The sequence below is a fragment of the Blautia sp. OM06-15AC genome, from assembly GCF_003481425.1.
Taxonomy (GTDB): Bacteria; Bacillota; Clostridia; order Lachnospirales; family Lachnospiraceae; genus Fusicatenibacter; species Fusicatenibacter saccharivorans.
Genome location: NZ_QULD01000003.1, coordinates 37,411 through 95,081, shown reverse-complemented (window position 1 = coordinate 95,081; position 57,671 = coordinate 37,411). Strand labels below are relative to the sequence as shown.

Genomic DNA, 57,671 nt, shown 5'->3' with positions numbered 1-57,671 from the left:
AGAGTACCGAAATGCACATCGCGTGTTCCACGGTGCCCTTCTTTACGCCGTGATCGTAGGTGGAGTTGCTGCACTGGTGGCATTCTTTGGCGGGAAATTCCTTCTGCCGTATAACCAGCAGAATGCACTCCTCGCCCTGCGTGTATTGGCGCCGACGATCTTTTTCTCGGCTGTTCTCGGCGTTCTGCGTGGCTATTTCCAGGCCCACAGCACGATGATGCCGACCTCAATTTCACAGATCATCGAGCAGGTATTCAACGCCGCATTCAGTATTGGCGCCGCCTGGTTCTTCATCCAGCAGTTCGCGACAAACGATACCGAACATGCCAAATTCGGTGCCGCCGGCGGAACCCTCGGAACAGGAGCCGGTGTCCTGGCAGGCCTTTGCTTTATGCTGATCGTTTACGGGGTAAATCGGAAAACGATTCTGCGAAAGGTGGCCAGAGATACACGTCACCGTGAAGAATCCTACCGTGAAATTTTTCAGGTACTTTTTCTGATGGTAACGCCGGTCATTTTCACGACATTCATTTACAACTGCAACGCTTACCTGGACAACTATCTGTTCTTTACCATCCTCGGATGGCACGGCGAAAACCAGAAAGCGCTGAACGCTGCATACGGCGAGTTTTCCAACTATTACGTTACGCTGATTAATGTTCCGCTTGCCATGGCGAGTGCATCCGCATCTGCGATGATGCCGGAGGTGTCTTCCTGTTATGCAACCGGTGACCTTGACGAGGCAAACGACAAAATTCTGGAAACGATCCGCCTGACCATGTTTATTTCCATTCCGGCTGCCGTCGGCCTTGGAGTCCTGGCATTCCCGATTACAGGCGTTTTGTTCCCGTCAAGTTCGAGCCTTTCCGGCAAACTGCTGATGATGGGTGCCGTATCGGTTGTCTTTTCTGCACTGTCTACCATTACCAACAGTGTCCTGCAGTCGATCGGGCAGCAGAAGAAAGCCTTGCACAATGCAGCAATTTCCCTTGGAATGGATCTCGTCGTCCTGGCGCTGATCCTTGCAGTTTTCCCAAAGACAAACATTTATGCCGTTGTCTTTGCAGGAATCCTGTTCTCCCTTAGCATGTGCGTATTGAATAACCTTTCGATCCGCAAACACCTGAATTTCCGCAATGAGTTCAAAAATACCTATGTAAAACCATTGATCGCAGCAGCTATTATGGGTGTTGTAACCTGGATTGTTTATTATGGTCTGTTCGCCATTACGAAGCGTCCATCGATCAGTATGCTGGCCGCAATTCTGATCGCAATCGTCGTATATCTGATTGCTTTTGTGGTTGTAACCGGTACGACGGAAGCAGAAATGCGCCGTATGCCGATGGGAACGAAGCTGGTAAAGGTTCTCCGCATCCTGCGGATTTACCGCTGAAAACAGAAGAGAAAATCCTGCTTTGCGGGATTCTCCGCCTGCGGCGGGCCGCTTTAGCGATAGAATTCCCCGCCGCCGCAGTGCGATCCTGCCCGGAGGGCTTATAACGGGGAATGTCAACGAAATTTCCTGTTATGTAAAAAAAGCTCCTGTCCGGAAAACAGAAAAAACTGTTTTCCGGACAGGAGCTTTTTTAAATATCGGAATAGAAAAATCAGTATGTAACTTCTTATGCGTCTTTCTCTCCGCCAGATTCCTGTTTCAGATTCTTATTTGCGGTAGAAAGCATCAGCTTAATACGGTTCAGCTGGTTCACCTCCGAAGCGCCTGGATCGTAGTCAACGGCCACGATATTTGCCTTCGGATACTCCTTGCGGATCGCCTTAATAACACCTTTACCGACAATATGATTCGGCAGGCACGCAAACGGCTGGATGCAGACGATATTGTAAACGTCGCTGTGAATCAGCTCCATCATCTCGCCTGTCAGGAACCATCCCTCACCTGTCTGGTTACCGCAGGAAACAATCGGAGAAGCATACTTCGCCAGATCCCGTACATCAGCCGGCGGATCAAAGTGTTCGCTCTTCTTGAACTCTGCAACTGCCGCGCTCCGCAGCCAGTTGATCAGCTTAATGCCCGTATTTCCGAGCATCGAAGAGCTCTTCTTGAATCCAAGGTGCTCTACCTTGAAATTCGTATTGTAGAAGCAATAGCAGAAGAAATCGATCAGATCCGGCACAACCGGCTCGGCGCCTTCGCTTTCGAGAAGCTCCGCCAGATGGTTATTGGCCGCCGGAAGGAACTTAACCAGAATCTCGCCGACAATACCGACACGCGGTTTTTTCTCGTTCGTAATCGGAATATGGTCAAAGTCGCGGATCATCGTGCGGCAGATCTGTTTAAACCGGGTATGGCTCAGGTGTTTGGAAGAAATGAAATCAATACAGATTTTCTCCCATTTTTTGTGAATCCGGTCTGTCGTTCCCTTCTTCTGCTCATAAGGACGCATCCGGTAGATACATTTCATCATGATATCACCGAACTCCGCTGCATAGCAGAGACGAATCGCAAGATCCGGTGTAATCTTAAAGCCCGGATTTTCTTCCAGACCGCTTAAGTTAATCGAGATGACCGGAATCTGCGTCATATCGGCCTTCTCCAGTGCACGGCGAATAAATCCGATATAGTTTGATGCACGGCAGCCGCCGCCGGTCTGGCTCATGATGACGGCTACTTTATTCAGGTCATACTTGCCGGAGAGCAGAGCCTGCATAATCTGTCCGACTACCATCAGAGACGGATAGCAGGCATCGTTATTTACGTATTTCAGGCCGACATCAACCGCCTCTTTGTTGTCATTTGGAAGCACTTCCAGATGGTATCCGGCAGCATTGAATGCAGGCTGCAGAATCGAGAAGTGGATCGGTGACATCTGCGGGCAGAGGATCGTGTAATCTTTGCGCATCTCTTTTGTGAAGACCGGCTTCTGGATCGAGGATGGAACAATTTCACGTACCGCCTGTTTGCGGTCATGTGCACGCAGAGCGGCGAGCAGAGAACGGACACGGATTCTGGCAGCGCCGAGGTTGTTGACCTCATCGATCTTCAGGCAGGTATAAATTTTACCGCTTCTGGTCAGAATTTCGTAAACCTGATCGGTTGTAACGGCATCCAGACCGCAGCCGAACGAGTTCAGCTGGATCAGGTCAAGATCATCGCGTGTCTTTACGTAGTTTGCAGCCGCATACAGACGGGTGTGATACATCCACTGGTCATTGACACGAAGCGGGCGCTCGAGCGGTGCAAGATGGGAAACAGAGTCCTCTGTTAAAACGCACAGACCGTAGGAGTTAATCATATCCGGAATACCATGATGAATTTCCGGATCGATGTGGTACGGTCTTCCGGCAAGCACGATACCTCTGCGGCCGGTTTCTTTCATATACTGCAGCGTCTCTTCCCCTTTTTTCTGCATATCACGTCTTGCAGCGGCGAGCTCCTCCCATCCGGCATGGACAGCGGCGCGGACCTCATCCTCCGGCAGGCCGGAAAATTCTTTTGCCAGGCCGTCGGCGAGAACCTTTTCACTCGTAAATGCGAGGAACGGATTGCGGAATGTGATGGAGTCGTCCTGGAGCTCATCCACGTTGTTTTTGATGTTCTCCGCGTAGGAAGTAACGATCGGGCAGTTATAGTGGTTGATGGCCTCCGGGAACTCGGTACGCTCGTACGGGATACACGGATAGAAGATGAATTTTACGCCGTGGCGTAAGAGCCAGGTCACATGGCCGTGAGCCAGTTTCGCCGGGTAACACTCGGATTCACTCGGGATCGATTCGATGCCGAGCTCATAAATCTTGCGGCTTGAAGTCGGGGAGAGTACCACGCGGTATTTCAGCTGCGTGAAGAAGGTGTACCAGAACGGATAGTTCTCGAACATATTGAGGACTCTCGGAATGCCGACCTCTCCGCGGATTGCTTCATCCTGCGGCAGCGGCTGGTAGCCGAAGATTCGTTTGTATTTGTATTCGAACAGGTTCGGAATATGATCCTTGTTTTTCTCTTTTCCGATACCGCGCTCGCAGCGGTTTCCGCTGATGTACTGACGGCCGCCGGAGAATTTGTTGATGGTCAGACGGCAGCTGTTCGTACAGCCCTTGCAGTTTGCCATCGTAGTCGAGTATTTCAGTTCATTGATCTTTTCGATGGAGAGCATCGTAGTCTCCTGATCTGCCGAATAGCGCTCTCTTGCGATCAGCGCCGCACCGAACGCACCCATAATGCCGGCGATGTCCGGGCGGATGGCTTCGCAGTTGGCGATCCGCTCAAAGCTTCGAAGAACGGCATCGTTGTAGAACGTACCGCCCTGTACAACGATGTGGCGTCCCAGCTCGGTGGCATCGGAAACTTTAATTACCTTATATAATGCGTTTTTGATGACGGAGCAGGCAAGTCCGGCGGAAATATCAGCAACGGATGCGCCTTCTTTCTGTGCCTGTTTTACCTTGGAATTCATAAATACGGTACAGCGGGTACCAAGATCGATCGGGTGTTTTGCGAACAGTGCTTCGTGTGCAAAATCCTGTACACTGTAGTTCAGGGACTGCGCGAAGGTTTCGATAAAGGAACCGCAGCCGGAGGAACATGCTTCATTGAGCTGTACGCTGTCTACAGTGCCGTTTTTGATCTTGATACATTTCATATCCTGACCGCCGATGTCGAGAATACAGTCGACTTCCGGATCGAAGAATGCTGCGGCATAGTAATGAGAAATCGTTTCAACCTCACCCTCGTCCAGCATCAGCGCAGCTTTGATGAGTGCTTCGCCGTAACCGGTGGAACAGGACCAGGCGATCTGTGCGGAATCCGGCAGTTTGGAGTAGATTTCCTGGATCGCGCGGATCGAGGTGCCGAGCGGATTTCCGTGGTTGTTGCTGTAGAAGGAATACAGAAGAGCGCCATCCTCACCAACGAGTGCAGCTTTTGTGGTTGTGGAACCGGCATCAATTCCGAGATAGCAGTTTCCTTCGTAAGTGGAAAGATCAGCCGTTACAACATTGTTGACGCTCTGGCGGGCCAGGAATGCATCGTACTCCTCCTGGTCTTTAAACAGCGGTTCGAGACGGGCAACCTCAAAATCGATGGCTACTTTTTCTTCGAGCCGTTTTTTCAGCGCGAGAAGAGAAACCTCGGTCTTTCCCTCTGCATTCATTGCAGAACCGATGGCTGCAAACAGATGAGAGTTGTTCGGCACGATCGCGTGCTCGTCATCCAGCTTTAAGGTACGGACGAACGCTGTCTTTAATTCCGAGAGGAAGTGCAGCGGGCCGCCAAGGAAGGCAACGTGGCCGCGGATTGGTTTACCGCAGGCAAGACCGGAAATGGTCTGGTTGACGACTGCCTGGAAAATAGAAGCGGCAAGATCCTCTTTTGTTGCACCGTCGTTGATGAGCGGCTGGATATCCGTTTTTGCGAATACACCGCAGCGGGCAGCGATCGGGTAGATGGCCTGGTAATGTTTCGCATACTCATTCAGGCCGGTTGCATCGGTCTGCAGAAGAGAAGCCATCTGGTCGATGAACGAACCGGTACCGCCGGCGCAGATACCGTTCATACGCTGTTCGACATTGCCGCCTTCAAAATAGATGATTTTGGCATCCTCGCCGCCGAGCTCGATGGCAACGTCGGTCTGCGGAGCCAGCGCTTTTAACGATGTGGAAACTGCGATAACCTCCTGCGTGAATGGAATGCCAAGATGGTTGGCAAGCGCGAGTCCGCCGGAACCGGTGATGACCGGCTGCAGGGTCAGTTCGCCCAGTTTTTCGTGGGCTTCCCCGAGCAGATGGGCAAGTGTTTCCTGGATGTTTGCAAAATGGCGCTCGTAATCGGCAAAGAGAAGCTGGTTCTCTTCGTCGAGGATCGCAATTTTAACAGTAGTGGAACCGATGTCGATTCCAAGAGTATATTTTTTATCAGTCATGAATCAAACTCCTTTTATAATAAGAAACAATCTCAACACATTATACGACAAAAAATAAGGAAATACAATTGGAAAAAAGGCGATGTCTTATGAAAAAAGTATAAAGTCCTTGTGAAAAATGGAGAAAGCGGGAAAGAAAAAAGAGAGAAAAAAGAAAATTCAGGCATTGTCAAAAACAGATTTTGCCTGTATACTAAAAATAGTATGCCCTGCATGAAAACAGGAGGCAGGGATCATTGAGAAAGGATGAAAAGCGTTATGTATAAAATTCTGAAAATGGAAGGAAGAGCGAAGCGCGCCCATATGGAAACCGTGCACGGCAATATCGAAACGCCGGTATTCATGAATGTCGGAACTGCAGCAGCAATCAAGGGAGCTGTTTCCACCGAAGATCTCCAGCAGATCGGTACGCAGGTAGAACTTTCCAATACCTATCACCTCCATGTGCGCCCGGGAGATGAAGTCGTAAAGAAGATGGGCGGACTCCACAAATTCATGGTCTGGGACAAACCGATCCTGACCGATTCCGGCGGATTCCAGGTGTTTTCTCTGGCAGGCCTTCGGAAAATCAAGGAGGAGGGTGTCTATTTCCACTCGCATGTAGATGGAAGAAAGATCTTTATGGGACCGGAGGAGAGTATGCAGATCCAGTCCAACCTGGCTTCAACCATCGCGATGGCTTTCGACGAGTGCCCGTCGAGTGTGGCAGAGCGCCGTTATGTGCAGAACTCGGTCGACCGCACGGCGAGATGGCTGCAGCGATGCAAAAATAAGATGCAGGAGCTGAACCAGCGGGAAGACACGATCAACAAACATCAGCTTCTGTTCGGCATCAACCAGGGTGCGATCTATGAAGACATCCGCATCGACCATGCAAAACGGATTTCCGAGATGGATCTCGATGGCTATGCAGTCGGCGGTCTGGCAGTAGGAGAGAGCCACGAGGAGATGTACCATATTCTCGACGAAGTCGTTCCGTACCTGCCGAAAGACAAACCGACGTATCTGATGGGCGTTGGAACGCCGGCAAACATTCTGGAAGGCGTAGAGCGCGGCATCGATTTCTTCGACTGCGTATATCCGAGCCGGAACGGACGCCACGGCCACGTTTACACAAACCATGGAAAAATGAACCTGTTCAATCAGAAATACGAGCTGGATCCGCGTCCGATCGAGGAAGGCTGCCAGTGCCCGGCGTGCCGTCACTACAGCAGAGCCTACATCCGTCATCTGCTGAAAGCAAAAGAGATGCTCGGCATGCGGCTCTGTGTTCTGCACAACCTGTATTTCTACAACAATATGATGACAGAAATCCGGACCGCGCTGGACGAGGGCAATTTTGCTTCCTACAAACGGGCAAAACTCGCAGGATTTGAGGAATACGACAAAAAGTAATCGGGAAAGTATGAAATCTTTGGAAAATATCCGAAAAAGACTTGCCCATCGGTTCCGGATTGTGTATTATGATAGGTGTGTCTAAAGAACGGGATGTACTCTCGAATAACAGGAGGAAAGAAAATGTTTTTAGCAACAACAACAGCAGCAAACAGCGGTGTGATGAGCACTGGTATGTTAATTATGTGGCTGGTCATCATGTTCGGTATGATGTATTTCTTAATGATCCGCCCGCAGAAGAAAGAGCAGAAAAAACTGCAGGCAATGCTGAATGACCTCGCAGTCGGCGATGCAGTCATCACAACAAGCGGTTTCTACGGCGTAGTCATCGATATCACAGACGACGATGTCATCGTAGAGTTCGGAAACAACAAAAACTGCCGTATCCCGATGCGCAAAACAGCCATCACAGAGGTTGAAAAACCGGAGACAGCAGTCGTTGAAGAGAAAACAGAAAAGAAAAAATAATTTCACACGGCGAAAAGCCAGGAAAAACGCAGGTATTCAAAAAGAACGAATGCCTGCGTTTTTTTCGCCCCCGAAACTTCTTCGGCGGAACACGGCGAAAACGGGGAAAAATGCCGCGTATTTTTCTTTTAAATGGCAAAAAAGCAAAAAGATTATTGCGTTTCGTCCGATGCAAAGAAATTTCGTGTTGAAATTACTGGAAAAATGGCGTATAATTTAGAAATGCTATAGACGCAGAGAAAATAGAACGGTTTTTCAGCCGGAAGAAAAGAGGGAGAAAGATATGGAATACCGTATTGGATTAATTCACGGTGACGGAATCGGACCGGAAATTGTAAAGGAAGCAAAAAAAGTTCTGGACGCTGTCTGCGAGAAATATGGACATAAGTTTGAATATACCAACCTTCTGCTGGGCGGAGCCTCCATTGATGTGCACGGCGTGCCGCTGACAGATGAAACCATAGAAGAAGCAAAGAAATGCGACGCTGTCCTGATGGGCTCCATCGGAGGAGATGCAAAAACATCCCCATGGTACAAATTAAGCCCGGACAAGCGCCCGGAGGCAGGACTCTTAAAAATCCGGAAATCGTTAGGTCTGTTTGCAAACCTGCGTCCGGCTTACCTGTATCAGGAATTGAAAGATGCCTGCCCGTTAAAAGAAGAGATCATCGGCGAGGGCTTCGACATGCTGATTATGCGTGAGCTGACCGGCGGCCTGTACTTTGGAGAGCGCAGCACTGTAGAAGAAAACGGCATCCGGAAAGCAACCGATACGCTGACCTACAGCGAGACCGAAATCCGCCGCATTGCAATCCGTGCATTCGACATCGCCATGAAGAGAAAGAAAAAAGTAACGAGTGTAGATAAAGCAAACGTTCTCGATTCCTCCCGTCTGTGGAGATCCGTGGTAGAGGATGTTGCAAAAGATTACCCGGAAGTTACCTTAGAGCATATGCTGGTCGACAACTGTGCGATGCAGATCGTCCACAATCCGTGCCAGTTTGACGTCGTTCTGACCGAGAACATGTTCGGAGATATTCTTTCCGATGAGGCAAGTATGGTAGCAGGCTCGATCGGAATGCTTTCTTCCGCCAGCCTGAACGAGACAAAATTTGGTCTGTACGAGCCAAGCCACGGCTCTGCACCGGACATCGCAGGAAAGAACATCGCAAACCCGATTGCAACGGTTCTGTCCGCAGCCATGATGCTCCGCTATTCCCTGGATCTCGATCAGGAGGCAGAGGCAGTCGAAAATGCTGTACAGAAAATTTTAAAAGACGGATACCGCACCGTAGACATTATGTCTGAGGGATGTACCCAGGTATCTACATCCGAAATGGGAGATCTGCTGGTAAAAGCACTGGCATAAAACTGTAAGATAAGAAAAGAGGAAAAAATCATGAGAAGTGATGCTGTAAAAAAAGGAATCGCACAGGCGCCACAGCGTTCTCTGATGCGTGCGCTGGGTCTGACCGAAGAAGAAATGAAAAAACCGCTCGTAGGAATTGTAAGCTCCTACAATGAGATCGTACCGGGTCATATGAACCTGGATAAAATTACAGAAGCTGTAAAAATGGGCGTTGCCATGGCAGGCGGAACACCGATCGTGTTCCCGGCCATTGCAGTCTGTGACGGTATTGCCATGGGCCACATCGGAATGAAATATTCCCTCGTTACCCGTGACCTGATCGCCGATTCCACCGAGTGTATGGCAATGGCTCACCAGTTTGATGCACTGGTATGTATCCCGAACTGTGATAAGAACGTACCTGGCCTTTTGATGGCAGCAGCAAGAGTCAATGTTCCGACCGTATTTGTCAGCGGCGGTCCGATGCTTGCCGGCCATGTAAAAGGTGAGAAGAGAAGTCTTTCCAGCATGTTCGAGGCGGTTGGATCCTACGCAGCCGGAACTATGACAGAGGAAGATGTTTATGATTTTGAGTGCAATGCATGCCCGACCTGCGGTTCCTGCTCCGGTATGTACACGGCAAACAGCATGAACTGTCTGACCGAGGTTCTCGGCATGGGCTTGAAAGGAAACGGAACGATTCCGGCCGTATATTCCGAGCGTCTGCGCCTGGCCAAGAGAGCCGGTATGCAGGTTATGGAGCTGTTAAAACAGAATATCCGTCCAAGAGACATTATGACAAAAGAAGCATTCTTAAATGCGTTGACCGTCGATATGGCACTTGGATGTTCCACCAACAGTATGCTGCATCTGCCGGCCATCGCGCATGAGGCAGGCGTAGAGCTGAATCCGGAGATGGCAAATGCCATCAGTGAGAAGACCCCGAACCTCTGCCATCTGGCTCCGGCAGGATACCACTACATTGAGGAGCTGAACGAGGCCGGCGGTGTTTATGCCGTTATGAACGAGCTGAATAAACTGGGACTTCTGCACACCGAGTGCATGACCGCAACCGGAAAGACCGTTGGCGAGAATATCAAAGGCTGTGTCAACAAAAACCCGGAGATCATCCGTCCGGTAGAAAATCCATACAGCAAGACCGGCGGTATTGCTGTCCTGAAAGGAAACCTGGCACCGGATACCGCAGTCGTCAAACGTTCTGCCGTTGTACCGGAGATGCAGGTTCACGAAGGACCGGCCAGAGTCTTCGACTGTGAGGAGGATGCCATCGAGGCAATCCGCGGCGGCAAGATTGTGGCAGGCGACGTTGTTGTCATCCGTTATGAGGGACCAAAGGGAGGCCCTGGTATGCGTGAGATGCTGAATCCGACCTCTGCGATTGCAGGTATGGGACTTGGCTCTTCCGTAGCTCTGATTACAGACGGCCGTTTCTCCGGCGCATCCCGCGGTGCATCCATCGGTCATGTCAGCCCTGAGGCAGCAGAAGGCGGTCCGATCGCGCTCGTTGAGGAAGGCGACCTGATCCGCATCAATATTCCAGAGCACAAGCTGGAGCTTGCCGTATCGGATGAAGAGCTGGCACGCAGAAAAGCTGCATGGACTCCGAGAGAGCCGAAAGTAACCACAGGCTATCTGAAACGCTACGCAAAGATGGTTTCCAGCGCAAATAAGGGAGCCATTCTGGAGTTCTAATAGAAAAAAATCATATCAGCCGTCCGAACGTGCATTTTCATCGGATGGCTGATTTCATACACAAAGCCAAAAGATAAGGAAGGAATCATACAGACATGGAATTAACTGGATCACAGATTGTTATTGAGTGCCTGAAGGAGCAGGGCGTGGACACCGTGTTCGGCTATCCGGGGGGAACGATTTTGAATATCTATGATGAGCTTTACCGTCATCCGGAAATCCACCACATCCTGACCTCCCACGAGCAGGGTGCTGCCCATGCGGCAGACGGGTATGCGCGTGCGACCGGAAAAACAGGCGTATGTATGGCAACAAGCGGCCCTGGTGCGACAAATCTTGTCACTGGAATTGCAACTGCCTACATGGATTCCACCCCGATGGTAGCCATCACCTGCAACGTAGGAAAGGCACTGCTTGGAAAAGACAGCTTTCAGGAGATTGACATTGCAGGCGTTGCGATGCCGATCACAAAATACAGCGTGATTGTAAAAGATATCACGGTTCTCGCAGACACGCTGCGCCGTGCGTTTTCGATTGCAAAGAGCGGAAGACCGGGCCCGGTTCTGGTGGATATCACGAAAGATGTCACGGCGGCAACGTATGAATATGAGCCAAAGACACCGGAAGCAATCGCACCGTCTATCGAAAAAATCACAGAAGAAGGACTGGATCACGTTGTATCTCTGATTCGGGAGTCGAAAAAACCGTATATTTTCGTGGGCGGCGGCAGCATCATCTCAGGTGCGGCCGAGGAAGTGCGTGAACTGGCACACCATATACAGGCGCCGGTCTGCGATACCCTGATGGGAAAAGGCGCTTTCCCGGGAACCGATAAGCTGTACACCGGCATGCTCGGTATGCACGGAACAAAAACATCGAACTATGGCGTGACGAAGTGCGACCTGCTGATCGTGCTCGGTGCAAGATTTTCCGATCGTGTCACCGGAAACGCCGCAAAATTTGCAAACAATGCAAAAATCGTTCAGATCGATGTAGATGCGGCAGAAATCAACAAGAATGTTGTTGTCGAGTCGAGCATCATCGGAGACGTCAAAGAAGTCTTAAAACGCCTGAATGCGAAGCTGGAGCCGATGCATCATGACGAGTGGATTGCCGAAATCGAGGCAATGAAAGAAAAATTCCCGTTAAAGCATGAAGAAGGCCTTACCGGACCGTTCGTGATCGAGGAGATCTATAAGGCAACCGACGGCCAGGCTGTCATCACGACCGATGTCGGACAGCATCAGATGTGGGCGGCGCAGTATTATCGGTATACGAGCCCGAGAACCCTTTTAACCTCCGGCGGTCTTGGAACCATGGGATTCGGTCTTGGAGCTGCCATGGGTGCCAAAATGGGACGCCCGGACAAAACCGTTATCAACATCGCAGGCGACGGCTGCTTCCGCATGAATATGAACGAACTGGCAACCCTTTCGAGACATAACATTCCGGTGATCGAAGTCGTTGTCAACAACCATGTACTCGGTATGGTACGCCAGTGGCAGACACTGTTCTATGGAAAACGGTATTCCAACACTGTTCTGCAGGATCAGGCGGACTTTGTCAAGGTTGCTGAGGCGCTCGGCGTAAAGGGCATCCGTGTGACGAAGAAAGAGGAAATGGGACCTGCCATCCGTGAGGCGATTGCGAGCGGAAAACCGGCACTGATCGACGTATGGATCGACTGCGATGAAAAAGTATTCCCGATGGTTCCGGCCGGAGCACCGATCGAGGATGTCTTCGATGCAGAGGATCTGGCAAAAAAGGAACAAGAAAAGAATTGACATATTTCTAACAAAGAGGTATCATAGTTTCAACGTGGTAAAGTAATACCGTATTACCATATGAATTGCAGACTTGTAAGAAAAACTGCAATACAGGTACAAACGATTACAAGGAAAACCACCGGCATAGGAACGGTGGTTTTCCAGTAATATAAAGTAGCAAGAGAAACAGGAGGATGAAAAATGAGCAGAGTTTATAATTTTTCCGCAGGACCGGCAGTTCTGCCAGAGGAAGTGTTGAAAGAAGCCCAGGAGGAAATGCTGGATTACCGCGGATGCGGCATGTCCGTCATGGAGATGAGCCACCGTTCCAAAGTATTCCAGAATATTATCGATGAGGCAGAAGCAGACCTTCGCGATCTGATGGGAATCCCGTCAAATTACAAAGTCCTGTTTCTCCAGGGCGGTGCATCGCTGCAGTTTTCCATGATCCCGATGAACCTGATGAAAAACGGTGTCGCAGATTACATCGTAACAGGCCAGTGGGCAAAGAAAGCATACGCAGAAGCACAGAAATACGGAAAGGCAAACAAAATTGCCTCCTCTGAGGATAAAACATTTTCCTACATCCCGGACTGCAGCGATCTTCCGATCAGCCCGGATGCCGATTATGTTTATATCTGTGAAAACAACACCATTTACGGAACCAAATACAAAAAACTGCCGAATACCAAGGGCAAAACCCTGGTGGCAGATGTCTCCTCCTGTTTCCTCTCCGAACCTGTTAATGTCTCCGATTACGGCATCATCTACGGCGGTGTCCAGAAAAACATCGGACCTGCCGGAATGGTCATCTCCATTGTCCGTGACGATCTGATTACCGACGATGTCCTGCCGGGAACACCGACCATGATGAAATTTAAAACGCATGCAGATGCCGGCTCTCTGTATAACACGCCGAACTGCTACTGCATCTACATGTGCGGCAAAGTGTTCAAATGGCTGAAGAAAATGGGCGGACTGGAAGTCATGAAACAGCGCAACGAAGAAAAAGCAAAACTGCTGTATGATTTCCTGGATCAGAGCAAGCTCTTCAAAGGAACCGTTGTACCGGAAGACCGTTCTCTGATGAACGTTCCGTTTATCACCGGAAATGCAGATCTGGATGCAAAATTCGTCAAAGAGTCCAAAGAAGCCGGACTTGAGAACCTGAAAGGTCACCGTACCGTCGGCGGTATGCGTGCAAGTATCTACAATGCAATGCCGAAGGAAGGCGTAGAAGCACTCGTAGCCTTCATGAAAAAGTTCGAGGAGGAAAATCTCTAATGTTTCAGTATCATTGCTTAAATCCGATTGCAGGCGTAGGCCTTGCAAATTTTAATGAAAACTATCAGCAGAGTGAAAGCCTGGAGGGAGCCGATGCGGTTCTCGTCAGAAGTGCAGCCATGCACGGTATGGAGCTGCCGAAAAGTCTTCTTGCCGTAGCAAGAGCAGGAGCCGGTGTCAACAACATTCCGCTTGCCGACTGCGCAGAGCAGGGTATCGTTGTATTCAACACACCGGGAGCCAATGCAAATGGCGTCAAAGAGCTGGTGCTTGCCGGCATGCTGCTTGCATCCCGCGATATCGCAGGCGGTATTGAGTGGGTGAAGAGCGACAAAGAAGACGGCGACATTGCAAAGACAGCAGAAAAACAGAAAAAGAAATTTGCCGGCTGTGAGATCAGCGGAAAGAAGCTCGGTATCATCGGACTTGGCGCGATCGGTCAGCTTGTAGCAAATGCAGCAACCCATCTTGGCATGGAAGTATACGGATACGATCCGTACATTTCTGTCGATGCGGCATGGAATCTGTCCCGTGACATTCATCATATCCAGAACGTGGAAGATATCTACCGTACCTGCGATTATATCACCATTCATGTTCCGCTGATGGACAGCACAAAAGGTATGATTAACAAGGCAGCGATCGATGAGATGAAAGACGGCGTGGTTCTTCTGAACTATGCAAGAGACCTCCTGGTTGATGAGGATGCTGTTCTGGAAGCATTAAAGGCCGGAAAAATGAAAAAATATGTGACTGACTTTGCAAACCCGAAGGTAGTCGGCGCAGAGGGAACCATCGTTACTCCGCATCTTGGAGCATCGACCAAAGAATCCGAAGATAACTGTGCTGTCATGGCAGTTAAAGAAATCCGTGATTTCCTGGAGAACGGAAACGTCAAAAACTCCGTCAACTTCCCGAACTGTGATATGGGTGTATGCACAGGAGCAGGCCGTGTGACCATCTGCCATAAGAATATTCCTGGTATGCTGGGTGCATTTACCACCGTTATGGGTAACGCCGGTGTCAACATCAGCGACATGACAAACAAAGGTAAAGGCGATTACGCTTACACCATGATGGATCTGGAAAGCGAAGCAACAGAAGAGATCGTAAAAGCGCTGGAAGCAGTAGACGGCGTGTTAAGGGTTCGTATTATTAAATAAAGAAACAGCCATCCGAAAGAAACAAAAAAGGCGGTATCCGGAAAATGGATGCCGTCTTTTTTTCGATGCCATGCATCCGAAGGAAGCCGCAAGCAGCAGGTGAAAAAGCATAAAAAAGAGAACTGCCGCATCAGAGCAGTTCTCTTTGGAAGAAGTTTAATAGAAAGTGCAGCCGCGTTTTCACAGGTAATATACTGGTCGGTTGTTGCTTTCAGCACATGAAATTCCCTGTTTCCTTCGTAGGAAATGAAGAAGAAAATCAGAGTTCCTCTTTCGTGCAGATCAGATCCGTTTCCAGACGGCTCCGCCGCGTACATCAGCAACTTCAATGCCCTGGGCTTTCAGGTCATCGCGGATTTTATCTGCTTCTGCAAAGTTTTTGGCTTTTTTTGCCTCATATCGTTTCAGAACAAGAGCATCAATTTCCGGATCTCCTTCGCCGGTAATCTGATAGCCGGACGCGGTGGAAGCAGAAGTTGTCTTTGCAGCCTCTTTTCTCTTCGCATCTGCATGAGCGAGAAGGGAAAGACCGAGTACCTGATCGAAACTGTCGAGAAGCGCCAGCTTTGCAGCATCATGCATGTCTGCTTTTAACACATCGTACAGCGTTGTGATGGCAAGCGAGGTGTTGAGGTCGGCATCGAGCGCTTTCTGGAATTTCTCTTTTAAAGCAGTCATAGAAGCTTCCTCGGCCGGTCCGTCTTTCGGGTCTAAAGCGGCGATGCGGGCGATCAGCTTGTCGTAGGCAATTTTGGCGTTGTCCAGGTTTTCCCAGGTGAAGACAAGCGCCTTACGGTAATGAGACTGGAGGCAGAAGAAACGGTAGACGAGAGGATCATAACCTTTTTCCTCAAGAAGAGAAACGGTTAAAAACTCACCTTTCGATTTCGACATCTTTCCAGTCGATGTATTCAGGTGATGTACATGGAACCACTGCGGGCACCAGGCGTGGCCAAGATAGCTTTCGGACTGTGCGATCTCGTTCGTGTGGTGCGGGAATGCATTGTCTACGCCGCCGCAGTGCAGGTCAAGGTATTCGCCATTGTATTTCATGGAGATACCGGAGCACTCGATGTGCCATCCCGGATAACCGACGCCCCACGGGGAATCCCATTTCAAGGCCTGGTTCTCAAATTTGGATTTCGTAAACCAGAGAACGAAATCATTTTTGTTGCGTTTGTTTGTATCTTCCTCTACGCCCTCACGTACACCGACCGCGAGGTCATCCTCGTCGTGATCGTTGAATACGTAGTAGTGGTCGAGACGGCTGGTGTCAAAGTAAACATTTCCGCCGGCAAAGTAAGCGTAGCCGGTGTCCATCAGTTTTTCAATGATTCTGATATATTCGTCAATGCATCCCGTTGCCGGCTGTACGACATCCGGGCGCTTGATGTTCAGCTTTTTGCAATCCGCAAAGAATGCATCGGTGTAATACTGTGCGATTTCCATGACTGTTTTGTGCTCGCGCTTTGCACCTTTGACCATCTTGTCCTCGCCGGTGTCCGCATCGGAGCTTAAATGGCCGACATCGGTGATGTTCATGACACGGTTGACGTCGTAGCCTTCATAGCGGAGTGCCTTTTCCAGGACATCCTCCATAATATAACTGCGCAGGTTTCCGATGTGCGCAAAATGATAAACGGTAGGTCCGCAGGTGTACATTTCTACACGGCCCGGTGTGTGTGTCAGGAATTCAGCTTTTTTATGGGTTGCAGAATTATAAAGATACATAAAAGAAGTCTCCTTTTTTCTTTTCGTGCGGATACGGATGCAGAAGTGATGATACACAAGAAAGCAAAAAAGCGTCTGCTGTATCCGACAAGGATATCAGAGACGCCGCGTGCGGTGCCTGTTTTCCGTGTACTGCACTGGTTCCTTATTAAAATTAATATTAGCAGGATTTTTTTTTGATGTCAATAGTCCGGAGACTGTCGAAGACAAAAAGTAAGAAAGTGATTTCGGTGTGAGCGGTCTTCATGGAAGGCTTTGCTTTGTAAAAGAAGGAAACGAAAGTAAAAAACGAAAGTAAAAAACGAAAGTAAAAAACAGTATGACGCTCTTAAATAAGAAGAAATGTGATTTTCAGAAGTCTGTTTTTGCGTCCGGCAGGATTCTTTCCCGGAGCAAAATCTGAAACAAATACAAAAAGACAGTGCTGCAGAACGCAAATGGAAAGAAACAATTATTTGTGTAATCTTTTTTTATTCTAAAACCGAAGAATACAGGAAAATAGAAAAACAGCATCAGAACAATACCCAAAAAGAGGAAAATAGAGGATTTTGATGACTTTAAATGCAGTTTATACACTTTTCTCCTGCATCGGATATTGACAAACAGAGAGAGTTCTGGTTATAATGAACCCAGTTGTTTTTGGACAAACGGACAAATGTACGGGCATGAGGGATGAAGAAAACAAATCTTGTTGGACGCATCTCCTTTTTGTACTATTCGTTTTGATGTGGTAAAGTGCCAAAATGAAAAACGGTGGAATGGCGAAGCCGTTCCGGTAAATGTCCGGATGATGCAAAAACAACGCGAATCCATGAAAGGAGTTAGGAAGAAATTATGAAAAGAAAAATTGTAAGCGCATTACTTGTTATGAGTATGACTGCAAGCCTGGTTGCCTGTGGAAATTCCGGCAGCGGAAGTTCTGATCCGGCGGATGAGAGTGTAAGCGTAAGCAGCAGCGCATCTTCCGAAAGCAATGCAAGCGCATCTGCAAGCAGTGAGAGCGAAGCCGAGGCAGAGGAGTCCGAAATGCCGGAAGGATACGACGAGACCAGCACAGAGCTCTATAACGAGGCACTGGGCGATTTCAACGATGCACTTGCTACTGCAAAGGAAGCAGAAACGGTGGATGAGAGATATGCCCTGATGGCAGTTGCCGAGGGAAAACTGATGGAGTCCGCCATGATGTACCCGCTCACCTCAAGAGGTGGTACGTACGCGATGTACAGAATGGCTCCGCGCACCAAGGACTATACCCTTTGGGGAAGCGATAAAGACCGTTATCATCAGTATGTTGTAACAACTGACTTTATCAAGGCAGAAGATTACAACGAGATGAGAGCAAAATGGGATGAGCTTAAAGGAACAGGAACCTATGAGAGCTGGGTAAAAGAATATCTGGCAGGAAAAGGTTACACCTTAAAAGACAGCTTCTCCATGCCGTATGCGAGCGATCCGGTAACATGGGACGGACTTGCAACTTCCCGTGCGGCAGATACCGATGCGATCATCAATACCTATGACGGACTGATGGAGTACGATGTAGAGGGAACTCTGCAGCCGGCACTGGCAGAATCCTATGAAGTATCTGATGACGGACTGACCTATACCTTCCACCTTCGTAAAGATGTAAAATGGACCGATTCCCAGGGACGTGAAGTGGATACTGTAAAAGCAGATGACTTCGTGGCCGGAATGCAGCATATGTGTGATGCACAGGGCGGTCTGGAATACCTGGTACAGGGCGTGATCAAAAACGTATCCCAGTACATCAGCCGTGAAGTTACCGATTTCGACGAGGTTGGTGTAAAAGCTGTTGATGACTATACCGTAGAGTACACACTGGAAGAGCCATGCAGCTACTTCATGACCATGCTTGGCTACACCATCTTCATGCCGATGAGCAGAAGCTACTATCAGTCCCAGGGCGGTAAATTTGGTGCTGAGTACGATTCCTCCGCAGCAGATTATCAGTACGGAAAAGATTCCAACTCGATCGCATACTGCGGACCGTACCTGGTAACCAACGCTACAGCGAAAAATACCATCGTATTTAAACTGAGCGATTCTTACTGGAACAAAGACAACGTAAACATTAAAACCCTGACCTGGCTGTTCAATGACCAGTCTGATGTTACCAAAATGTACACAGATGCAAAAGCAGGTACCGTTGACTATGTAAACCTGAACACCTCCACTATGGAGACAGCAAAATCCGAAGGTCTGTACGACCAGTACGCAGTAGTTTCAGATACCGATGCTACTTCTTTCATGGCATTCTACAATATCAACCGTACTGCGACTGCAAATGCCAACGACGGAACAACAGCAAAGAGTACAAAGTCTGACGAAGAAATCCAGAGAACGAACAAAGCACTGCAGAACGTTCACTTCAGAAGAGCGATCAGCTTTGCAGCAGATCGTGGCGCTTACAATGCACAGCAGGTTGGCGAGGATCTGAAGTATACTTCCCTTAGAAATACCTTTACCCCGGGATATTTCGTAAGCCTGTCAAAAGACACTACCATTCAGATCAACGGAACCGACACAACCTTCCCGGCAGGCACCTACTATGGTGAAATCGTACAGAAACAGATCGACGCCGACGGCGTGAAGATCAAAGTATGGGATGCCGAAAACAAGACCAGCGATGGCTTTGATGGATGGTACAATCCGGAAAACGCAGTAGAAGAACTGAATACCGCAATCGAGGAGCTCGCAGAAGAGGGCATCACCATCGATGAGAGCAACCCGATCCAGATGGAATATCCATATCCGTCTGCAGTAGAAGTTTACACCAACAAAGCAAACTCCTACAAGAAATCAGTAGAGGCTGCCCTTGGCGGAAAAGTTGTGATCAATCTGGTTGATGCCGTAGACCTGGATGGATGGTACTATGCAGGATACTATGCAAACTATGGTTATGAAGCAAACTACGACGTATACGATGTCTCCGGATGGGGTCCGGACTTTGGTGATCCGTGCTCTTACCTGGATACCATGCTTCCGGACTACGAAGGATACATGACCAAATGTTTCGGTATCTTCTAATTTTGGAAAAGGTAAAATTGGAAAGATCAGAACAGTTGAAAGCCAATGAATAAACCGGCAGGGGGATGGGAACAAAAAAAGCCATTCCCCTGTCATATTGTGTTAAGGAATGAGAGAATATGACAAAATATCTTTTTAAGCGTTTGTTGCATGGCCTTGTTTCCGTAGTAATCGTTGTTGGATGCGTTATGACTATGATTTATTCTCTGATGGACCGAAATCTGATTTTCGCACAGGACGCCACCTATTCCCATCAGAGCAATAACCAGAAAAAGGTGTACAAATATCAGAAGTGGGAGACATACGGATATCTTGATTATGTAACCTATGCAGATTATTTGAACGCTCTCAAAGCAAAAGGCGAAATTGACGAGGATACGAGATCCAAAGCAGTAGCATTCGGAAGAACGAAAGACCAGGATTCAGAACTGGTATCTGAATATGTAAAAAAATTTACAGCTTATTATAAAGCAAAAGGTTACACCGTAAGAAGATACGATGCGATCATGATGGGTAAGAAAAAATATGCCAACGGCGGACAGCAGCAGCTGTTTGCGTACAGGGATATTCCGCTTGCAACGCGTCTCGGAAAATATTTTTCCGGTTTGATTGACATCGACAGCATTCACGATGCTGCAAAGGTAGAAGGTAAGAGGGGGATTACATTTACCTTACACGATCCGGTATATGGGGGAAAGAAATTTTCACCGGCCATCATGGGAAATGGCACAACACACAAGTACTTGATGTACTTTGACTCAAAATTCCCATACTTCCATCAGAATATAATCACCATAAATTTAGGAAAGTCCTATTCCGTAAATGAGGGTGTGGATGTAGCACTGACCATGACCCGCGCGCAGGGATCCTACGTAAAATCGGAGATTACCTACCCAAGCGGTCTGGTGGAATACAGTGCAGACGATCTGCACAGCGCAACGTATATGAGCGAATCTCAGGATGCAAGCGCTGTTCATTCCGATCGGTTCACAGATGACTATACCAACGTGGATACAGTTAAGAGTGGTAAATCAAAAATCGGCTATTCCTTTGTAATCGGTATCATTGCCGTAATTCTTTCCTATCTCATCGCAGTGCCGCTTGGCATTCTGATGGCGAGAAAGAAAGACAAACTGGTTGACCAGCTTGGAACCATCTATATTGTATTCATTATAGCAGTACCTTCACTGGCCTATATTTTCCTGTTTAAGGCAATCGGAGGAAAAATGGGTCTGCCGACCACCTTTGACATGGATTCGAAGAGCAAGCTGATGTATATTCTGCCGATCGTTTCCCTGGCACTGCCGCAGGTGGCAAACCTGATGAAATGGCTGCGTCGATACATGATCGACCAGATGAACTCCGATTACGTAAAATTCGCAAGATCCGGTGGACTGACAGAGGGAGAAATCTTTACGAAACACATTTTGAAGAACGCAGCGATTCCGATCGTGCAGGGTGTTCCGGCGAGCGTACTGTTCGCACTGACCGGCGCCATCATCACCGAGCGTGTGTACGTAGTACCAGGTGCCGGTAATCTGCTGACCGAAGCAATCAGCAAATATGATAATGGTGTTATCGTAGGTGTTACACTGTTCTACGCAGTGCTCTCCGTGATTTCCATCATCCTGGGCGACGTTTTGATGTCCATGGTGGATCCGCGAATCTCATTCTCAACGAAAGACAGGTAGGGACTTATGAATTATGATTTAGATAAATTCGGTCTGTCTGAGGAAGAACTGTTTTCTCCTGTAGATAACAGCTCTCTGGAGTCTGAGAAAATTACGGCTCCGAGATATTCCTACTGGCATTCCGTGTTCCGCGTATTTTTTAAGAAAAAAATCAATATTGCCGTACTTTGCCTCCTGGGTGTGATTCTGCTGATGACGTATGTGTATCCGCTCTTTGTGGAGTACGACCGTTTCGCCAATCTGATGAACGGCGCGACAAAACATCTGTCTCCAGGCAAAGCATTGCAGCAGCTTGGATTCAATATTCACTGGATTTTAGGATCCGGTGCTTCCGGACAGTCGACATTTGACGCTGTCTGGTTTGGTTCCAGAATTTCAGTTTCCCTGGCGTTTATCTGTGCGCTCATCAACCTTTCGATTGGTGTGATTGTCGGATCTGTCTGGGGATTTTCGAAGAAGGTTGATGTCTTCATGATGGAGGTTTACAACATCATCGGAAATATTCCGTATGTACTTCTGATCTCCGTCCTGGTGCTTATTTTTTCTCCGAGCTTCTGGACCATGGTATTTGCACTGACCGTTACCGGATGGCTTGCCATCGCGTACTTTATCCGTACGCAGGTCGTTATCATCCGTGACAGAGAGTATAATCTGGCATCAAAATGTCTTGGAACTTCGATTTTCCGCATTGCGATGAAGAATATTCTCCCGTTTATGACATCTGTCATTGTTACTCTGGCGGCAACTGAGATTCCGTCCTACATCTCTTACGAGGTGTTCCTGGCTTACATCGGTATGGGACTTTCTGACATGTCTCTGGGAAGACTGATCTATGAGGCTGAGGGCGCCATGCTGACACCGGGATGGGGATTCGAATTCTGGAGTCCGGTTGTTGTCGCTTCAATCATCACCGTAGTATTATATGTAGTTGGACAGAACCTTGGAGATGCGTCCGACCCGAGAACACATATGTAGGAAGGAAAGCCGCATGGAAGATAAAAAAGTATTATTATCGATTAAGGACTTACAGGTAAAATTCCGTGTCCGCGGCCGTATCCTGACGGCAATCCGGGGCGTAACGCTGGATATTTACGAGAATGAGTCCATTGCTATCGTAGGAGAATCCGGTGCCGGTAAATCCGTATTCACGAAAGCGTTTGCGGGTATGCTGGACAGCAACGGTTTCATCGATCAGGGAGATATCATTTTCAATGATGACGAACTGAGTGATACGGTTGTTCCGCTGAATTCTTATGCGAAAAAGACCATCGCTTCTACCCTGGAAAAACTGAACGAGTATTCCAAACTGGAATATGGTTCAGAAGTATTTCTGAAAATGAAGGCGCTGGAGCAGGAAAAAGAAGAAAAAATGACGCTGAGCGAGGAAGAGCGCGAGAAAGCAGAGGCTGAAATCAAGGAACTTGTAATAAAGAGAACCGAACTTTTCAACTATAAGCAGACACTCGATACTTCCAAAGAAAAAGCGAAAGTCAAAGAGACATCCGCGGAGATTTCCAGACTGGATGGAGAGATTAAGGCTCTGCAGAAAGCAAAAGAGGAAAAAATCAAGGCTCACAAACAGGCTGCCATGAACGATACGGCATACAATCAGGCGTATGAGGCAAAAATGGCAGAGTACAAAAAAGAGTACGCCGGCCTGACAGCAAAAGAAATTACGGACGAGACGAGAAAGAGAAACGAGATTCTTGCCAAAGAGATCTATCTTTCTGTCGGACGTTATAAACTGCGTAAAAAGGTTCGCATGATCAAGAAGCTGCACGAGGCATTCAAAGCTGCGATGGAACGCGGTGTGGATCTGAATGACGAGCAGAAACGGAACAGCGTTTTCGACCAGGCAACTTTCCGTGTACGCTATCTGGATGAGACACCGGAGCGGCTTCATGGAACCTGTATCATTAACCTGGCAAAAATCCAGGATCCGAATGACTGGGGCCAGATCCGCGGTAAGAAAATTGCAACCGTATTCCAGGATCCGATGACTTCCCTGAACCCGATCATCACAATCGGAAAACAGATTACGTCTGTTATCATGAAGCATCAGAATGTCAGCGAGGTGGAAGCAAGAGCACAGGCGCTTGAGCTGATGGAAAAGGTTGGTATTCCGAACGCAGAGCAGCGTTTCGATGATTATCCGTTCCAGTATTCCGGCGGTATGAGACAGCGTATCGTTATTGCGATTGCACTTTCCTGCCGTCCGAAGATCCTCATCTGCGATGAGCCGACAACTGCGCTGGACGTTACGATTCAGGCACAGATCCTGAAGCTGATCAAGGATCTTCAGAAAGAGTACAACTACACCATCGTGTTTATTACCCACGACCTTGGTGTCGTAGCGAATATCGCAGACCGTGTTGCCGTTCTGTACGCAGGACAGATCATCGAGTTTGCGAACGTAGAAGAGCTGTTCTACGATCCGCGCCATCCGTACACCTGGGCGCTGCTTTCTTCCCTGCCGCAGCTTGCGGAGCGGAATACAAAGCTGTTTTCCATTACCGGTACGCCGCCGTCTCTGTACAATAAGATTATCGGAGACCCGTTTGCACCGCGTAACCAGTACTGTCTGAAGATTGATACTCTGGAGGAGCCGCCGATGTTCAAGGTAACGGATACCCACTATGCCAAGACATGGCTGCTGGATCCGAGAGCGCCGAAGACAGAAAAACCGGAAGCTATTCAGAATATTCACGAAAAACTGTTAAAAGCATATAACTTATAGGAGAGTTTGAAAGTGTCTACAAAGCAGGAAAGCAAGACCACTGTTTCGCATCTGCCGGAGCATGGTCCGATTGACGAAAATGGAAGAGAAATCTTACTGCAGGTAAAAAATGTAGATATCACTTTCGGCAAGGGCGATGACGCAGTCAAAGCGGTAAAAAATGCTTCTTTTGACATCTACAAGGGAGAGACCTTCTCCCTCGTAGGCGAGTCCGGTTCCGGAAAGACAACGATCGGCCGTGCGGTCATTCGTGTCAACCCGTGTTCCGCAGGAGAGATCCTGTATAAGGGCGTTAAAATTTCCGGTAAGATTCCGCATTCCCTGGACCGGGAGGTTATCCGAAACATTCAGATGGTATTCCAGGATCCGGCCGCATCGTTAAATGAGCGTGCGACGGTCGATTATATCGTATCCGAGGGTCTTTACAACTTCCATCTGTACGAGAACGAGGCAGACCGTGTGAAAAAGGTAGAGAACATGATCAACGAGGTTGGTCTTCTGCCAGAGCACCTGACCCGTTACCCACATGAGTTCTCCGGCGGACAGCGCCAGCGTATCGGTCTGGCCCGTGCCATGGTTATGGAGCCGGAGCTGGTTGTAGCCGATGAGCCGATCTCCGCACTGGACGTATCGATCCGTGCCCAGGTCCTCAATCTGCTGAAGAAATTCCAGAGAGAAAAACAGGTTACTTATCTGTTTATCGCCCATGACCTTTCCATCGTACGGTTCATTTCCGACCGTATCGGTGTTATCTACAAAGGAAATATCGTAGAGGTTGCGGACGCAGAGGAGCTGTTCAACTTCCCGCTGCATCCATACACCCATTCCCTGATCTCTGCGATCCCGATTCCGGATCCGCAGCTCGAGAAGAATAAGGTGCTGTACACCTATGACCCGTCCATTCACGATTATTCCGTGGACAAACCGGAATTCGTGGACATCGGACACAATCATTTTGTATATGGAAATAAAAAAGAGATCGAAGAGTATAAGGCACTCCGTGAGAAGGGAGAGCCGCTGCAGCCGATCACCATCCGAAAGCCTGGCGAGGAAGTAAAAGAGGAGAACCACGAGGTTCATCTTTCCAAGGCAGAAGATGAATTCCTGAAAACTCCGGTTCACGATACCGGAAGCGTCTGGTACAAAGTGCTGTCGTTCTTCTTCCCGATCATCGGTATCATCGCAGCGATGGTATACAAAAAGAAACAATACTATCACAACTACAAAGCATGCAAGCAGGGCGCGCTGTACGGATTTGCTGTACTTGCCGTGATTCTCCTGATCTTTATCATTGCATTGATTTTAGTTGCCCTATAGTGGACAGGAAAGAAAAAGTGGCCCGGAACCAGAAAAAAGGTTCCGGTGCCGCTTTTTTTGATTTACGCGAGCAACGAGCCAAAGTCCGTGCTTGCACGAGACCTTGGCGACTGCCGCGATAACTTGAGAAACTCGCGGAGCGTGTTTCTCATAGTTTACAGGAAACTTCGTTGAAATTTTCTGTAAATTAAAAAAGTTGTGGCTTCCGGAACGAAGTGCGAGATGAATTCCGTTCCGATTTTACTTGACGGGCGATGTGTTTTTTGGGACAATAAATCACAGCGGAAAAGGAAAATTAGAATGAAAGAGGAGCAAAAAAATGGGAAGAACAGTAAAAGATCCGAACAGACGGCTGCCAAAGCCGGTACAGAAGGTCTGGCTTTCCGAAAAAAATGTCGGACGGCGCATCCTGCTTGTAGTACTGCTTCTGGCGATTGGATCCGGTTTTCTGGTGTATGGTTTTATGAACTTTCTGCATGGAGATTCCGGCTGGCGTGAGATCAGTGTAAAGGCAGGCGCGGATTTGAACTGCGGTGAGGATTTTACCTTGAAATATAACGTTGGCGCAAGCGGGGTTTCTGCAGGCGGGGAGGCAAAGGCGCTTTCGCTGCTTTACACAGATGCGGCAGTGAAAGGCTACCGGCTTTTCAATATAGATGAGAGCTTTGAGGATGTGACAAACCTGTATGATATCAACCAGCATCCAAATGAAGTGCTGACGGTAGATCCGGTTTTATACGATGCACTGAAAAAAGTATCCGATGCCAATTGCCGGGAAATTTATCTGGGACCGCTGTATGCGTCCCTGGAAAATCTCTGCGCCAGCAATGATGATGCGGCTGCAGCGCAGTTTGATCCGAACCGGAACGATGCGGCAGCAGAAGAAACGGCAGCAGTTGCTGCCTTTACACAGAACCCGGATGATATTTCACTGGAGCTGTCAGGGGAAAACCAGGTCTGTCTGCATGTGTCAGACGCGTATCAGGCGTATGCCGCAGAGATGGGCTATACCGCATATCTCGACTTTTTCTGGATGAAAAATGCTTTTTTGATTGATTATCTGGCGGATACGATTCGTGGCGAGGGCTATCAGCTCGGCATTATTTCCAGTAAGGACGGTTTCGTGCGCTGTCTCGATGAGACGGGAGAAAAAGAGTACCGGTATCCGCTGTATCATCTTTCCGGGAACGAAATCCAGTCATACGGAACAATGACGTATGAAGGACCGAAAAGCATCGTGTTTTTCCACGCTTACCAGGCGGGCAGCCCGGATGCGTACCGCTATTACCAGTATCAGGACGGAACGATGCGCACGCCGTATCTTAGCGCGGCAGACGGAAAAGACCACACAGCAGCCTCCGAACTGATCGTCTATTCCGGTGAATATGGCTGTGCCAATACGCTGCTTGCAGCATTTTCTGATTATCAGGCCGAATCGCTTTCCAGGGAGTCCCTGGAAACACTGACTTCACAGAACATTTACAGTATCTGGTTTGAGAACGATGAGATGCAGACGACAGATGAAGATCTTGCCGTAATCGTAGGAAATGAATAAAAAACAAACCAGATTTGCATTGTACAATCGCAGTTAGGATGGTAGAATAAAAACAGAATTTGAAAAATCATTTCCACAATCTGCAAGCCCCACTTCGCGATCTGTTTTGACCTTATCCGGTTGCTGCAGACCGTTTGGGCTGAAAATGGGACTCGCAGCTCACGAAAAGCTTTTTTCAAACACGCTCTGGCATGAATGAGTGCTTTTTTATGCGATTTTGTATGGGGGAAGCAGCAGCGAGAGCACGTAAAATAAAAAAGGAGGGGTTATAATTTTGAAAATGGAAGAAAAATTATACGATTATATGGATTGGGCGGAAATAGAAGCCGTGGTCTATTCTGAGGAAAATCATCCAAGAGACATCTTGGGACCGCGCGTAACGGAGGATGGTATTTTGATTCAGGCGTTTTTCCCGGGTGCAACCCGTGCAGCCGTACATACGATCCGCGACGGAAAACAGACCGAGATGGTTTGCGAGGATGAGGCGGGATTTTTCGCTGTGCTGCTTCCGGGAAAGAAAATTCCGTCCTATACGCTGATCTACTGGGACGGCGACGGAAACCAGATGGAGCATTACGATCCATATGCCTATCCGATGCAGTTCACCGAGCAGGAACAGAAACAGTTTGAAAACGGCATCTGTTATTCCATCTATGAGAAGATGGGTGCACACCCGGTAAAGATCGATGGTATCAGTGGTGTTTACTTCGCTGTCTGGGCACCGAATGCGATCCGTGTCAGCGTTGTCGGGGATTTCAATAACTGGGACGGAAGAGCATATCAGATGAATCTTCTGGAGTCCGGGATCTATGAACTCTTTATCCCCGGTGTTCGCGCGGGCGACATCTATAAATATGAAATTAAGGCAAAGGGCGGTCTGACGTATCTGAAATCGGATCCATACGCGAATGCAGCACAGCTGCGTCCGAACAATGCGAGTGTTGTGGTTGATCTTGGAAAATATGCCTGGCAGGATGAGAACTGGATGAAGAAGCGTGGTGTCACACAGGGCGACAAAGCGCCGATTTCTGTTTATGAAGTGCATCTTGGCTCCTGGAAAAAACCGGACGATGGCCGTGAATTTTATAACTACCGTGAGATCGCTCCGATGCTGGCTTCTTATGTGAAAGAGCTCGGCTACACCCATGTTGAGCTGATGCCGGTGATGGAGCATCCACTCGATGAATCCTGGGGTTATCAGGTAACGGGCTATTACGCACCGACAGCACGATACGGAACGCCGGATGACTTCCGCTATTTTATGGATACGATGCACCAGAACGACATTGGTGTTATTCTCGACTGGGTACCGGCACACTTCCCGCGCGATACCTTCGGACTTTCTGCGTTTGACGGAACGTGTCTGTACGAGCATTTTGACCCGAGACAGGGATCCCATCCACACTGGGGCACGCTGATTTACAATTACGGCAGACCGGAAGTAAAGAACTTCCTGATCGCCAATGCGCTTTTCTGGGCAAAAGAGTACCATGCCGACGGAATCCGTATGGATGCGGTTGCATCGATGCTGTATCTTGATTATGGCAAGCAGGACGGGGAGTGGGTCGCAAATATCTACGGCGGAAATGAGAACCTTGAGGCAATCGAATTTTTAAAACATCTGAACTCCATCTTCAAAAAAGAGTTCCCGGATGCGCTTCTTATCGCAGAGGAATCGACTGCATGGCCGAAGGTGACGGGAGAACTCGACGATGAAGGACTTGGCTTCGACTACAAGTGGAACATGGGCTGGATGAATGATTTTACGGAATATATGAAAAACGATCCGGTATACCGCGGGGCACATCACGATCAGCTGACTTTTTCTATGGTATATGCATACTCGGAGAAATTCATGCTGAGTCTGTCGCACGATGAAGTGGTTCACCTGAAAGGGTCTATGTATACCAAAATGCCGGGTACACCGGAGCAGAAAATGGCAAATCTTCGTCTGGCGTACGCTTATCAGATGGTGCATCCCGGAAAGAAGCTTCTGTTTATGGGACAGGAATTTGGACAGGAAAAAGAGTGGAATGAGAAACAGTCCCTGTCCTGGGAGCTTCTTGAGGACAAGAAACATCTGCAGTTAAAGAACTATATGGCGGCACTTCATGCATTCTACAAAGCAAATCCGGCATTGTATCAGCTTGACGAAAAGCCGGAGGGCTTTGAGTGGATCAATGGCATGGAGTGGGAAAAGAATCTTCTGATCTTCCTTCGCAGAACAAGGAAGAAAGAAGATACGCTGCTTGTCATATGCAACTTCTCGAATGTCGAGTACGATGATTTCCGCATTGGTGTGCCGTATCCAGGAAAGTACAAAGAGATGTTCAACAGCGATGCGGAAAGCTATGGCGGAACAGGCGTCGGAAATCCACGCGTGAAAATGTCGAAAAAAACAGAGTGCGACGAGCGGAAAAACTCGATTACCGTAAAACTCGCACCGCTTTCTGTTCAGGTATTTTCTTATACGAAGCCGGAGACGGGCGCTGCAAGCAATAAGAGCGCAAAGGCAAAAACTGCAGCGAAAGCGGCAGCAGAGAAGAAAACCGGAAAGAAGGGAAAACCGGCTGGAAAAACGGAAGAAGCAGTAAAAGCAGTAAAAGCAGTAAAAGCAAAGAAAACAACAAAGACTGCTCAAAAAGCAGAGAAAAAAGCAGAGAAAAAGGTATCGGAAAAAACGGTGAAAACCGCAGAGAAAAAGCAGGGAACTACGACTGCGACAGAGAAGGTGGAGAAAGCCGTAAAGCAGGCGATCGACAGCAAACCGGTGAAAACGGTAGAGCAGACGGTGGACAAGCTGGTGAAAGCCGGAAAATCCGCAGCGGCAGAGGCAGCAAAAGCCGTGGAAAAATACCGCGCAGCCGCCGATCCGGAAAAGAAGCCGGCTACAAAGCCGGAAACCAAGTCGGAAGCAAAATCAGAGGCAAAACCAGAGACAAAAACGAAAAAAAGCACAGGCATGAGTGAACTCGGCGAGGAGCTGCAGAGAAAATTCGAGACAGAGGAGAGATAACACATGGTGAATCTGACAGCGGCGGAACGCGTCTATGAATACTGGATCGACAAGGCCTCTTCGGCTGCCGATCTGGTGCTGAAGATTGTGTTTGCAGTAATTCTGTTTCTGGTTGCACGCAAACTGATCCTGTGGCTCTGTGGTCTGATCCGGAAAAACATGCGGCGTTTTCACACGGAGGAGGCGGTGGTCAGTTTCACCGTTTCCATGGTGAAATACAGTCTGAACACGCTGCTGGTGCTGACCATTATCGTTCAGCTCGGCATCGTATCCGAAGCGTCGATCGCAGCAGCCATCGCCTCCGCCGGCGTTGCCGTATCCCTGGCATTGCAGGGCGGCCTCTCAAACTTTGCAGGCGGGGTGATGATTCTGCTGCTGAAGCCATTTAAGGTCGGTGACTACATCATTTTCCCGGGCGAAGGCCAGGAGGGAACGGTCAAAAAGATTGAGATGTATTACACGACAATCAACAGCATCGACAACCGTACCATCATGATCCCGAACGCCAATCTTACGAATCACACCATCATCAACGTGACGGCAATGGACCGCAGAAAGCTGGAAATCAAAGTCGGCATTTCTTATGAGTCCGATATCAGAAAAGCGAAGGATATCCTGCGCCGCCTCGTTGAGGAGGAGCCGCATTTTCAGTCGGAGGAGCAGCAGTTTTTCGTAGATGAGCTGGGCGAGAGCGCGATCACGGTCGGTCTGCGCGCCTGGGTCGCAACGGAAAATTACTGGCCGGTCAAATGGAAAATGAATGAGCGCATCAAAGAAGAGTTTGACGCGGCGGGAATTTCCATCCCGTATAACCAGCTCGATGTCCACATCTGCCCGGAACCGGCGAACAAAAAAGCCGGAAAAGGCGATAAATAAAGGATATTTTGAAAATTAACCCTTGCAATTGCACGGAAAAGGTGCTATAGTAAAGTTGTTAATAAGTGACTGTTAAGGAGTGGACGATTTCGTCCACTCTTTCTTGTGTACAGGGAAATGAAAGAATTTTTCGAAAGTTTCCCTAAATCAAAAAAGGTGGTGAGGATTTGAGCAGAAGAGAAGAATACGAACAGAAGGCAGAAGAACTGATCACTCCGATTGTAGAAGCCAATGGTTTTGAACTGGTGGATGTGGAGTATGTCAAAGAGGGCGGTACCTGGTACCTGCGTGCTTACATCGACAAAGAAGGCGGAATTACCGTAGATGACTGCGAAATCGTCAGCCGTGCATTTTCTGACCGGCTGGACGCAGAGGACTTTATCGATGACGCCTATATCATGGAGGTCAGCTCCCCGGGCCTTGGACGTCCGCTGAAAAAAGAGAAAGACTATAAGAGAAGCATGGGAAAAGAGCTGGAAATCCGGACATACCGTGCGATCGAGAGAAACCGGGAATTTTACGGAATACTCACCGCATATGATGATAACAGTGTGACCATTTTGGAGGAGGACGGAACAGAGCGCGTCTTCCAGAAAAGCGATATTGCATTGATCCGTTTAGCATTTGATTTCTAAACAGACGCAGATACAGGAGGAAAAGAGAAAAATGAATACAGAATTAATGGAGGCCCTTGAAGTTCTTGAGAAAGAGAAGAATATCAGCAAAGATACCCTGCTTGAGGCAATTGAGCAGTCGCTGATCCAGGCCTGTAAAAACCATTTTGGCAAAGCAGATAATGTAAAGGTAAGCATTAACGCCCAGACTGGTGATTTCAAAGTCGTAGCAGAGAAAACCGTTGTTGATCTGGTACAGGATCCGATCATGGAGATCGCCCTTTCCGATGCAAAACGTGCAGACTCCCGCTATGAACTCGGCGATATCGTTCCGGTAGAAATCAAATCCAAAGAGTTCGGCCGTATTGCAACCCAGAATGCCAAAAACGTCATTCTTCAGAAGATCCGTGAGGAAGAGCGTAAAGTTCTGTTTGATCAGTACTTCGAGAAAGAGCACGATGTGGTTACCGGTGTGGTACAGCGCTATGTGGGACGCAACGTCAGCATCAACCTCGGTAAAGTAGACGCTCTGCTGACCGAGAACGAGCAGGTCAAAGGCGAGAAATTTGAGCCGACCCAGCGTGTGAAAGTATACGTTCTGGAAGTAAAGAATACAACCAAGGGACCGAAAGTCATGGTATCCCGTACCCATCCGGAACTCGTAAAACGTCTCTTTGAGTCTGAGGTTTCCGAGGTTGCAGAAGGCATCGTAGAGATCAAGAGCATTGCCCGTGAGGCAGGAAGCCGTACGAAAATGGCAGTATGGTCCAACGATCCGAACGTCGATGCAGTCGGCGCATGCGTCGGTATGAACGGAAGCCGTGTCAACGCGGTTGTCAATGAGCTGAACGGAGAGAAGATCGACATCATTACATGGGATGAGAACCCGGCACTCCTGATCGAGAACGCACTGAGCCCGGCAAAAGTTATCTCCGTTATGGCAGATCCGGATGAGAAGACCGCAAAAGTAATCGTTCCGGATTACCAGCTTTCCCTTGCCATCGGTAAAGAGGGACAGAACGCAAGACTTGCCGCACGTCTGACCGGATTCAAGATCGACATTAAGAGCGAGACCCAGGCACGCGAGGCAGGAGACTTCGACTACGTAGAAGAAGAGGAATACGAGGAAGAGGACAATTACGATGAGTCCGCAGCAGAGGAGGAAACCATCTCTGCAGAAGAAAACTTCGACGAGAATGATGTAGAAACAGCAGAGAAAGCCGGAGACGAAGAGTAATTAAAATAAAAACAAAGGCGGGATGAGCATTTGAGTACAGTTCGTAAAGTGCCGCTGCGTAAATGCATTGGCTGCAATGAAATGAAAAACAAAAAAGAAATGATCCGCGTGGTGAAAACCACCGAAGGAACGATTGTTCCGGACACAACCGGAAGAATGAACGGACGCGGTGCTTATGTCTGCTCTCTGGAATGTCTGGGGAATGCAATGAAAAACAAAGGACTTTCCCGTTCTCTGAAGGCAGAAATTCCATCAGAGGTTTATGAGCAGTTAAAGGAGGCATTTGCGAAGATTGAACAGTCAAAGTAAAGGATTATCCATGCTGGGCCTTGCCATGAAGGCGGGTAAGGTATCGAGCGGCGAATTTGCGACCGAGCAGGCCGTAAAGAGCGGCAGCGCATACCTTGTCATTCTGGCGGAAACGGCGTCGGCCAATACACAGAAGAAATTTCGCAATATGTGTGCATACTATAAAGTGCCATGCATTCTTTTTGGGGACAAAGAGCAGCTTGGAAGAGCCATCGGAAGAGAATACCGTTCTTCCCTTGCCGTATGTGAAGCGCATTTTGCAGAAAAAATAGCAGCATTGTTGGCAGAAGCGTAAGGCGTAAGGCCGGAAAGGTCGGTGGATGGATGCAGGAAACACGAAAACCGCAGAAAGAGGAGAAAAGATCATTGGAAAAGAAAGATACAGAAAATATGGAAATGAAGAAACCGGAAGAGCAGGCAAAACCGAAGAAAAAGAAAATTATTTCCGTTGTGCGTCCGCAGAACGCAACAAGTAAAGAAGCAAAAGAGTTCACAAAGAACCAGGGACAGAAAAAAGACCGTCCGTCCCGCGGAAACGGCCGTCCGGAAGGAAACCGCAATGGAAACGGAAGAAGCGAGGACCGTCCGAACCGTGGAAACGGAAACGGCGGAAATGGAGATCGTCCGAACCGCAATGGAGACCGTCCGCAGGGAGAGCGCCGTTTCAACAATAACGGAGACCGTCCGAACCGCAATGGAGACCGTCCGCAGGGAGAGCGCCGCTTCAACAATAACGGAGACCGCCCGAACCGCAGCGGAGACCGTCCGCAGGGAGAACGCCGCTTCGGCGGAAACAATGGAGACCGCCCGAACCGCAGCGGAGACCGTCCGGGAGGAGACCGCAATAACGGCGGAAGAAGTGGAAACGGTGAGAGAAGCGGAAGACCATTCGGTGAGCGTTCCGCACGTCCAAACGGAGGCAGACCGGGAAATAATGGCGGAAGACCGTTCGCAGGAAAGGATGATGATTCCCAGAATCAGAACCGCCGTCCGGGAGGAGACCGCCGCAGAACCGAGCATAAGAGCTCTGCAGGCGATACAATGAGCCTTGGCATCAAGAAGCCAGGCCGTGATACAGGAAGAAAAGAAAAAGACAAAAACAAAGATTCTTTAAGAGAAAATAAATTCAGTGAAGACAGAGGAAGAGGCGGAAACCGTCCGAACCAGGGACATCATCAGCAGTCCAGACTCCCGAAAGCGCTCCAGAAACCGGTCAACAAACCGAAACAGGAAGCACCGAAGGATGAGGTAAAGGAGATTACCCTGCCGGAGAAAATGACCATCCGCGAGCTGGCTGAGAAGATGAAAATGCAGCCGGCAGTCATCGTAAAGAAACTGTTCATGGAAGGAACGATGGTTACCGTAAACCATGAGATCGATTTCGAAAAAGCACAGGAAATCGCGCTTGATTATAACATCATCGCTGAGCCGGAAGAGAAAGTCGATGTGATCGAAGAGCTCTTAAAAGAGGACGAAGAGGATGAAAAAGACATGGTTCCGCGTCCGCCGGTAGTCTGCGTTATGGGACACGTTGACCACGGTAAAACATCTCTTCTGGACTGCATCCGGAACACCCATGTCACCGACCGCGAGGCTGGCGGTATTACCCAGCACATCGGTGCATACACCGTTTCGATCAACAAACAGAAGATTACGTTCCTCGATACCCCGGGACATGAGGCATTCACCGCTATGCGTATGCGTGGAGCCAATGCAACGGATATCGCCATTCTCGTTGTCGCAGCAGACGACGGTGTGATGCCGCAGACCGTTGAGGCAATCAACCATGCAAAAGCAGCCGGCGTTGAGATCATCGTTGCGATCAATAAGATCGATAAACCAGGCGCAAACGTAGAGCGTGTAAAACAGGAGCTCTCCGAGTACGAACTGATTCCGGAGGACTGGGGCGGAAGCACCGTATTCGTTCCGGTATCTGCAAAGAACAACGAAGGTATCGACGATCTGCTGGAGATGATCCTTCTGACTTCCGAAGTGCTCGAGCTGAAAGCAAACCCGAACCGGAAAGCAAGAGGTCTTGTCATCGAGGCTGAGCTGGATAAAGGAAAAGGACCGGTTGCTACCATTCTGGTACAGAAAGGTACCCTGCATGTCGGCGATTACATCGCAGCAGGCGCATGCTCCGGTAAAGTCCGTGCGATGATGGATGATAAGGGACGCCGCGTCAAAGAGGCAGGCCCGTCTACTCCGGTTGAGATTCTCGGACTTTCCGATGTTCCGAACGCAGGAGAGATCCTCGTTCAGACCGATAACGATAAAGAAGCAAAGAACTTCGCAGCAACCTTCGTGGCAGAGAACAAGAAGAACCTGCTTGAGGAGACAAAAGCGAAGATGTCCCTGGATGATCTGTTCAACCAGATTCAGGAGGGTAACTTAAAAGAACTGGCACTTGTTGTCAAAGCCGATGTACAGGGATCTGTCGAGGCAGTAAAACAGAGTCTTGTCAAACTCTCCAACGAGGAAGTTGCCGTACGCGTCATCCACGGCGGTGTCGGTGCGATCAACGAGTCCGACGTTATGCTGGCAACCGCATCTTCCGCCATCATTATCGGATTTAACGTACGCCCGGATGCGAACGCAAAATCCATGGCAGAGCAGAACGGCGTAGACATCCGTCTGTACCGTGTCATCTACCAGGCAATTGAGGATGTTGAGGCAGCCATGAAGGGTATGCTTGAGCCGGTTTACGAAGAGAAAGTTATCGGCCATGCCGAGGTACGTCAGCTCTTCAAGGCATCCGGTGTCGGAACGATCGCCGGAAGCTATGTACTGGACGGAACGTTCCAGAGAGGCTGCAAAGTTCGAATCAGCCGCGAAGGAAACCAGATCTTCGAAGGAAATCTGGCATCCCTCAAACGTTTCAAAGACGATGTCAAAGAAGTGCGCTCCGGCTATGAGTGCGGTCTTGTATTTGAAGGATTCAACGATCTTCAGGAGTTCGATCAGGTCGAGGCTTATATCATGGTAGAAGTGCCGAGATAGAAATGAGGAATTAAGTTGAGAAAAAACAGTATTAAAAACACCAGGATCAACGGGGAAGTACAGAAAGAGCTTTCCAACATCATCCGGAACGAGATCAAGGATCCGCGCATCGGAATGATGACCTCTGTCACAGCGGCAGAGGTAGCGCCGGATCTGAAGACGTGTAAAGTATATATCAGTGTGTTTGGCGATGATGAGGCGAAGAAAGAAACCATCCGCGGCTTAAAGAGCGCGGAGGGCTTCATCCGCCGTATGCTGGCCAAGACCATTAACCTCCGCAATACACCGGAGCTGACCTTTGTCCTGGATGAGTCGATTGAATATGGCGTTACGATGTCGAAACTGATTGATGAAGTAACACACAAAGAAGACAAAAAGGATGAGGAAAATGAAGAAAATTGATGAAATTCTAAACGGAGTCTCCTGCATGGCCATCGCCGGACACGTTCGTCCGGACGGTGACTGCATCGGTTCCTGCCTGGGATTATACCAGTATCTTCGCGACAATCGGCCGGAGATTCAGGCAGATGTCTATCTTGAGGATCCACGGCCGGAATTTTCCTATCTTCCGGGTTTTTCTGAGGTAAAGACAAGCTGTGAAGAGAAAGCGTACGACCTTGTGGTCCTTCTGGATGTATCCAGCGAGGAGCGCATCGGCGTTGCCGCACCGCTTCTTGCAAAAGCGGGAAAGACGATCTGCATCGATCACCATGTGACGAATACAGAATATTGCGAAATCAATCACGTAGAGCCGGATGCAAGCTCTGCCTGCGAGGTGCTGTTTGGGCTTCTGGAGGAAGAAAAGATCTCCGAGCCGTGCGCCGAGGCGCTGTACACCGGTATTGTGACCGATTCCGGCGTATTCCAGTACAGCAGCACCTCTCCGCACACGATGCGGGTTGCGGCCGCTCTGATGGAAAAGGGAGTTCCGTTTACCAGAATCATCGAGGATGCATTCTTCAAGAAAACATACGTACAGAACCAGATTATGGGACGCACGCTGACAGAGAGCATCATGCTTCTCGACAAGCAGTGTATTGTCGGTATCGTGCGGAAGAAGATCATGGACTTCTATGGCCTGACATCGGGAGATATGGACGGCATTGTCAGCCAGTTAAAAAATACAGAAGGCGTTCACGTAGCGATCTTCCTGTATGAGCTGGAGCCGCAGGTCTTCAAAGTAAGCCTCCGCTCCGACGAGCTGGTTGATGTGAGCAAAATCGCAGCCGTATTCGGCGGCGGCGGCCATATCCGTGCGGCTGGCTGCACGATGTCAGGTTCTCCGTATGATGTAATCAACAATCTGACTCTGTATATCGAAAAACAGCTTCTTGCAGAAGAGGAAGAAGAGACGACAGAGGAAGAAGCATAAACAGGAAACAGCCGGGCGCAGAAAATATATCCACGCCCGGTTTTCTTGTGAAAAAGAGGGAGACAAAACAACATGATAAACGGAGTTCTGAACGTATGGAAAGAGGCGGGATTTACGTCGCATGACGTGGTTGCGAAGCTGCGCGGCATCCTGCACCAGAAAAAAATCGGCCACACCGGAACCCTAGACCCGGATGCGACGGGCGTGCTTCCGGTCTGCCTTGGAAAGGGAACGCGTCTCTGCGATATGCTGACCGATGAAACGAAGACGTATGAAGCGCTGCTTCACCTTGGAATCGCAACGGATACGCAGGACATGAGCGGAACCGTGACAGCAGAAGCGCCAGTGACCGTGACGGAAGAAGAGGTGCGGGACTGCATCGCCTCGTTTGTCGGGGAGCAGCAGCAGGTGCCGCCGATGTATTCCGCGCTGAAGGTTAATGGAAAGAAACTCTACGAGCTGGCGCGGGAAGGCATCGAGATCGAGCGGAAGGCCCGCACGGTGCACTTTTACGAGATCAGCATTCTGGAAATGAAGCTTCCGCTGGTGCGCATGGAGGTAACGTGTTCGAAGGGAACGTATATCCGCACCCTGTGCCACGATATCGGCGAAAAACTGGGCTGCCACGGATGTATGGAGCAGCTGATCCGCACGAGAGTCGGCCAGTTTGACCGAAACGGAGCGCACACGCTTGACGAGATCGCAGCGATTGTCGGTGAGGGCCGCCTTTCGGAGATCCTCGTGCCGGTCGATGAAATGTTTGCCGCGCTGCGCAGCTTTGCGACAGCGGACGATCATGCGAAAAAGCTTGCGGAAAACGGAAATCCGCTGAAACCGGCGCAGATCCGCGAAATCGGGGAAACTGCTTCCGGCGGGGACTTCGCAGAAGACGAGGAGTTCCGCCTTTATCTCGATGGCGGAACGTTTGTCGGTATTTATCAATACAGACCATCACAAAACTTAACCAGACCGGTCAAGTTATTTCTGGAGAGAACATGAGATATCTAACAAAAACACTGGATTTTGACAGCAGAGGGGACAGCGTTGTAACCCTGGGAAAATTTGACGGCCTCCACCGGGGGCATATGCTTCTGATCCGTCGTGTCCTTGCAATCGGCAGAACGGAAGGACTGGAAACGGTTGTGTTTACGTTTGACGTGCCGCCGCAGTCGAAAGTGCAGCATGTCAAGCCGCATCAGCTGCTGACGAATGAGGAGAGAAGAGCCCGCCTCGAACAGCTTGGCATGGACTGCCTTGTGGAATGCCCGTTTGTGGATGAAGTGATGCACATGACGCCGGAAGCCTTTATCAAAGAGATTCTGGTGGATAAGCTGCACGCGAAAAAAGTTGTTGTGGGAAAGGATTTCGGTTTTGGCTACAAGAGAAGCGGCACAGCCGAAATGCTGAAAGAAATGGGCCCGTCCCTTGGTTTTGAAACCGAGATCATCGAAAAAGCAGAGGAAAACGGCCGCGAGATCAGCAGCACCTGGGCACGGGAAGAGCTGGAACAGGGCAATATGGAAGCCGTGAGCGGTCTGCTCGGCTACGATTACGCGGTTCACGGCGAGATTGTCCACGGTCATGCACTCGGCAGAACGATCGGCGTGCCGACCATCAATCAGATCCCGCCGGCAGAAAAGCTGCTTCCGCCGTTCGGCGTCTACGTTTCCGAGGTGAAAATCGAAGGAAAAATTTATTACGGTATCACAAACATCGGTGTTAAGCCGACGGTACAGGAAAAATTTACCGGCGTGGAGACGAATCTTTTTGACTGCAGCGAGGATCTCTATGGAAAACAGGCGGAGGTTTCTCTGTTAAAATTTCTGCGCCCGGAGCAGAAATTTGTTTCGATCGACGCGCTGAAAAACCAGCTCGATCATGATGTTGCGGCAGGAAAAAAATATGTAGAAAAAAAGTTCGCTCAGCAGTGAAACACTCGCTGTTTCGCTGCGTAAGAAAGTGATTCAGGTGTGAGCAGCTCTCCTTTTGCGAAGCAAAACTTAAAATGAGAGCTGCGAAAGTTACAGTTCGGAGAACTGTAACTACGTGAAAATTCATCGCGAAAACATCTGATTTTAGTATTTACAATTCGAAAAGCGTATGCTATACTAATCGAGTATGTGGGACAAAAAAGATCCCCGGACCCTGATTCAGAGGCAGGACACTCCGACCACTTCTTAGTCAGCGGTGCAATCAAAATAATAGGAGGAATTTAAAATGATTTCGAAAGAAAAAAAACAGGCAATCATCAAAGAGTATGCAAGAACTGAGGGAGATACAGGATCACCGGAAGTACAGGTAGCTGTTCTTACCGCAAGAATCGAGGAGCTCACTGAGCATCTGAAAGTTCACCACAAAGATCATCACTCCAGAAGAGGTCTTCTGAAAATGGTTGGTCAGAGACGTGGTCTGCTTGACTACTTAAAGAAAACTGATATTGAAAGATACCGTGCTTTAATCGAGAAGTTAGGAATCAGAAAATAATCAGCTTGGAACAACGGGCGGGATACATTTTCCGCCCGTTTCTTTGCTTGTAAGATCAAAGACAGCAAACGACATGGAGCCATTCTGGGCGCAGGAATTTTATCCGAGACCACTGAAAAACACATTGAAAGCTGCATCTTGTCCGTATTCCGGTGTGCTTTTCAGTTGTTTCGGAAATTCTGCTCAGAAGAAAAAAAGGAGATTATTTATGTACAAGAGTTTTTCTATGGAACTGGCAGGCAGAACCCTGACCGTAGACGTAGGCCGTGTAGCAAAACAGGCAAACGGCGCAGCATTTATGCATTATGGCGATACTGTAGTTCTTTCTACAGCAACCGCATCTGAGAAACCGCGTGATGGCATCGACTTCTTCCCATTAAGCGTTGAGTACGAAGAGAAGATGTACGCCGTTGGAAAAATCCCGGGCGGATTCAACAAAAGAGAAGGAAAAGCAAGCGAGCACGCAATTCTGACCAGCCGTGTCATTGACCGTCCGATGCGTCCGCTGTTCCCAAAAGATTACCGCAACGATGTTACCTTAAACAACATGGTAATGTCCGTAGATCCGGAGTGTGATCCGGAAGTAGTCGCAATGCTGGGTTCCGCAATCGCAACCTGCATTTCCGACATCCCGTTTGACGGTCCGTGTGCCATGACTCAGATCGGTATGATCGACGGCGAGTTCATCGTAAACCCGACTCTCGCACAGAAAGCAGTATCCGACCTGAAACTGACCGTAGCTTCCACCAGAGAGAAAGTCATCATGATCGAAGCCGGAGCAAAAGAGATTCCGGAAGCAAAAATGATCGACGCCATCTACAAAGCACACGAAGTAAACCAGGAAATCATCAAATTCATCGACAGCATCGTAGCAGAGGTTGGAAAACCGAAACACGCTTATGAGAGCTGCGCTATTCCGGAAGAGCTGTTTGCAGCGATCAAAGAGATCGTTCCTCCGGCCGAGATGGAAGAGGCTGTTTTCAGCGATGACAAACAGACAAGAGAAGAAAACATCCGTGTCATCACCGAGAAACTCGAGGAGGCATTTGCCGACAACGAAGAGTGGCTGGCAGTATTAGGCGAGGCTGTTTACCAGTATCAGAAAAAGACTGTTCGTAAGATGATCTTAAAAGACCACAAACGTCCGGACGGCCGTGCGATCACAGAAATCCGTCCTCTGGCAGCAGAGGTTGACATTATCCCGCGTGTTCATGGTTCCGCTATGTTCACCCGTGGACAGACTCAGATCTGCAACGTAACAACACTGGCTCCGCTTTCCGAAGCACAGAAACTGGACGGACTGGATGAGTTCGAGACCTCCAAACGTTACATGCATCAGTACAACTTCCCGTCCTACTCTGTAGGTGAGACAAAACCGTCCCGCGGACCGGGACGCCGTGAGATCGGCCATGGTGCTCTGGCAGAACGTGCCCTGGTTCCGGTACTTCCGACCGAGGAAGAGTTCCCGTACGCAATCCGTACCGTATCCGAGACCTTCGAGTCCAACGGTTCTACTTCCCAGGCAAGTATCTGTGCATCCACCATGTCTCTGATGGCTGCCGGTGTACCGATCAAAAAACCGGTTGCAGGTATCTCCTGCGGTCTGGTAACAGGCGAGACCGATGATGATTACCTCGTACTGACCGATATCCAGGGTCTCGAAGACTTCTTCGGCGACATGGACTTTAAGGTAGCTGGTACCCACGACGGAATCACTGCAATCCAGATGGATATCAAGATCCATGGACTGACCCGTCAGATCGTAGAAGAGGCGATTGCCAGAACGAAACAGGCAAGAGAGTACATCCTGACCGAGGTTATGGAGAAAGCGATCGCAGAGCCGCGTAAGACGGTCGGCGAGTTCGCTCCGAAGATCATCCAGATGATGATCGACCCGCAGAAGATCGGTGAAGTTGTCGGCCAGAGAGGAAAGACCATCAACGCCATCATCGATGAGACCGGCGTAAAGATCGACATCACAGATGACGGTGCAGTTTCCATCTGCGGAACCGAGCAGGCTATGATGGATCAGGCAAAGAAATATATCGAGATCATCGCAAGCGACTTTACCGAGGGACAGATCCTGACCGGAAAAGTTGTCAGCATCAAAGACTTCGGTGCTTTCCTTGAGTTCGCACCTGGAAAAGAAGGTCTGGTACACATCTCCAAGCTCGCCAAACAGCGTGTTGAGAAAGTAGAAGACGTTGTCAGCCTTGGCGATGTTGTAAAAGTAGTCTGCATGGGCAAAGATAAGATGGGCCGTGTAAGCTTCAGTATCAAGGATGTTCCGGCAGACGCGAAATAAATAGATCTGCCAGACGATAAAGAGCGGGGAACACAGAAAAAGGGATCTGCAAAACGGTTCGTTTTTCTGTGTTTTCTTATGTCCAATAGGAGTGAAAGCTATGAGATACCATAATATAACGAAAGACGATATGCTGAACGGAGACGGCCTGCGCGTCGTGCTCTGGGTCGCCGGATGCGGTCATCACTGCAAGGGATGTCAGAATCCGATTACCTGGGATCCAAATGGCGGCATCCCGTTTGATGACGCGGCAAAGGCAGAAATTTTTGAACAGCTGGACAAGGACTACATTTCCGGCATCACCTTTTCCGGCGGAGATCCGCTGCATGAGGCAAACCGGGCGGATGTGACGGCTCTGGCAAAAGAGATCAAGGAAAGATATCCGAAAAAAGATATCTGGGTTTACACCGGATATGAGTGGGAATCCGTCTGTGATCTGGAACTGATGGATTACACGGACGTGGTTGTGGACGGCCGCTTTATTCTTGCCCAGAGGGACGTTACCTTGGAATGGAAGGGCAGCCCGAATCAGAGAGTCATTGATGTGAAAAAGACGAGAGCACGCGGCGAAGTCGTACTGTTCGGCGAAAAGTAGTCACGCAAAAAGAAAAGGAGACGCTTTATGGAAACCATTAAAATTCAGTATTTAAACGATGAAATTGAGCGCCTGCGCTATATCGACGGAAAGTCCGACTGGATCGACCTGCGCGCGGCAGAAGAAGTAGAGTTAAAGGCCGGAGAATTCAAGCTGATCCACCTCGGCGTTGCCATGCAGCTGCCGGAGGGCTACGAGGCGCATATTGTGCCGAGAAGCAGCACCTTCAAGAACTTCGGTATTATCCAGACGAACCACTGCGGTATCATCGATGAGAGCTACTGCGGACCGAACGACTGGTTCTACATGCCGGCGTATGCCCTGCGCGACACCGTGATTCATGTGAATGACCGCATCTGCCAGTTCCGCATCGAGAAACACCAGCCGACCATCGGCTTTGAAGAAGTTGACCACTTAAACGGCGAGGACCGCGGCGGAATTGGAAGTACAGGAAAAAGATAACAACAGACGAAATAAAAAGAGCCTCCGGGTGTCAGAAAATCTGACATTTCCGGGGGCTTTTTGTTGCGGGCACACCAAACATGTACATGGTATATCAAGCACGATCCGGATCCGGCGAATCTGGTTTATGTTTTAAATGCTATTGTTTCATCTGTACCGTATTGTTTGTGATTTTGAATTTTTTGAAACTGTTGATAAAACTTGAAATCCTGCTATATCCATACTGCTTCACATCGAAGCCCGGGAAACGGTTCCGCAGGGCATCGTGAATAATGCTGAGGTTGTCGATATGGCCTCCGTTGGAGCAGATCAGATCCGTGATACATTTTTCAATCTGCTGGCGCGATACGGTGTTCTGGCGTTCCTTTACGAGGTAATTATGACCGGTTTTCAGCACTTCGATATCGTTCATGCTTTCTAGAAACGTGGAAAGTTTGGAATAACCGTAATTTCGAACGTCAAACTCTGAGAATTTCTTCTGCAGGATACTGCCGATCTCACTAAGTGTCGTATTTTTTCCGTGATCATTGTTCTCTGTCAGTACACGGGAAACCGTCCGCTCGATTTCTGCCTTGCTTGTAATGGAAGGGGGTTCGTCCTGAGAAGTGCCGTAGCGCGCCGGATTTTCCGAGACAGCGGTAATCGCAGGGGAGATATCGTCCTCGTTCTGGGAAATGATTTCGAGAATTTTAAAGGCATCGCACGCAACGCGGAAGGAAGAAGGGGTTTTCTGCTCGCCCATGCCGAGCACAAACATGCCGGATTCACGCAGACGCTGCGCCAGCTTGGTAAAATCAGAGTCCGAAGAAACCAGGCAGAAGCCCTCCACATTTCCGGAGTAGAGGATGTCCATGGCATCGATGATCATCGCGGAGTCAGTTGAATTTTTTCCGTTCGTATTGCTGTACTGCTGGATCGGATTGATCGAGTAGCGCAAAAGCTGCTCTTTCCAGCTCTTTTTCGAGATATCGGTCCAGTCCCCGTAGATCCGTTTGTACGTGGCAACACCCTGGTCGGAAACCTCGTCCAGGATATATTTGATGTATTTCGGGGAAACATTGTCCGCATCGATCAATACGGCAAACCGGCTGTCTTTCTGTTCCATAGATTCTGTCCTTTCTGCGGCTTGAATAGTTACGAAAATAGATATCTCTAGTTTAGTACATTTCGGCCTACAAATCAACCGGGAGTTTAACCGAATCAAGTAAGTCCCCTGCTTCCATTGCGAATATCTGCTTGACAATGACAAAAAAACTTGTCAAAACTATTGACAAATAAAGTTGTCAATAGTAGAGTAGTAGATGACAAGAAAAGTTGTCAAATAGAGAGCTCATCTAAAAATAAAGTGAAAGGAGATACTGCGATGCCGCTGTACAATCAGTTAAAAGAGTACCGTTCGAAGCTTGGCATCAACCAAACCGACCTTGGAAAAATGGCGGGAGTATCGAGACAGACCATCAGCCTGATTGAGCGGGGAGACTATTCACCGTCGGTGACACTGGCATTAAAACTTGCAAAAATCTGTGAAGTAAAAGTAGAAGATATTTTTCAATATGAGGAGGATGAACCATGAAAGAAAAACAGGGGAACAAACCAAATTCCTACGGAAAGCTGACGAAGCGGATGCTGATTTATCTGGGAATCGGCGGAGTCTGCGGTTTTTTTGTCGGAATTTTTATGACGTTCGGTGTGAAAAATGGCATGAGTGATCTGAGCGATCTGGTCCGCCCGCTGGCACTGCCGATCATTGCGGTAATTTTCGTTGTAAGCATTGTCCTGATGGAATTTTACAGCCGGAAATTAAAGGATACGATGAAGCATCTCGAAGAAGCAGAGGATGAACAGTACGAAGTCTTAAGCTATGAAGAAGAGAAATACGGCGCGATGCTGATGAACTGCAATGTGATTTCGCAGGTCTGCGATATCATCGTGCTGACATTTACCTTTTCCCGTTCTTGGCTGGAAGAAGCATCGGGAAAAGAGCTCGCCGGATTCCTGGCAACCTGTGCTCTGTTTTGTATCAACTTCTTTCTCTATGGCTATTATCAGATGCGTTATGTAAAAATGGTTCAGGCAGCTCACCCGGAGAAGAGAGGCGATATGAACTCAAAAAACTTCCAGAAAGACTGGATGGCAAGTTGCGATGAGGCAGAAAAAGAGATGGTATATCAGAGTGCCTATAAGGCCTATATGGCGCTGGGCAAGATGATTCAGATCCTGCTGTGTGCGACGATGATCCTGCATCTGGTGTTCCATACCGGTATTCTCGCAGTCATTGTCGTGGGCGTCATTTATCTGACGATGACACTCACATATCATCGTTCCTGTGTAAGTCTGCAGAAAGCAAAACTGAATCTGTAATCCTGTAAATACAAAAAACTGCGTGGAATGCATTTCAGAATCGTGCATTCCGCGCAGTTTTGCGTTTGGTATGAAAAATGTCAGCTGATCGGAGCCGTCGGTATCTTTGAATTATACTTTTTGTCGATATCCTTCATGACAAACAGATACGAAACACCGGTAAAGACAGCTGCCGTCACCCAGGCTGCCGGGTCACAGAAGCAGGCGAGCGGATAGCTGATGACTTTTATGGCAATCACAGCTACAATAAGGCGCGCAAAGAGTTCAGAAACACCGCCCATCATAGGTAGAAAGCCGTAGCCGCAACCCTGCATTGCATTTCGGAAAATAAAGATGGTGCAGAGCGGTACATAAAAAAGAGCACACATATAGGAATAAGTCTTTGCCCATGGCATCATGGCGGCCATATCGACATCACCCGAGAAGAAGAGGGAAAGACATGGCTTCAGAAGAAGGAAGACGAGAACAGCGGCTGCGATCGAATATGTGATGGAAGTCAGAAGTGCAGCGCGAACTCCCTTTTTAATCCGTGGAATATCGCCCTTTCCGAAATTTTGCCCGCTGTAGGTTGCCATCGTCTGTCCCATTGCGGAAAAGCCCTGTGTGACCAGATTCTGCAGCTTACAGGCCGCCGTAAAAGCGGCAACTGCCTCCGAGCCGAACAGGTTAATGGCAGCCTGCATAATCATTGTACCGGATGCGGTGATGGCAAACTGGAGTGCCATCGGAATGCCCATCGAGAGCTGATGGCGGGAATCTGCCGCATGAAGCTTCCAGTGGTGTTTTTCCGGCCACATATCCGGCATGGAGCGATAAATATAAAAAAGACAGAGCACAGCAGAAATTCCCTGGGAGAAAACGGTTGCATATCCGGCTCCCGCAACGCCCATTTTAAAACGAATGATGAGAAGCAGATCCAGAAGAACATTTAATACAGCCGAAAAAATCAGGAACATCAGCGGAGTCTGGCTGTTTCCTACTGCACGCAGATAGGAGGAAAGCAGATTGTAAAAAATCGTAGCGATCAGGCCACCGCAGATAATCATAATATAGGTATAAGCGTCCTGAAAAATATTTTCCGGTGTGTTCATGAGATGCAGCAATGGCCGCATGGAGATCATGCTGAAGAATGTCAGGACAACTGTGAAAAGGAGAGCCAGTAGAATGCCGTTTGCCACACTTCGCTTTACTCCGCGCGTATCCTTTGCACCGAACCGTTGCGATGTCAGAACCGTAAAGCCTGCTGTGATGCCCTGCGCAAATCCAAGCACCAGGAACATAATCGTTCCCGTAGAACCAACTGCAGCCAGTGCATCCGCTCCGACATATCGGCCAACGATAATCGTGTCTGCCATGTTGTAGAGCTGCTGGAAAATATTTCCGATAATCAGCGGCAGCGTAAACTGCAGAATGACCGGAAGCGGACTTCCCTTTGTCATGTCTTTTTCCATGAGAAAACCTCCTCGAAATGATGGTAAAATAAGTTTTATCTTCGCTTAAAACGAAAGTTATTTTATCACATTCTGAAGAGGTTGTCATATCCTTATTTTGACATTTTTTCTGCGAAATTTGACGAAGGGAAAAGTGAACGACTTGAATAGACAGTTATAAAAATTTGTCATATGCAGACTTTATTTTTTCCGCCATTTGCTGCAGCCTTTGCGCGCGTAGACCGAAAATACGAACTGCAAGATCACCGCAGGAAAGTATAGTTGCGCCGCCGTCAATTTTCGGATCGGAGGCAAGAAATTCCCGGATTTCATCCAGAAGGGTATCTGCGTGCTCCGATCGTGAGAGAAAGAGATTTACGTCTCGAGTCCCTGCGAGTGTGAATACGTACCGATTGGAAATAAAGCATCGTTGATCTGAAGAAGATAAAAATTAAGTTCGGACATAAAAAGTCTCCTGAAAATCATAAGATACGGAATGAGCCTGCCCGCGAAAAGAGGTCGGCCCATTCTTCCGAAGGTACGGACAAAAACCGCATCAGTGATGATGGTTGTGGATGGATGCGGAAATCCGCTGGTCAAAATCGAGCTTTTTCACCTCTTTTTCTTCACCGGGCTCAAAACGGACCGAAGTTCCGGAGGGAAGAATCACCGGACTTATCGGAAAAAACGGAGCAGGAAAGAGCACGGCGATCCGCCTGATGCTCGGCCTTGTAAAAGCGGAGAGCGGAACGATCGAACTCTTTGGAAAACCGATCACAGAGATCACACTGCAGGACCTGCAGAAAATCGGTGTATCGCTGGCAGAGTCGGGCTTCAACGGGCAGTTTACGATCGCGGAGCTGCTTGGCACCATCACGGGAAACGTTCCTGGACAGGCGGGAATTTTTGCGGTAAGCATCGCAGTTGTGCTGATTTCGTATGGGATCAGTGTAAGATTTATGGAGAAACGGGAGATTTAGAGAAATTCAAAGACGCCGGATTTCATGTTTGTATGTGAAATCCGGCGTTTTTGACGTGAGGAAAAACAATACGGAAACTTGAAAAAACTGCCGTGATATGGTATTCTCATAGAGTCGTTGACTCGAAAATAATAGAAGAAACAAGAGGAAAAACATGAAGAAATTATTTGCACAGATTGTGAAATTCGGTATCGTCGGCGTTATCAGCTTCGGCATCGACTACGTGACCGGTCTTATTGTCCTGAATCTTGTGATGGCGCTGACTTCCAGCTCTTACTTTGAAGCGGCATCCCTCATCGGTTCCGTTGCCGGATTTACCGTATCGGTCATTGCAAATTACATTTTAAGCTTCAAATTTGTCTTTGAGCGGAAAGAAGAAATGAACAAAAAAGTCGAGTTCATCACCTTTGTCGTCCTTTCCCTGATCGGCATGCTGCTCAACAGTTTCCTGATCTGGATCGTCGTAGGCCCGATCTACGGCGGTAATGTTGCACTGCAGCAGAACATAGGCCATAACCTGATCTACACAATCGCGAAAGTATTCGCGACGGCGATTGTTATGGTATACAATTTTGTGACCAGAAAAATATTTCTGGAGAAAAAGTAATTTTGAAAAGAGTTTGAAAAAGGCAGCGCAGAAAAACGCTGCCTTTTTTGAAAAAAGAAAGGCTGGTGCGTAAAAAATGGAACATTCGATCTTACAGACAGTATTGTGGAGTTACCTGATTTGTATTAATATCATTACCATAGCAGTCTATGGAATCGACAAACGAAGTGCGGTGCGGGGAAAATGGAGAATCCGCGTTTCCACCTTGCTTGGACTTGCGGCAGCCGGCGGCTCGGTGGGAGCCTTGCTGGGCATGCACCTGTTTCATCACAAGACAAGAAAAAAGAAATTCACGATTGGAGTCCCGCTGATGCTGGCGGCGCAGATCCTTCTTCTTTTCTTTCTGGCAAAAGCAGGTCTGCTGTTTTTTGCATAGAGAGCAGCAGAATTTGAAAGAGGGTTAAAAAAATGAGAGAAGAACAAACGAAGGCGACAACAGAACGCCTGATTTTTCACGTAGATGTCAACAGCGCCTTTTTATCCTGGGAGTCGGTGCGGCGGATCAAAGAGGGACTGCCGGATCTGCGGGACATTCCTGCCTGTATCGGCGGCGATCCGACGAAGCGGACAGGAATCGTTGTGGCAAAGTCGATCCCGGCGAAAAAATGCGGTGTCCAGACCGGTGAACCTGTGGCAATGGCACTGCGGAAATGTCCGAACATGGTCATTGTCCCGAGTGATTTCGACCTCTACGTCAGGTGTTCCCGTGCCTTCAAGAAAATCTGCGCCGCCTACACCCCGGTCATGGAATCCTTTTCGATCGATGAGGTATTCCTCGATATGACGGGAACTTCCCTTCTGTATCCGGACCCGATTGCGGCGGCGCACGAAATCAAGGACCGGATTTACGAGGAGCTTGGATTTACCGTCAATATTGGAATCTCCACAAATAAACTCCTGGCCAAAATGGCATCTGATTTCGAAAAACCAAACAAAGTACACACTCTGTTCCCAGAAGAAATCCCCGAAAAAATGTGGCCGCTTCCGGTACGCGAGCTGTTGTTCCTCGGAAAAGCATCCGAAAAGAAACTGATCGAGGCCGGAATCCGCACAATCGGAGACTTGGCGCATGCGCGCGAAGCGGATATCCAGACGCTGATCGGCAAGAAAAACGGCCATCAGCTCTACCAGTACGCCCGCGGCATCGATGATTCCCCTGTAAAAGCGCAGCCCGATGAGGCCAAAGGCTTCAGCGCCGAGACGACCTTCAACGAGGACATCATCTCCATCGAACAGGTGAATCCGATCCTTCTCGCCCAGTGCGACATCGTAGCCGCCCGCATGCGTCGGAAAAAGAAAAAATGCACCTCCGTTTCCGTAACGTTTCGCACTCTCGAGTTTCGAAACCGTTCACACCAGACCAAACTCCCCAATGCGACAGATGTGACAGATGAAATCTACCGCTGCGCCAAACAGCTCTTCCGCGAATCCTGGAAAGGCGAGCCCCTCCGCCTGATCGGCGTCGCCGTGACCGGTCTTACCGAAGACGATTTCGAACAGCTCTCCCTCTTCGAAGATCCCGAAAAGAAGGAGAAAAGCCGTAAACTCGATGCCGCCCTCGACGCGATCCGCCAGAAATACGGCAACGACAAAGTCACCCGCGCGAGCATCCTGAACGGCACACAGGGGATTGCGAGAAAAGCGAAGGCAGAGATGAAAAATGATGCGGAAAGCTGCGAGCTGAGAAATCAGCATAGTTGATTTCCCCTGGTGAGTGGAAGAAATTCTGCGAACCTTGGAAAGCTGATAATCATCTGTGCGAGGTATCTATCCCCAACCGGGAGATTGCTGCAGGAAGGGGTTACGGAAGTCATCAAACTTGGAATCGCCTTTTCTGGAAAAAATGTAAAAATTTGGACGGTATAAAAACAGGAGAAGACAAAACAGGGGGAAGCAAAATGAAAAAATTAACAACGGTAAAGATATGGCAGTTCGCAGCAGGCCAGTTTGGATGGGCGCTGCTGTCTGGTATCATATCGAACTGGCTGGTGTACTTTTATCAGCCGGATGAAACCGCAATCAGCCAGGGACAGACGGTATTCATACCGCAGGGTCTGGTGATTTTCGGGGTTTTTACCATCATTGGAGGGATCACAGCCTTCGGAAGAATTTTTGATGCATTCACTGATCCGATGATTGCGTCCTGGTCAGATCGGTGCACTTCAAAAAACGGACGGCGGATCCCGTTCTTAAAAGGCGCGTCCCTGCCGCTGGCACTTTCCACCGTGCTGGTGTTCTGGTCACCGGTGAATGAAAACAGCTGGATCAATGCGGCATTCTTGTTTGGTATGATTCTGGCATATTACCTTTCGATCACGGCATACTGTACTCCGTACAATGCCCTGATTCCGGAACTGGGCCATACACAGCAGGAACGCCTGAATATATCCACCATCATTTCTTTCACCTTTATTGCAGGAACCGCTGTGGCCTATCTGGCACCGGCGATCTGGGGTACGCTGATTCCTTCCTTCGGAAGAGTAAATGCAATCAGGATCACTTTCACAGCCATGGCAGCGGCAGCATTCGTATGCATGCTTGTGCCGGTATTCTGCATCCGGGAAAAAGATTACGTAGATACCGTTCCCTCGAAGGATTCGGCTTTTCGTTCCCTTACAGCAACCTTTCGGAATGGAGAATTCCGGAAATTTGTAGGATCTGATATCTTTTACTGGATCGCCCTCACCATGTTCCAGACGGGCCTTCCGTTTTTCGTTACCAGTCTGCTGAAACTCCCGGAGACAATGACAACACTGTATTTTGTGGGAATGACCGCACTGTCGCTTGTCTTTTACGTTCCGGTCAACAAGCTGACACCGAAACTGGGCAAGAAAAAGATGATTCTGTTTGCATTTGCTGTTTTCAGCCTTGCATATTTTTACACAGGTTTTATGGGAAACATCCCATTCATCCCGGAAACCGTACAGGGTCTGATTCTGACAGTCGTGGCAGCACTTCCCATGGCGATTTTCGGTATTCTGCCGCAGGCAGTTGTCGCGGATATCGCACAGAGCGATGCAGTTACCTCAGGAAGCAGCCGAGAGGGAATGTTCTACGCAGCCCGGACCTTCGCTTTCAAGCTGGGCCAGAGCCTTTCCATGCTGATTTTTACCGCAGTCTCCACCATCGGAGCGGGAACTGGAACCGGCTACCGGATTGCCGCATTCGGTGCAGCTGTATTCTGCGGCGCAGGCGGACTGATACTGATGTTTTACGATGAGAAAAAGATTAACTGCGTGATCAACGGAAAAGCATAGGTCAGTACTCAGCACGGCGGCCTTTTTTATGTGTAGAAGCTATTCGGCATAAAGGAGAAAGGATCACAGGTGATACAGACCAGATGCTGCGGCAGCTGCAGTTTCACATTATCTCGAAATCAGCTCCTCCGCATGCTTTAACGCATCCGAAATATTCGAACAGAAATTTTCTTCCCCGACAAGATCCACAAAGCCGGATTTTTTCATCACCTTCATCGGCTGCTCATTCACATGAGAGAAGACGAGGGTGATCCCTTTCGATTCGCAGAGCTTCGTCAGATTCTGTAGTGCATTCATGGCTGTACTGTCGATCGCCGGTACGCTCCGCATCCGGAGAACGAGACATTTTGTGAAATCCTTTACCACGATGTGCTCAATCGCATCCGCCGCGCCAAAGAAGAGCGGTCCTGTGATCTCGTATACACGGACTTCCAGCGGCAGCTTCTGCAGATGTTCATCCACCGCCGGGGAATCATCGTCCACATAGACCCAGCTGTCGGCGTGCGTCCGCCGTTTTTGATATTTGCCGCCGTTCTGGCAATCACTCCCGTAGCCGGAATACCGCCGAAAAGCGCAGAAGCAATATTTCCGGCACCCTGTGCAATCAGCTCTGTATCCGAACGATGCTTGCTGTTGATCATGCCGTCCGCAACAACACAGGAGAGAAGCGACTCAATCGCCGCAAGCACCGCGATCGTAAACGCATTTGGAATCGCCGACTGAATCAGTTTCATGTCAAAAACCGGCAGATGAAGCGCCGGAAGCAAGAACCTTTCAAGTATAGCATAAGAGACGGGAAGCAGGAAACCTTAAAAGGAATTGTTTACCTTTCTATACAATCATGTTATGCATGACATTGCACACAGCCGGCAGAAAAATCCGAATGGAAAATTTTTCTGTCACTTTTTTGATTTTTTCAGTGACTTTCCTCTATGATCTATGGTACACTAATCCAAGCGCGTTAAAAACGAGAATAGAATATCAAATGGAGGAAATCTCAAAATATGAGCAAAAAGAAAGGCGAAGGCCTGAAATCATTCAACAGGGGATTTAACGTGCCGGATACCTACATTATCATCTTTTTTGTGGTGGTTATCGCGGCCGTCATGACCTTCCTCGTCCCGAAAGGCTATTACGAGACGGAGGATGTCACGTACCTGATGAACGGGGTAGAAAAGACCCGTACCGTCATCAAAGACGGAAGCTTCCAGTATCTGACCGATGCTGCCGGAAAACCGGTCACAGAAGGCGTTGCACTGTTCAGCGGCGACGGCGGAACCGGATTTTTCAATTACATGTATAACGGAATTATCAGCAGCTCCGCTATCGAAATCATCGCATTTCTGATGGTAGTCGGCGGTGCTTTCGGCATCATGATCCGCACCGGAGCCGTTGAAGCCGGTCTGATCGGCCTGATCCGTAAAGCAAAAGGAGCCGAAAAACTGCTGATCCCGGTCCTTTTCGTCCTGTTTTCCCTCGGCGGAGCCGTGTTCGGAATGGGAGAAGAGGCCCTTCCGTTCACCATGATCCTCTGCCCGCTGTTCGTCGCTGTCGGATACGACACGGTCATTGCCGTGCTTGTCACGTACGTCGCAACACAGATCGGCTTCGGATCCTCCTGGATGAACCCGTTCTCTGTCGGAATCGCACAGGGAATCGCCGGCGTTGACGTCTTCTCCGGCGCAGGTTTCCGTATGGTGATGTGGGTGGTGTTCACCGCTCTTGGCTGCGGCATGACCATGTTCTATGCAGCAAAAGTAAAAAAGACCCCGGAAATCTCCGTTGCTTACGAAAGTGACCAGTATTTCCGTGATCAGAACGAAAAAACAGGCATCGACGAGGGCCATTCCTTCGGCATCGGCCATATCCTAGTTCTGGTGACACTGGCTGTTACCGTTGTCTGGGTTATCTGGGGCGTTATGGCAAAAGGTTATTACATGGCCGAAATCGCAACCCAGTTCTTCATCATGGGAATTGTGGCAGGTGTGATCGGTGTCATTTTCCATCTGAATGACATGAAAGTGAACGACATTGCCGTTTCCTTCAAAGACGGCGCAAAAGACCTGATCGGCGCAGCACTCGTTGTTGCGATGGCACAGGGCATCATGCAGGTGCTCGGCGGTTCCGATCCGACCACACCGACCGTTATCAACACCATTATGTACGGCATCTCACAGGCACTGGCCGGTCTTTCCGGTGCAGCCGCAGCCGTGCTGATGTACGTGTTCCAGTCGGTCTTCAACTTTTTCGTCGTGTCCGGCTCCGGCCAGGCGGCGATCACCATGCCGATCATGGCACCGCTCGCGGACCTTCTCGGCGTATCCCGCCAGACATCCGTCCTTGCGTTCCAGCTCGGTGATGCTTTCACAAACCTGATCGTCCCGACCTCCGGCTGCCTGATCGGCTCCCTGGCGATTGCAAAAATCGAGTGGTCGAACTGGATCAAATTCATGTGGAAATTCTTAGGGATACTGATGATTGGAGCAGTCATTACGATTCTGATTGCGGTTGCCATTGGATTTTAAGAGGAGTGAGAGAAAATGATATTATTTCAGAACATAGACGTCTATGCGCCGGAATACCTCGGAAGAAAAGACGTTCTTACTGTGTATGATAAAATTGTCAAGATCGCAGATGCCGGCACGATAACGGCAGACGGCCTGCTCTTTGGCGCGGAGACCGTAGACGGAACCGGACTTGTCCTGACACCTGGCTTTGTCGACTGCCATGTTCACGTGCTCGGCGGAGGCGGCGAGGGCGGCTTTGCCAACCGCACCCCGGAGGCGACGATGGAAGGCCTGAACAAGTTCGGTGTGACAACCGTTGTCGGCTGCCTCGGAACTGACGGCATTGGCCGTGACATGTGCGCGCTCGTGGCAAAAACAAAAGGCCTCCGGGAGCAGGGCATGTCCGCCTGGTGCTACACCGGCAGCTATCAGGTTCCGGTGCGTACACTGACGGATGGAATTACGAAAGATATCATGATGATCGAAGAAATCATCGGAACCGGCGAAATCGCCATCTCGGACCACCGATCCTCACAGCCGACCTTCGAAGAATTCGCCCGACTGGCAGCAGACACGCGCCTCGGCGGTGTTCTTTCCGGGAAAGCGGGAGTGATCAATGTCCACCTTGGCGACGGTGCAAGATGTATGGAGCTGATCGAACGCGTCATCAGCGAAACCGAAATCCCGGCCAGCCAGTTCCTCCCGACCCATGTCAACCGGAATGAGAAGCTGTTCCAGAAGGCAATTGAATACGCCGTAAAGGGCGGTGCGGTCGATTTCACCGGAAATGAAGAGATCGATTACTGGGAAACTGTCTGTGATGAAGTCCGCGTGTGCAAAGGAATCCGCCGCATGCTGGATGCAGGCGTGAATCCGAAACACATCACCATCTCATCCGACGGTCAGGGCAGTCTGCCGATCTTTAATGAGAAGGGAGAATTCCTGCGGATGGGCATGGGCCAGTCGAGCTGTTTGCTGAAAGAAGTAAAAGAATGCGTGGAGAAAGCGGGAATTCCGCTGGAAACCGCAATTTCGACGATTACGGCAAACCCGGCAGAGATCCTGTCACTGAAAGGAAAAGGAAAAATCCAGGAAGGGTTTGATGCAGATCTTTGCGTACTGGATCAGGGACTGGAGATTCAGGAAGTCGTTGCACGGGGGAAGACGGTGTATCGGAAATAGCATATTGGTAATATTGGGAAAAGGTCACAGCTTTGCGGAGCTGCGGCCTTTTTTGATGGGAATGCCTGCGGAAAGAATGTTTTACAATAGTATTTTGTAAGAAGGTACGATATAATGAACATATATCTTGCGACAGGGAAGGAGAAACTGCAGTGTCGGAAATAAAACTTTTTGAGGTCGGAACGGTTGTGAAAGAGCGCACCTCTTCCACGGTAGTATTGGAGAAACAACTGCAAACAACGATAGAGCAGAACATGGAGACATTTTTCGGCGTTCGTTTTCTGAAAAGTGAATATATGATCACATCCGGAAGAATGGACAGCATCGGAATTGATGAAAATAATAGCCCAGTGATTTTTGAGTATAAGAGAAGCTCGAGCGAGAACGTAATTAATCAGGGATTATTCTATCTGGATTGGCTTTTGGATCACAAAGCGGATTTCAAACTGCTTGTGATTGAAAAACTGGGTATGGAAGTAGCAGACCAGATTGATTGGTCGGTGCCTTGTGTGATTTGTATTGCAAGTGATTTTACGAAATACGACGTGCATGCAGTGAATCAGATGCAGAGGAATATCAAGTTGGTGAAATATCGGAAATATGGGGAAGATCTGTTGCTGTTTGAACATCTGAACACACCGGTGGCAAAGCCAGTAACGGAAACATCAACCATTTCAACAACAAGTAGTACATACACACAGAAAACACATTTAGAGAAGCTGTCATCAGCAAGCAGCCATTTCAAAACATTATATACGGCGCTTTGTGACTACATCGAATCGCTAGGAGACGATCTTGTTCCAAACCAATTGAAGCTGTATTTGGCCTATAAGAAAGTGCAGAACATTTTCTGCATTGAAATTTATAACAAACAGATCCTGCTCCGAATGAAACTCGACCCGGACACTGTTGAACTGGAAGAAGGATTCACAAGAGATACCCGCGGGATTGGACATTACGGAACGGGGGAGCTGGAAGTGTCAATCAAGACGGCAGAAGACTTTCAGAAGGCAAAGAAGCTGATTGATCGGGCGTATCAGGAGACGTTATAAAGCATGGTAAAAACTGGAAAATGATGAAAAAATTTGAATTGTAAAGTCAAATACGTTACAATTTAAAGTTAGAACAGAGAGGATGAAACGGTGAAAGAAGAAATAATACAAAACATAAATCAAGGGTTGGAAGCAGCCTATATCAATGGAAATCTTGCTTCAAATCTGGAATATAAACCGAGTTTTATATCAAACAATCCAGAAGAGGGTAAAAAAGTTATTTCTTCTATTGAAGAAGAGCTACTTCGCTGTGAACAATTCCAGATTAGTGTGGCATTTATCACAATGGGAGGAATTACGCCCCTCCTGCAGACGTTAAAAGAACTCGAGCGAAAGAGAATCCCGGGGCAAATTCTTACAACGAACTACTTAGATTTTAGTGAGCCAAGAGCGTTGGCAAAACTGAATGAATTGAATGAAAAGTCTAATCCCCCAGCTATGCTGGGGAGAATAGAGTAGTCGGAAGTGGTGAGGATAACAAAATAAAGCCTCCTGTGATAGAATGAGAATGGTGTCGCAAGCCAAACTCAAAATCAAAGGAGGCGGTCCAAATGGACAATAAAAGTTTATCACATACTCGTTGGAAATGCCAGTATCACATTGTGTTTATTCCTAAAATACCGAAAGAAGGTATTGTATGGGAGAATACGCAGAGATGTCCGAGAGATAATAGCAACTTTATGCCAGTATAAAAATGTAGAGATAATTGCAGGAGCGGTATGTATAGATCATGTACATTTAAGCGTAGCAATTCCACCAAAACTCAGAGTATCAGATTTTATGGGGTATCTGAAAGGAAAAAGCACATTAATGATTTATGACAGGCATCCTGAGTTGCAAAGTAAATGGGATAAAGCGTTTTGGGCTAGAGGATATTATGTTGAAACGATTGGCAATATAACAGATGAAGCAGTTCAAAAGTATATAAAAGAG

Annotated in this window: 44 protein-coding genes and 3 pseudogenes (1 of these 47 running past the window's edge); 41 read left to right on the top strand and 6 right to left on the bottom strand. The window is 48.8% G+C overall.

What is annotated here, in order from left to right; genetic code table 11:
* Positions 1-1,393, top strand: partial view of a putative polysaccharide biosynthesis protein gene (locus tag DXB83_RS05770; RefSeq protein ID WP_117804393.1) — the 3' portion only. It extends 233 nt beyond the left edge of the window; 1,393 of the gene's 1,626 nt are visible here — the last part of the coding sequence; the start codon falls outside the window, past its left edge; it ends in the stop codon at positions 1,391-1,393.
* A gap of 229 nt (positions 1,394-1,622) precedes the next feature.
* Here DXB83_RS05770 and DXB83_RS05765 read toward each other — a convergent pair whose 3' ends face one another.
* On the bottom strand, positions 1,623-5,876 hold the full coding sequence (locus DXB83_RS05765; protein ID WP_117804394.1) for a 2-hydroxyacyl-CoA dehydratase: 4,254 nt from the start codon (positions 5,874-5,876) through the stop codon (positions 1,623-1,625).
* 258 nt (positions 5,877-6,134) lie between these two features.
* Here DXB83_RS05765 and tgt point away from each other — a divergent pair, with 258 nt between their 5' ends.
* The 7 genes from tgt to DXB83_RS05725 all read left to right on the top strand — a co-directional run bounded on the left by tgt (position 6,135) and on the right by DXB83_RS05725 (position 15,013).
* Complete coding sequence (tgt, locus tag DXB83_RS05760; RefSeq protein ID WP_117804425.1) at positions 6,135-7,271, top strand: tRNA guanosine(34) transglycosylase Tgt; 1,137 nt, start codon at positions 6,135-6,137, stop codon at positions 7,269-7,271.
* A gap of 123 nt (positions 7,272-7,394) precedes the next feature.
* The gene (gene yajC / locus DXB83_RS05755) at positions 7,395-7,739 is read left to right on the top strand and encodes a preprotein translocase subunit YajC (RefSeq protein WP_117509198.1); all 345 of its coding nucleotides are present in this window, start codon (positions 7,395-7,397) and stop codon (positions 7,737-7,739) included.
* Positions 7,740-8,022: 283 nt separating this feature from the next.
* On the top strand, positions 8,023-9,108 hold the full coding sequence (gene leuB / locus DXB83_RS05745; RefSeq protein WP_117801683.1) for a 3-isopropylmalate dehydrogenase: 1,086 nt from the start codon (positions 8,023-8,025) through the stop codon (positions 9,106-9,108).
* Positions 9,109-9,138: 30 nt separating this feature from the next.
* Positions 9,139-10,800 (top strand): dihydroxy-acid dehydratase, encoded by a 1,662-nt coding sequence (ilvD, locus tag DXB83_RS05740; protein ID WP_117801682.1) that lies wholly within the window; start codon positions 9,139-9,141, stop codon positions 10,798-10,800.
* Between the two features lie 95 nt (positions 10,801-10,895).
* Positions 10,896-12,584: a biosynthetic-type acetolactate synthase large subunit gene (ilvB, locus tag DXB83_RS05735; protein WP_117804397.1), complete on the top strand. Its 1,689-nt coding sequence runs from the start codon at positions 10,896-10,898 to the stop codon at positions 12,582-12,584.
* 183 nt (positions 12,585-12,767) lie between these two features.
* A complete protein-coding gene (gene serC / locus DXB83_RS05730; RefSeq protein ID WP_117804398.1) occupies positions 12,768-13,850 on the top strand; it encodes a 3-phosphoserine/phosphohydroxythreonine transaminase in 1,083 nt (360 codons plus the stop codon).
* A complete protein-coding gene (locus DXB83_RS05725) occupies positions 13,850-15,013 on the top strand; it encodes a phosphoglycerate dehydrogenase (protein ID WP_117814389.1) in 1,164 nt (387 codons plus the stop codon). Before serC ends, DXB83_RS05725 begins: the two co-directional genes overlap by 1 nt.
* Before the next feature lie 282 nt (positions 15,014-15,295).
* On the opposite strand, the gene cysS is transcribed toward DXB83_RS05725, so the two are convergent.
* Positions 15,296-16,744, bottom strand: coding sequence for a cysteine--tRNA ligase (gene cysS / locus DXB83_RS05720; protein WP_118594944.1), 1,449 nt, complete (start codon positions 16,742-16,744; stop codon positions 15,296-15,298).
* A gap of 834 nt (positions 16,745-17,578) precedes the next feature.
* Here cysS and DXB83_RS05715 point away from each other — a divergent pair.
* The 6 genes from DXB83_RS05715 (at position 17,579) to DXB83_RS05690 (ending at position 27,092) form a co-directional block, all read left to right on the top strand.
* Positions 17,579-19,792 carry an ABC transporter substrate-binding protein gene (locus DXB83_RS05715; protein ID WP_117509191.1) on the top strand — a complete coding sequence of 738 codons (2,214 nt, stop codon included), beginning with the start codon at positions 17,579-17,581 and terminating at the stop codon, positions 19,790-19,792.
* A 119-nt stretch (positions 19,793-19,911) separates the two neighbouring features.
* Entirely contained in the window at positions 19,912-21,483 is a 1,572-nt protein-coding gene (locus DXB83_RS05710; protein ID WP_117509190.1) for an ABC transporter permease, read from the top strand.
* A gap of 6 nt (positions 21,484-21,489) precedes the next feature.
* Positions 21,490-22,458 (top strand): ABC transporter permease, encoded by a 969-nt coding sequence (locus tag DXB83_RS05705; RefSeq protein WP_055228618.1) that lies wholly within the window; start codon positions 21,490-21,492, stop codon positions 22,456-22,458.
* Positions 22,459-22,471: 13 nt separating this feature from the next.
* The gene (gene oppD / locus DXB83_RS05700; protein WP_117509189.1) at positions 22,472-24,220 is read left to right on the top strand and encodes an oligopeptide ABC transporter ATP-binding protein OppD; all 1,749 of its coding nucleotides are present in this window, start codon (positions 22,472-22,474) and stop codon (positions 24,218-24,220) included.
* Positions 24,221-24,232: 12 nt separating this feature from the next.
* Positions 24,233-25,537: an ATP-binding cassette domain-containing protein gene (locus DXB83_RS05695; protein WP_270423095.1), complete on the top strand. Its 1,305-nt coding sequence runs from the start codon at positions 24,233-24,235 to the stop codon at positions 25,535-25,537.
* A 319-nt stretch (positions 25,538-25,856) separates the two neighbouring features.
* Positions 25,857-27,092 carry a hypothetical protein gene (locus DXB83_RS05690; RefSeq protein WP_117509188.1) on the top strand — a complete coding sequence of 412 codons (1,236 nt, stop codon included), beginning with the start codon at positions 25,857-25,859 and terminating at the stop codon, positions 27,090-27,092.
* On the opposite strand, the gene DXB83_RS17360 is transcribed toward DXB83_RS05690, so the two are convergent.
* Entirely contained in the window at positions 27,017-27,271 is a 255-nt protein-coding gene (locus DXB83_RS17360) for a DUF6783 domain-containing protein (protein WP_416388104.1), read from the bottom strand. The two genes, DXB83_RS05690 and DXB83_RS17360, sit on opposite strands and share 76 nt — an antisense overlap.
* A 101-nt stretch (positions 27,272-27,372) precedes the next feature.
* Here DXB83_RS17360 and glgB point away from each other — a divergent pair, with 101 nt between their 5' ends.
* The 15 genes from glgB to DXB83_RS05615 all read left to right on the top strand — a co-directional run bounded on the left by glgB (position 27,373) and on the right by DXB83_RS05615 (position 43,362).
* The gene (gene glgB / locus DXB83_RS05685; protein WP_117804426.1) at positions 27,373-30,108 is read left to right on the top strand and encodes a 1,4-alpha-glucan branching protein GlgB; all 2,736 of its coding nucleotides are present in this window, start codon (positions 27,373-27,375) and stop codon (positions 30,106-30,108) included.
* Between the two features lie 3 nt (positions 30,109-30,111).
* Positions 30,112-30,984, top strand: a complete 873-nt coding sequence (locus tag DXB83_RS05680) for a mechanosensitive ion channel family protein (protein WP_022462926.1) — start codon at positions 30,112-30,114, stop codon at positions 30,982-30,984.
* A 167-nt stretch (positions 30,985-31,151) separates the two neighbouring features.
* On the top strand, positions 31,152-31,619 hold the full coding sequence (gene rimP / locus DXB83_RS05675) for a ribosome maturation factor RimP (protein WP_022462927.1): 468 nt from the start codon (positions 31,152-31,154) through the stop codon (positions 31,617-31,619).
* Positions 31,620-31,650: 31 nt separating this feature from the next.
* A complete protein-coding gene (nusA, locus tag DXB83_RS05670; protein ID WP_117804402.1) occupies positions 31,651-32,835 on the top strand; it encodes a transcription termination factor NusA in 1,185 nt (394 codons plus the stop codon).
* 30 nt (positions 32,836-32,865) lie between these two features.
* On the top strand, positions 32,866-33,144 hold the full coding sequence (rnpM, locus tag DXB83_RS05665; RefSeq protein ID WP_117804403.1) for an RNase P modulator RnpM: 279 nt from the start codon (positions 32,866-32,868) through the stop codon (positions 33,142-33,144).
* A complete protein-coding gene (locus DXB83_RS05660; protein WP_055221524.1) occupies positions 33,128-33,439 on the top strand; it encodes a L7Ae/L30e/S12e/Gadd45 family ribosomal protein in 312 nt (103 codons plus the stop codon). Before rnpM ends, DXB83_RS05660 begins: the two co-directional genes overlap by 17 nt.
* Positions 33,440-33,468: 29 nt before the next feature.
* Entirely contained in the window at positions 33,469-36,144 is a 2,676-nt protein-coding gene (gene infB / locus DXB83_RS05655) for a translation initiation factor IF-2 (RefSeq protein WP_082424733.1), read from the top strand.
* Positions 36,145-36,159: 15 nt separating this feature from the next.
* Positions 36,160-36,546: a 30S ribosome-binding factor RbfA gene (rbfA, locus tag DXB83_RS05650; RefSeq protein ID WP_022462931.1), complete on the top strand. Its 387-nt coding sequence runs from the start codon at positions 36,160-36,162 to the stop codon at positions 36,544-36,546.
* Entirely contained in the window at positions 36,533-37,516 is a 984-nt protein-coding gene (locus DXB83_RS05645; RefSeq protein WP_117804404.1) for a DHH family phosphoesterase, read from the top strand. Before rbfA ends, DXB83_RS05645 begins: the two co-directional genes overlap by 14 nt.
* Before the next feature lie 72 nt (positions 37,517-37,588).
* Positions 37,589-38,515: a tRNA pseudouridine(55) synthase TruB gene (truB, locus tag DXB83_RS05640; RefSeq protein ID WP_117804405.1), complete on the top strand. Its 927-nt coding sequence runs from the start codon at positions 37,589-37,591 to the stop codon at positions 38,513-38,515.
* The gene (locus tag DXB83_RS05635) at positions 38,512-39,447 is read left to right on the top strand and encodes a bifunctional riboflavin kinase/FAD synthetase (RefSeq protein WP_117760893.1); all 936 of its coding nucleotides are present in this window, start codon (positions 38,512-38,514) and stop codon (positions 39,445-39,447) included. The genes truB and DXB83_RS05635 overlap by 4 nt, the downstream gene beginning before the upstream one ends.
* 286 nt (positions 39,448-39,733) lie before the next feature.
* Positions 39,734-40,000, top strand: coding sequence for a 30S ribosomal protein S15 (rpsO, locus tag DXB83_RS05630; protein ID WP_022462935.1), 267 nt, complete (start codon positions 39,734-39,736; stop codon positions 39,998-40,000).
* A gap of 208 nt (positions 40,001-40,208) precedes the next feature.
* Complete coding sequence (locus DXB83_RS05625) at positions 40,209-42,305, top strand: polyribonucleotide nucleotidyltransferase (protein WP_022462936.1); 2,097 nt, start codon at positions 40,209-40,211, stop codon at positions 42,303-42,305.
* A 100-nt stretch (positions 42,306-42,405) separates the two neighbouring features.
* Positions 42,406-42,900, top strand: coding sequence for an anaerobic ribonucleoside-triphosphate reductase activating protein (nrdG, locus tag DXB83_RS05620; protein WP_022462937.1), 495 nt, complete (start codon positions 42,406-42,408; stop codon positions 42,898-42,900).
* A gap of 27 nt (positions 42,901-42,927) precedes the next feature.
* A complete protein-coding gene (locus DXB83_RS05615) occupies positions 42,928-43,362 on the top strand; it encodes a dUTP diphosphatase (protein WP_022462938.1) in 435 nt (144 codons plus the stop codon).
* A gap of 139 nt (positions 43,363-43,501) precedes the next feature.
* Here the strand turns inward: DXB83_RS05615 and DXB83_RS05610 are convergent, their stop codons facing one another.
* A complete protein-coding gene (locus DXB83_RS05610) occupies positions 43,502-44,467 on the bottom strand; it encodes an NYN domain-containing protein (RefSeq protein ID WP_022462939.1) in 966 nt (321 codons plus the stop codon).
* A gap of 258 nt (positions 44,468-44,725) precedes the next feature.
* Between DXB83_RS05610 and DXB83_RS05605 the strand changes: the two genes are divergently transcribed.
* The gene (locus tag DXB83_RS05605; protein WP_055228608.1) at positions 44,726-44,935 is read left to right on the top strand and encodes a helix-turn-helix transcriptional regulator; all 210 of its coding nucleotides are present in this window, start codon (positions 44,726-44,728) and stop codon (positions 44,933-44,935) included.
* The gene (locus DXB83_RS05600) at positions 44,932-45,723 is read left to right on the top strand and encodes a DUF3169 family protein (protein WP_117509183.1); all 792 of its coding nucleotides are present in this window, start codon (positions 44,932-44,934) and stop codon (positions 45,721-45,723) included. Before DXB83_RS05605 ends, DXB83_RS05600 begins: the two co-directional genes overlap by 4 nt.
* 80 nt (positions 45,724-45,803) lie before the next feature.
* Here the strand turns inward: DXB83_RS05600 and DXB83_RS05595 are convergent, their stop codons facing one another.
* Complete coding sequence (locus tag DXB83_RS05595; protein WP_117760895.1) at positions 45,804-47,174, bottom strand: MATE family efflux transporter; 1,371 nt, start codon at positions 47,172-47,174, stop codon at positions 45,804-45,806.
* A gap of 554 nt (positions 47,175-47,728) precedes the next feature.
* On the opposite strand from DXB83_RS05595, the gene DXB83_RS05580 reads away from it, so the two are divergent.
* The 5 genes from DXB83_RS05580 (at position 47,729) to DXB83_RS05560 (ending at position 51,997) form a co-directional block, all read left to right on the top strand.
* Complete coding sequence (locus DXB83_RS05580) at positions 47,729-48,133, top strand: ATP-binding cassette domain-containing protein (protein WP_117760897.1); 405 nt, start codon at positions 47,729-47,731, stop codon at positions 48,131-48,133.
* A gap of 154 nt (positions 48,134-48,287) precedes the next feature.
* Positions 48,288-48,740, top strand: a complete 453-nt coding sequence (locus tag DXB83_RS05575) for a GtrA family protein (RefSeq protein ID WP_117509180.1) — start codon at positions 48,288-48,290, stop codon at positions 48,738-48,740.
* Positions 48,741-48,816: 76 nt separating this feature from the next.
* Positions 48,817-49,116, top strand: coding sequence for a DUF1294 domain-containing protein (locus tag DXB83_RS05570; protein WP_055228600.1), 300 nt, complete (start codon positions 48,817-48,819; stop codon positions 49,114-49,116).
* Between the two features lie 32 nt (positions 49,117-49,148).
* Complete coding sequence (locus DXB83_RS05565; protein ID WP_117760899.1) at positions 49,149-50,441, top strand: DNA polymerase Y family protein; 1,293 nt, start codon at positions 49,149-49,151, stop codon at positions 50,439-50,441.
* Positions 50,442-50,638: 197 nt separating this feature from the next.
* The gene (locus tag DXB83_RS05560; RefSeq protein WP_117760901.1) at positions 50,639-51,997 is read left to right on the top strand and encodes an MFS transporter; all 1,359 of its coding nucleotides are present in this window, start codon (positions 50,639-50,641) and stop codon (positions 51,995-51,997) included.
* Positions 51,998-52,105: 108 nt separating this feature from the next.
* Here DXB83_RS05560 and DXB83_RS17355 read toward each other — a convergent pair.
* A pseudogene (locus DXB83_RS17355) lies at positions 52,106-52,761 on the bottom strand (SulP family inorganic anion transporter); the annotation flags it as partial.
* A gap of 240 nt (positions 52,762-53,001) precedes the next feature.
* Between DXB83_RS17355 and yfcC the strand changes: the two are divergent.
* The 5 genes and pseudogenes from yfcC to tnpA form a co-directional block, all read left to right on the top strand.
* Entirely contained in the window at positions 53,002-54,522 is a 1,521-nt protein-coding gene (yfcC, locus tag DXB83_RS05550; RefSeq protein ID WP_022462924.1) for a putative basic amino acid antiporter YfcC, read from the top strand.
* Between the two features lie 15 nt (positions 54,523-54,537).
* Positions 54,538-55,686 carry a beta-aspartyl-peptidase gene (gene iadA, locus DXB83_RS05545; RefSeq protein WP_117760903.1) on the top strand — a complete coding sequence of 383 codons (1,149 nt, stop codon included), beginning with the start codon at positions 54,538-54,540 and terminating at the stop codon, positions 55,684-55,686.
* Between the two features lie 152 nt (positions 55,687-55,838).
* On the top strand, positions 55,839-56,738 hold the full coding sequence (locus DXB83_RS05540) for an endonuclease NucS domain-containing protein (protein ID WP_117760905.1): 900 nt from the start codon (positions 55,839-55,841) through the stop codon (positions 56,736-56,738).
* 90 nt (positions 56,739-56,828) lie between these two features.
* Positions 56,829-57,143 (top strand): annotated as a pseudogene (locus DXB83_RS05535) (hypothetical protein); the annotation flags it as partial.
* Between the two features lie 146 nt (positions 57,144-57,289).
* Positions 57,290-57,671 (top strand): annotated as a pseudogene (tnpA, locus tag DXB83_RS05530) (IS200/IS605 family transposase); the annotation flags it as partial.

Excerpts from the sequence above, each read along its gene's own strand:
- DXB83_RS05765 (WP_117804394.1), bottom strand. The coding sequence starts at position 5,876 with ATGACTGATAAAAAATATACTCTTGGAATCGACATCGGTTCCACTACT.
- tgt (WP_117804425.1), top strand. The coding sequence starts at position 6,135 with ATGTATAAAATTCTGAAAATGGAAGGAAGAGCGAAGCGCGCCCATATG.
- yajC (WP_117509198.1), top strand. The coding sequence starts at position 7,395 with ATGTTTTTAGCAACAACAACAGCAGCAAACAGCGGTGTGATGAGCACT.
- leuB (WP_117801683.1), top strand. The coding sequence starts at position 8,023 with ATGGAATACCGTATTGGATTAATTCACGGTGACGGAATCGGACCGGAA.
- ilvD (WP_117801682.1), top strand. The coding sequence starts at position 9,139 with ATGAGAAGTGATGCTGTAAAAAAAGGAATCGCACAGGCGCCACAGCGT.
- ilvB (WP_117804397.1), top strand. The coding sequence starts at position 10,896 with ATGGAATTAACTGGATCACAGATTGTTATTGAGTGCCTGAAGGAGCAG.
- serC (WP_117804398.1), top strand. The coding sequence starts at position 12,768 with ATGAGCAGAGTTTATAATTTTTCCGCAGGACCGGCAGTTCTGCCAGAG.
- DXB83_RS05725 (WP_117814389.1), top strand. The coding sequence starts at position 13,850 with ATGTTTCAGTATCATTGCTTAAATCCGATTGCAGGCGTAGGCCTTGCA.
- cysS (WP_118594944.1), bottom strand. The coding sequence starts at position 16,744 with ATGTATCTTTATAATTCTGCAACCCATAAAAAAGCTGAATTCCTGACA.
- DXB83_RS05715 (WP_117509191.1), top strand. The coding sequence starts at position 17,579 with ATGAAAAGAAAAATTGTAAGCGCATTACTTGTTATGAGTATGACTGCA.
- DXB83_RS05710 (WP_117509190.1), top strand. The coding sequence starts at position 19,912 with ATGACAAAATATCTTTTTAAGCGTTTGTTGCATGGCCTTGTTTCCGTA.
- DXB83_RS05705 (WP_055228618.1), top strand. The coding sequence starts at position 21,490 with ATGAATTATGATTTAGATAAATTCGGTCTGTCTGAGGAAGAACTGTTT.
- oppD (WP_117509189.1), top strand. The coding sequence starts at position 22,472 with ATGGAAGATAAAAAAGTATTATTATCGATTAAGGACTTACAGGTAAAA.
- DXB83_RS05690 (WP_117509188.1), top strand. The coding sequence starts at position 25,857 with ATGGGAAGAACAGTAAAAGATCCGAACAGACGGCTGCCAAAGCCGGTA.
- glgB (WP_117804426.1), top strand. The coding sequence starts at position 27,373 with ATGGAAGAAAAATTATACGATTATATGGATTGGGCGGAAATAGAAGCC.
- DXB83_RS05680 (WP_022462926.1), top strand. The coding sequence starts at position 30,112 with ATGGTGAATCTGACAGCGGCGGAACGCGTCTATGAATACTGGATCGAC.
- nusA (WP_117804402.1), top strand. The coding sequence starts at position 31,651 with ATGAATACAGAATTAATGGAGGCCCTTGAAGTTCTTGAGAAAGAGAAG.
- infB (WP_082424733.1), top strand. The coding sequence starts at position 33,469 with ATGCAGGAAACACGAAAACCGCAGAAAGAGGAGAAAAGATCATTGGAA.
- DXB83_RS05645 (WP_117804404.1), top strand. The coding sequence starts at position 36,533 with ATGAAGAAAATTGATGAAATTCTAAACGGAGTCTCCTGCATGGCCATC.
- truB (WP_117804405.1), top strand. The coding sequence starts at position 37,589 with ATGATAAACGGAGTTCTGAACGTATGGAAAGAGGCGGGATTTACGTCG.
- DXB83_RS05635 (WP_117760893.1), top strand. The coding sequence starts at position 38,512 with ATGAGATATCTAACAAAAACACTGGATTTTGACAGCAGAGGGGACAGC.
- rpsO (WP_022462935.1), top strand. The coding sequence starts at position 39,734 with ATGATTTCGAAAGAAAAAAAACAGGCAATCATCAAAGAGTATGCAAGA.
- DXB83_RS05625 (WP_022462936.1), top strand. The coding sequence starts at position 40,209 with ATGTACAAGAGTTTTTCTATGGAACTGGCAGGCAGAACCCTGACCGTA.
- nrdG (WP_022462937.1), top strand. The coding sequence starts at position 42,406 with ATGAGATACCATAATATAACGAAAGACGATATGCTGAACGGAGACGGC.
- DXB83_RS05615 (WP_022462938.1), top strand. The coding sequence starts at position 42,928 with ATGGAAACCATTAAAATTCAGTATTTAAACGATGAAATTGAGCGCCTG.
- DXB83_RS05610 (WP_022462939.1), bottom strand. The coding sequence starts at position 44,467 with ATGGAACAGAAAGACAGCCGGTTTGCCGTATTGATCGATGCGGACAAT.
- DXB83_RS05605 (WP_055228608.1), top strand. The coding sequence starts at position 44,726 with ATGCCGCTGTACAATCAGTTAAAAGAGTACCGTTCGAAGCTTGGCATC.
- DXB83_RS05600 (WP_117509183.1), top strand. The coding sequence starts at position 44,932 with ATGAAAGAAAAACAGGGGAACAAACCAAATTCCTACGGAAAGCTGACG.
- DXB83_RS05595 (WP_117760895.1), bottom strand. The coding sequence starts at position 47,174 with ATGGAAAAAGACATGACAAAGGGAAGTCCGCTTCCGGTCATTCTGCAG.
- DXB83_RS05580 (WP_117760897.1), top strand. The coding sequence starts at position 47,729 with ATGGATGCGGAAATCCGCTGGTCAAAATCGAGCTTTTTCACCTCTTTT.
- DXB83_RS05575 (WP_117509180.1), top strand. The coding sequence starts at position 48,288 with ATGAAGAAATTATTTGCACAGATTGTGAAATTCGGTATCGTCGGCGTT.
- DXB83_RS05570 (WP_055228600.1), top strand. The coding sequence starts at position 48,817 with ATGGAACATTCGATCTTACAGACAGTATTGTGGAGTTACCTGATTTGT.
- DXB83_RS05565 (WP_117760899.1), top strand. The coding sequence starts at position 49,149 with ATGAGAGAAGAACAAACGAAGGCGACAACAGAACGCCTGATTTTTCAC.
- DXB83_RS05560 (WP_117760901.1), top strand. The coding sequence starts at position 50,639 with ATGAAAAAATTAACAACGGTAAAGATATGGCAGTTCGCAGCAGGCCAG.
- yfcC (WP_022462924.1), top strand. The coding sequence starts at position 53,002 with ATGAGCAAAAAGAAAGGCGAAGGCCTGAAATCATTCAACAGGGGATTT.
- iadA (WP_117760903.1), top strand. The coding sequence starts at position 54,538 with ATGATATTATTTCAGAACATAGACGTCTATGCGCCGGAATACCTCGGA.